Annotated in this window: 56 protein-coding genes (1 of these 56 running past the window's edge); 47 read left to right on the top strand and 9 right to left on the bottom strand. The window is 35.6% G+C overall.

The window, feature by feature from the left end:
• The 3 genes from P0N36_RS03415 to P0N36_RS03425 all read left to right on the top strand — a co-directional run.
• Positions 1-336, top strand: a 336-nt coding sequence (locus P0N36_RS03415; protein WP_275841431.1) for a hypothetical protein, incomplete at its 5' end; no start/stop codon positions are given.
• A 154-nt stretch (positions 337-490) separates the two neighbouring features.
• The gene (locus tag P0N36_RS03420; protein ID WP_275841432.1) at positions 491-841 is read left to right on the top strand and encodes an SH3 domain-containing protein; all 351 of its coding nucleotides are present in this window, start codon (positions 491-493) and stop codon (positions 839-841) included.
• Positions 842-1,117: 276 nt separating this feature from the next.
• On the top strand, positions 1,118-1,654 hold the full coding sequence (locus tag P0N36_RS03425; protein ID WP_275841433.1) for a nitroreductase family protein: 537 nt from the start codon (positions 1,118-1,120) through the stop codon (positions 1,652-1,654).
• A 102-nt stretch (positions 1,655-1,756) separates the two neighbouring features.
• Here the strand turns inward: P0N36_RS03425 and P0N36_RS03430 are convergent, their stop codons facing one another.
• Positions 1,757-2,068: a type II toxin-antitoxin system RelE/ParE family toxin gene (locus P0N36_RS03430; protein WP_275841434.1), complete on the bottom strand. Its 312-nt coding sequence runs from the start codon at positions 2,066-2,068 to the stop codon at positions 1,757-1,759.
• Positions 2,058-2,327: a type II toxin-antitoxin system Phd/YefM family antitoxin gene (locus tag P0N36_RS03435; protein WP_125138176.1), complete on the bottom strand. Its 270-nt coding sequence runs from the start codon at positions 2,325-2,327 to the stop codon at positions 2,058-2,060. Before P0N36_RS03435 ends, P0N36_RS03430 begins: the two co-directional genes overlap by 11 nt.
• A gap of 212 nt (positions 2,328-2,539) precedes the next feature.
• Here P0N36_RS03435 and P0N36_RS03440 point away from each other — a divergent pair, with 212 nt between their 5' ends.
• The 8 genes from P0N36_RS03440 (at position 2,540) to P0N36_RS03470 (ending at position 7,843) form a co-directional block, all read left to right on the top strand.
• Positions 2,540-3,115: a GNAT family N-acetyltransferase gene (locus P0N36_RS03440; RefSeq protein ID WP_275841435.1), complete on the top strand. Its 576-nt coding sequence runs from the start codon at positions 2,540-2,542 to the stop codon at positions 3,113-3,115.
• Between the two features lie 111 nt (positions 3,116-3,226).
• Positions 3,227-3,703, top strand: a complete 477-nt coding sequence (locus P0N36_RS03445; protein ID WP_275841436.1) for a flavodoxin family protein — start codon at positions 3,227-3,229, stop codon at positions 3,701-3,703.
• A 204-nt stretch (positions 3,704-3,907) separates the two neighbouring features.
• A complete protein-coding gene (locus P0N36_RS03450) occupies positions 3,908-4,192 on the top strand; it encodes a hypothetical protein (protein ID WP_275841437.1) in 285 nt (94 codons plus the stop codon).
• Positions 4,193-4,362: 170 nt separating this feature from the next.
• Positions 4,363-4,551: a hypothetical protein gene (locus P0N36_RS03455; protein WP_275841438.1), complete on the top strand. Its 189-nt coding sequence runs from the start codon at positions 4,363-4,365 to the stop codon at positions 4,549-4,551.
• A 6-nt stretch (positions 4,552-4,557) separates the two neighbouring features.
• Positions 4,558-5,346 carry a serine hydrolase domain-containing protein gene (locus tag P0N36_RS03460; RefSeq protein WP_330683945.1) on the top strand — a complete coding sequence of 263 codons (789 nt, stop codon included), beginning with the start codon at positions 4,558-4,560 and terminating at the stop codon, positions 5,344-5,346.
• Positions 5,347-5,872: 526 nt separating this feature from the next.
• Complete coding sequence (locus P0N36_RS15715; protein WP_442957180.1) at positions 5,873-6,073, top strand: hypothetical protein; 201 nt, start codon at positions 5,873-5,875, stop codon at positions 6,071-6,073.
• A gap of 14 nt (positions 6,074-6,087) precedes the next feature.
• Complete coding sequence (locus P0N36_RS03465) at positions 6,088-6,660, top strand: GNAT family N-acetyltransferase (RefSeq protein WP_275841440.1); 573 nt, start codon at positions 6,088-6,090, stop codon at positions 6,658-6,660.
• A gap of 295 nt (positions 6,661-6,955) precedes the next feature.
• Positions 6,956-7,843, top strand: coding sequence for a hypothetical protein (locus P0N36_RS03470; RefSeq protein ID WP_275841441.1), 888 nt, complete (start codon positions 6,956-6,958; stop codon positions 7,841-7,843).
• 276 nt (positions 7,844-8,119) lie between these two features.
• On the opposite strand, the gene P0N36_RS03475 is transcribed toward P0N36_RS03470, so the two are convergent.
• Positions 8,120-8,740 carry a hypothetical protein gene (locus P0N36_RS03475; RefSeq protein ID WP_275841442.1) on the bottom strand — a complete coding sequence of 207 codons (621 nt, stop codon included), beginning with the start codon at positions 8,738-8,740 and terminating at the stop codon, positions 8,120-8,122.
• Between the two features lie 272 nt (positions 8,741-9,012).
• On the opposite strand from P0N36_RS03475, the gene P0N36_RS03480 reads away from it, so the two are divergent.
• The 9 genes from P0N36_RS03480 to hcp all read left to right on the top strand — a co-directional run bounded on the left by P0N36_RS03480 (position 9,013) and on the right by hcp (position 20,289).
• The gene (locus P0N36_RS03480; RefSeq protein WP_275841443.1) at positions 9,013-11,322 is read left to right on the top strand and encodes an ATP-dependent Clp protease ATP-binding subunit; all 2,310 of its coding nucleotides are present in this window, start codon (positions 9,013-9,015) and stop codon (positions 11,320-11,322) included.
• A gap of 227 nt (positions 11,323-11,549) precedes the next feature.
• On the top strand, positions 11,550-12,083 hold the full coding sequence (locus P0N36_RS03485) for a lecithin retinol acyltransferase family protein (RefSeq protein WP_275841444.1): 534 nt from the start codon (positions 11,550-11,552) through the stop codon (positions 12,081-12,083).
• Between the two features lie 207 nt (positions 12,084-12,290).
• Entirely contained in the window at positions 12,291-13,214 is a 924-nt protein-coding gene (gene gnd, locus P0N36_RS03490; RefSeq protein ID WP_275841445.1) for a phosphogluconate dehydrogenase (NAD(+)-dependent, decarboxylating), read from the top strand.
• An 8-nt stretch (positions 13,215-13,222) separates the two neighbouring features.
• The gene (gene zwf / locus P0N36_RS03495; RefSeq protein WP_275841446.1) at positions 13,223-14,668 is read left to right on the top strand and encodes a glucose-6-phosphate dehydrogenase; all 1,446 of its coding nucleotides are present in this window, start codon (positions 13,223-13,225) and stop codon (positions 14,666-14,668) included.
• Between the two features lie 13 nt (positions 14,669-14,681).
• Positions 14,682-15,299, top strand: a complete 618-nt coding sequence (locus P0N36_RS03500; protein WP_275841447.1) for a cyclase family protein — start codon at positions 14,682-14,684, stop codon at positions 15,297-15,299.
• A 246-nt stretch (positions 15,300-15,545) separates the two neighbouring features.
• Entirely contained in the window at positions 15,546-16,790 is a 1,245-nt protein-coding gene (locus P0N36_RS03505) for an ABC transporter substrate-binding protein (protein ID WP_275841448.1), read from the top strand.
• Positions 16,787-17,491, top strand: a complete 705-nt coding sequence (locus tag P0N36_RS03510; RefSeq protein WP_275841449.1) for a GTP-binding protein — start codon at positions 16,787-16,789, stop codon at positions 17,489-17,491. Before P0N36_RS03505 ends, P0N36_RS03510 begins: the two co-directional genes overlap by 4 nt.
• Positions 17,481-18,503: an ATP-binding cassette domain-containing protein gene (locus P0N36_RS03515; protein WP_330683941.1), complete on the top strand. Its 1,023-nt coding sequence runs from the start codon at positions 17,481-17,483 to the stop codon at positions 18,501-18,503. Before P0N36_RS03510 ends, P0N36_RS03515 begins: the two co-directional genes overlap by 11 nt.
• 163 nt (positions 18,504-18,666) lie before the next feature.
• Entirely contained in the window at positions 18,667-20,289 is a 1,623-nt protein-coding gene (gene hcp, locus P0N36_RS03520) for a hydroxylamine reductase (RefSeq protein WP_275841450.1), read from the top strand.
• Positions 20,290-20,404: 115 nt separating this feature from the next.
• Here the strand turns inward: hcp and P0N36_RS03525 are convergent, their stop codons facing one another.
• Together P0N36_RS03525 and P0N36_RS03530 are read right to left on the bottom strand one after the other, a co-directional pair.
• The gene (locus P0N36_RS03525) at positions 20,405-21,121 is read right to left on the bottom strand and encodes a lysophospholipid acyltransferase family protein (protein WP_275841451.1); all 717 of its coding nucleotides are present in this window, start codon (positions 21,119-21,121) and stop codon (positions 20,405-20,407) included.
• Positions 21,122-21,142: 21 nt separating this feature from the next.
• Positions 21,143-22,174, bottom strand: a complete 1,032-nt coding sequence (locus P0N36_RS03530) for a GGDEF domain-containing protein (RefSeq protein ID WP_275841452.1) — start codon at positions 22,172-22,174, stop codon at positions 21,143-21,145.
• Positions 22,175-22,379: 205 nt separating this feature from the next.
• On the opposite strand from P0N36_RS03530, the gene P0N36_RS03535 reads away from it, so the two are divergent.
• Positions 22,380-23,093 carry a DUF554 domain-containing protein gene (locus P0N36_RS03535; protein WP_275841453.1) on the top strand — a complete coding sequence of 238 codons (714 nt, stop codon included), beginning with the start codon at positions 22,380-22,382 and terminating at the stop codon, positions 23,091-23,093.
• A gap of 15 nt (positions 23,094-23,108) precedes the next feature.
• Here the strand turns inward: P0N36_RS03535 and P0N36_RS03540 are convergent, their stop codons facing one another.
• Positions 23,109-23,915, bottom strand: a complete 807-nt coding sequence (locus tag P0N36_RS03540) for a hypothetical protein (protein WP_275841454.1) — start codon at positions 23,913-23,915, stop codon at positions 23,109-23,111.
• 440 nt (positions 23,916-24,355) lie between these two features.
• Between P0N36_RS03540 and P0N36_RS03545 the strand changes: the two genes are divergently transcribed.
• Complete coding sequence (locus P0N36_RS03545; RefSeq protein WP_275841455.1) at positions 24,356-25,135, top strand: cell wall hydrolase; 780 nt, start codon at positions 24,356-24,358, stop codon at positions 25,133-25,135.
• Between the two features lie 173 nt (positions 25,136-25,308).
• The gene (gene thrC / locus P0N36_RS03550; RefSeq protein WP_275841456.1) at positions 25,309-26,799 is read left to right on the top strand and encodes a threonine synthase; all 1,491 of its coding nucleotides are present in this window, start codon (positions 25,309-25,311) and stop codon (positions 26,797-26,799) included.
• A gap of 75 nt (positions 26,800-26,874) precedes the next feature.
• On the opposite strand, the gene P0N36_RS03555 is transcribed toward thrC, so the two are convergent.
• Positions 26,875-27,756 (bottom strand): cation diffusion facilitator family transporter, encoded by an 882-nt coding sequence (locus P0N36_RS03555; RefSeq protein ID WP_275841457.1) that lies wholly within the window; start codon positions 27,754-27,756, stop codon positions 26,875-26,877.
• Between the two features lie 246 nt (positions 27,757-28,002).
• Here P0N36_RS03555 and P0N36_RS03560 point away from each other — a divergent pair, with 246 nt between their 5' ends.
• Positions 28,003-29,118, top strand: a complete 1,116-nt coding sequence (locus P0N36_RS03560) for an HD-GYP domain-containing protein (RefSeq protein WP_275841458.1) — start codon at positions 28,003-28,005, stop codon at positions 29,116-29,118.
• 88 nt (positions 29,119-29,206) lie between these two features.
• Here the strand turns inward: P0N36_RS03560 and P0N36_RS03565 are convergent, their stop codons facing one another.
• Entirely contained in the window at positions 29,207-30,439 is a 1,233-nt protein-coding gene (locus P0N36_RS03565) for a 6-phosphofructokinase (RefSeq protein WP_275841459.1), read from the bottom strand.
• Between the two features lie 268 nt (positions 30,440-30,707).
• Here P0N36_RS03565 and P0N36_RS03570 point away from each other — a divergent pair, with 268 nt between their 5' ends.
• From P0N36_RS03570 to P0N36_RS03610, 9 genes are all read left to right on the top strand, one after another.
• Positions 30,708-31,253 carry a hypothetical protein gene (locus tag P0N36_RS03570; protein ID WP_275841460.1) on the top strand — a complete coding sequence of 182 codons (546 nt, stop codon included), beginning with the start codon at positions 30,708-30,710 and terminating at the stop codon, positions 31,251-31,253.
• Positions 31,254-31,261: 8 nt separating this feature from the next.
• A complete protein-coding gene (locus tag P0N36_RS03575) occupies positions 31,262-31,951 on the top strand; it encodes a response regulator transcription factor (protein ID WP_275841461.1) in 690 nt (229 codons plus the stop codon).
• Entirely contained in the window at positions 31,941-33,446 is a 1,506-nt protein-coding gene (locus P0N36_RS03580) for a sensor histidine kinase (RefSeq protein ID WP_275841462.1), read from the top strand. The genes P0N36_RS03575 and P0N36_RS03580 overlap by 11 nt, the downstream gene beginning before the upstream one ends.
• Before the next feature lie 21 nt (positions 33,447-33,467).
• Positions 33,468-34,427: a D-2-hydroxyacid dehydrogenase gene (locus P0N36_RS03585; RefSeq protein ID WP_275841463.1), complete on the top strand. Its 960-nt coding sequence runs from the start codon at positions 33,468-33,470 to the stop codon at positions 34,425-34,427.
• Between the two features lie 87 nt (positions 34,428-34,514).
• Positions 34,515-35,360: a DegV family protein gene (locus tag P0N36_RS03590; RefSeq protein WP_275841464.1), complete on the top strand. Its 846-nt coding sequence runs from the start codon at positions 34,515-34,517 to the stop codon at positions 35,358-35,360.
• 334 nt (positions 35,361-35,694) lie between these two features.
• The gene (locus tag P0N36_RS03595; protein WP_275841465.1) at positions 35,695-36,405 is read left to right on the top strand and encodes a hypothetical protein; all 711 of its coding nucleotides are present in this window, start codon (positions 35,695-35,697) and stop codon (positions 36,403-36,405) included.
• Between the two features lie 55 nt (positions 36,406-36,460).
• Positions 36,461-38,872, top strand: a complete 2,412-nt coding sequence (gene leuS / locus P0N36_RS03600) for a leucine--tRNA ligase (RefSeq protein ID WP_275841466.1) — start codon at positions 36,461-36,463, stop codon at positions 38,870-38,872.
• Positions 38,873-39,231: 359 nt separating this feature from the next.
• Positions 39,232-40,422 (top strand): isocitrate/isopropylmalate family dehydrogenase, encoded by a 1,191-nt coding sequence (locus P0N36_RS03605; RefSeq protein ID WP_330683942.1) that lies wholly within the window; start codon positions 39,232-39,234, stop codon positions 40,420-40,422.
• A gap of 27 nt (positions 40,423-40,449) precedes the next feature.
• On the top strand, positions 40,450-41,148 hold the full coding sequence (locus P0N36_RS03610) for a GntR family transcriptional regulator (protein WP_275841467.1): 699 nt from the start codon (positions 40,450-40,452) through the stop codon (positions 41,146-41,148).
• Between the two features lie 91 nt (positions 41,149-41,239).
• On the opposite strand, the gene P0N36_RS03615 is transcribed toward P0N36_RS03610, so the two are convergent.
• Positions 41,240-43,165: an ABC-F family ATP-binding cassette domain-containing protein gene (locus P0N36_RS03615; protein WP_275841468.1), complete on the bottom strand. Its 1,926-nt coding sequence runs from the start codon at positions 43,163-43,165 to the stop codon at positions 41,240-41,242.
• A 170-nt stretch (positions 43,166-43,335) separates the two neighbouring features.
• On the opposite strand from P0N36_RS03615, the gene P0N36_RS03620 reads away from it, so the two are divergent.
• The 14 genes from P0N36_RS03620 to ligA form a co-directional block, all read left to right on the top strand.
• The gene (locus tag P0N36_RS03620) at positions 43,336-43,968 is read left to right on the top strand and encodes a redox-sensing transcriptional repressor Rex (RefSeq protein WP_275841469.1); all 633 of its coding nucleotides are present in this window, start codon (positions 43,336-43,338) and stop codon (positions 43,966-43,968) included.
• Between the two features lie 178 nt (positions 43,969-44,146).
• Positions 44,147-44,746 (top strand): hypothetical protein, encoded by a 600-nt coding sequence (locus P0N36_RS03625; protein ID WP_275841470.1) that lies wholly within the window; start codon positions 44,147-44,149, stop codon positions 44,744-44,746.
• Complete coding sequence (gene acpS / locus P0N36_RS03630; RefSeq protein ID WP_275841471.1) at positions 44,743-45,129, top strand: holo-ACP synthase; 387 nt, start codon at positions 44,743-44,745, stop codon at positions 45,127-45,129. The genes P0N36_RS03625 and acpS overlap by 4 nt, the downstream gene beginning before the upstream one ends.
• Positions 45,110-46,648 carry an NAD(P)H-hydrate dehydratase gene (locus P0N36_RS03635; RefSeq protein ID WP_275841472.1) on the top strand — a complete coding sequence of 513 codons (1,539 nt, stop codon included), beginning with the start codon at positions 45,110-45,112 and terminating at the stop codon, positions 46,646-46,648. The genes acpS and P0N36_RS03635 overlap by 20 nt, the downstream gene beginning before the upstream one ends.
• Positions 46,649-46,668: 20 nt before the next feature.
• Positions 46,669-47,829 (top strand): alanine racemase, encoded by a 1,161-nt coding sequence (alr, locus tag P0N36_RS03640; RefSeq protein WP_275841473.1) that lies wholly within the window; start codon positions 46,669-46,671, stop codon positions 47,827-47,829.
• Between the two features lie 128 nt (positions 47,830-47,957).
• Positions 47,958-49,376, top strand: a complete 1,419-nt coding sequence (locus P0N36_RS03645) for an MATE family efflux transporter (RefSeq protein ID WP_275841474.1) — start codon at positions 47,958-47,960, stop codon at positions 49,374-49,376.
• Between the two features lie 63 nt (positions 49,377-49,439).
• Entirely contained in the window at positions 49,440-50,219 is a 780-nt protein-coding gene (locus tag P0N36_RS03650; RefSeq protein WP_275841475.1) for an alpha/beta fold hydrolase, read from the top strand.
• 602 nt (positions 50,220-50,821) lie between these two features.
• Positions 50,822-50,986 (top strand): hypothetical protein, encoded by a 165-nt coding sequence (locus P0N36_RS03655; protein ID WP_275841476.1) that lies wholly within the window; start codon positions 50,822-50,824, stop codon positions 50,984-50,986.
• 98 nt (positions 50,987-51,084) lie between these two features.
• Positions 51,085-51,912: an exodeoxyribonuclease III gene (locus P0N36_RS03660; protein ID WP_275841477.1), complete on the top strand. Its 828-nt coding sequence runs from the start codon at positions 51,085-51,087 to the stop codon at positions 51,910-51,912.
• Positions 51,913-52,021: 109 nt separating this feature from the next.
• Complete coding sequence (locus P0N36_RS03665; protein WP_275841478.1) at positions 52,022-53,176, top strand: MFS transporter; 1,155 nt, start codon at positions 52,022-52,024, stop codon at positions 53,174-53,176.
• A gap of 98 nt (positions 53,177-53,274) precedes the next feature.
• On the top strand, positions 53,275-55,578 hold the full coding sequence (locus tag P0N36_RS03670) for a TrmO family methyltransferase domain-containing protein (protein ID WP_275841479.1): 2,304 nt from the start codon (positions 53,275-53,277) through the stop codon (positions 55,576-55,578).
• On the top strand, positions 55,481-56,308 hold the full coding sequence (locus P0N36_RS03675; RefSeq protein ID WP_330683946.1) for an ATP-binding cassette domain-containing protein: 828 nt from the start codon (positions 55,481-55,483) through the stop codon (positions 56,306-56,308). Before P0N36_RS03670 ends, P0N36_RS03675 begins: the two co-directional genes overlap by 98 nt.
• A gap of 115 nt (positions 56,309-56,423) precedes the next feature.
• Complete coding sequence (locus tag P0N36_RS03680) at positions 56,424-57,149, top strand: YebC/PmpR family DNA-binding transcriptional regulator (protein ID WP_275841481.1); 726 nt, start codon at positions 56,424-56,426, stop codon at positions 57,147-57,149.
• 170 nt (positions 57,150-57,319) lie between these two features.
• Positions 57,320-57,671 carry the 5' portion of an NAD-dependent DNA ligase LigA gene (gene ligA / locus P0N36_RS03685; RefSeq protein WP_275841482.1) on the top strand. It continues 1,601 nt past the right edge of the window, so 352 of the gene's 1,953 nt are visible here — the first part of the coding sequence; the start codon lies at positions 57,320-57,322; the stop codon falls past the right edge of the window.

Consider the following 57,671-nt stretch of genomic DNA (forward strand, 5'->3'; position numbering starts at 1 on the left):
ATTTATATTATGAGTTTGATGTTTCCTTATTTAGCAGAAGCAGGAAGAAGATTACTTTGGAAGCATAATTTATATAGAAGCTTATTCACCTTAATGACATTTACTATTGGATTGTTTATTGAATTTGATAGAATTATGAACGCTTTTAAGAAGGGATTTAAGATCAATCCATTAGGTGTGCTTACAAGCGTCATAATATTGGTAATTTTATTTTTACCAGCTAGTGTTGGAATGACAATTACGGGATTTGGAACAATGTCTATTATAATGCAACAAGGTTTTTCCAGAAGTATTCTAGGAATAATTTCAGGAGTTCTATTTGCTAGATCGATTTAAACATCATCTACTGATGGTAAAGTTTCTGGTTGTTTCCACAAATTACATCGCATAACAAGATATTGCCAACATTCATCAGCAACAACCAGAACGTTAAATGAAATACGAAAATGAAGTGCATAAAAACAATTAAAAGAGTATTTGGGGGGCTATGATGAATGAATATATAGTCATTAAAGAACGAGAATCTGAAGCAATAAATCCTATCCAATTAGTTAAGGATGAGACAATTGAATGTATTGAAGAATCAGACGAGAATGGAGATTGGGCTGGTTGGATTTATTGTAAAGGAATTAATAAAGAGGGATGGGTACCAAAACAGATTGTTGAGAGAACCAATAGAAATGGAAGAATTTTGGAAGATTATGATGCAACGGAATTTGATCTCAAAATTGGGGATATCATAATTGCTGAGAAAACATTAAATGGTTGGATTTACGGCACGAAAAAAGTAATTGTTGGAGTGAAGGCATGGGCGCCATTAAATCACTTACAGAGATTATAGTGTGCTTAAATATTTAAAAGATTTTCGTGCTTAATTTATCACGCCGATTACCAAAATTCATCTGATGTCACAGCCCTTGCGAGGCAAGTGCAGCGCCACTTTTGCCCTATGGGTCAAAAGGATGAACTTCGGTAATCGCGGGAACGTTATATGCAATGCCACAAATCGCCGCACGTCCATGCGCGGAGTTTGGAGATTAGATTGTAGCTATTTCGTATCGGAAAATTATTTTTATTCAAATATATTTTGTATTTGGTTATCGGAGGAATTTACTAAATGAATTTTTTAGAATTATGTAAACAACGGTGTACAACAAGGGAATTTATTGAAAAACAAATTGATAAGGACGATCTTGACCGCATTATGTCTGCTGGCCGTGTGGCACCAACCGCTTGTAATAAGCAACCACAGCGTATTATTGTAGTTCAACGACCTGAGAATGTTTTCAAGGTTCAAAAGGCATACCAAACTTTCGGTTCTCAATGTATCCTCATCGTATGTCAAGATAAAAGGGATGCTTTAATTCGACCTTTTGACGAAAAATGTTCGGGTGATATAGATATCGGTATTATTTGCGATCACATGATGCTGGCTGCAAGAGAATTGAATATTGGGAGCGTGCTGGTAGGATTATTTGATCCTCACATAATAAGAAAAGAATTTAGCATACCCGAATATATTGAACCAACTGTATTGCTTATCCTAGGTTATCCTACCAATGGCTTTCTGAGTCCTGACCGTCATAAAACGGAAAGAAAGCCTCTTGAGGATTCAGTAATGTATGAGACCTATAACGAGGACAGGTCGTTATGACATGATTGCTTGCGAGACCCTGTCGGAGTTTAAGGGGCCGCCGTCCATGCTTCCTCTGGGGTCGTCAACTCACTGGATGTTATACGCGATTCAGAATCTCGGTTATAAAAACGTTGAGTAATTTTGTTTTGATGAAAGAATTCTATGTATACGTACTTCGTTGAGTGCTTGAACTGGAATATAGAATACAATATATGAGTCGATTAATAACATTCTATAACCTTTTTTTCTGAGTTCAAATTCATTGGGTAGCGTGCCAAGGAAAGGAAATTGGCTTAAATTACCAATTCTGTCAGTTATTTTTTGAATAAACTTTTCAGCAGCATTAGGATTATCTCTTGAGATATAGTCAAGTATCGCATATGTATCATTCATTGCAGATTCCTTGTAGATTACATTAAAGCTAAGTGACATTATACTTACCTCTAAGTTCTTTCATAAAATCATCATGTGAAATAGATGGTGAGTCAGATGCATACTCAGCTTCTGCAACAGATAATTTTTGATATAAGTCAAGTTTATCTTGAAGTGTTTCAAAATACTCTATCGATGTAACAACAAGATCGCCTTTACCATTTTTAGTGATATAAACGGGTTCGAAATTTTGATGGCATATTTCGGATATTTCATTGAAATTGTTACGCAAATCTGAAATAGGATGAATTTTTGGCATAGTGTCACCTCGCTTTCATTATAATGAGTATATTATATCATAATAATGATAAAGGGGGTAGTCTTGGAAATAGTTAATTCTGAACATCGTATAACAGCGAGTTGACTATATAGGCTTTGAACAAGGATGGATACCACACATCGTCAACTCACAGGAAGTTATGTGAAAAATATTACTATGTTTTTATAATTTACTAAAAGGGGAGATATATAATGAAATATTTCAAAAAGTTGGTAGGGAAAGAGATATATTTATCACCAATGAATCCGGATGATTATGAGATTTATTGTGAGTGGATTAATGATTTAACAACATGTATTCCATCCGGTGTAGCAACTAATAATTATACTTTATATCAAGAAAAGGATGCACTAAAAAAGATTTCTGAAGGTCAGGCATTTGCGATTGTAAAACTTAATAATGATGAAGTGATTGGTAATTGCTCACTACTTGATGTTAATAATATACATGGAACAGCTGAACTAGGTATTTTTATTGGTTCTGATCAAAACAGAAATAAGGGTTATGGGACAGAAGCCTCTAAACTTTTGTTAAACTATGGATTTAAATTATTAAATCTTCATAATATTATGATACGTGTCTTAGGATTTAATCAAAGAGCACTTAAATCTTATTTAAACATTGGATTTAAAGAGTTCGGTAGAAGAAGAGAAGCGTTTCTAATTAATCAAAGTTATTACGATGAAGTATATATGCAATTACTTAGAAAAGATTTTAGAAGTGATGTGTTAGACAAGCAGATTAATGATATCATTAATTTGTCATAGCTATACAAGGCTTCTGTAAGATACTTCGCACAACATCATGTTGTCAACACACAGAACGTAATGTGAAATTACGAACTAGATAGTAAGAAAAAATAAGAAAGGAAAATGATTATGAATTCGACTGTAGTTGTATATTATTCAAAAGATAACAATACTCGAACTGGAGCAAAGATTTTGAGCGATAGAATAGGAGCAAAAATAGTTGAGTTAACAGAAATAAAGAAAGGAAATTTTATTCAAGCGCTAACTAAAAAGAGTTCAAAACTTGCAGGAGATCCATGGGGTGAGATAAAAGATGCTAAGATAATATACTTAATGTCACCAATATGGGCAAGTAATGGTGTTCCAGCCGTGAATGCTTTTTTAGACAAAGCAGATTTGACAAATAAAGAAGTAACAATAATAACATTTCAACAATTTGCAGATTTAAGAAATAGCGATAATGTACATAATTATTTTAGAAATAAGGTTCAAGATAAGAAGGGAATTGTATTAGATTGTTATGCATTTTTAGGTGGTAAGATGGGACATTGTGCAGAAGAAGTTTATATTAGGAGACAGATAGATAAATTATTTCCTACAGAATAGTAATTTCAGATTACAAGCTATTTCCGTTCGTAGCTTCACATAATACGACAATTCCCATCATGCCCCGACCATAATCGTCTGGGGAAGCTGAACATTTTGGTACGATGGGAACTGCGGGAACGTTATGTGACATTGCACACACGAGTACGATGTTTATATAACAGTAGTAATTATTGACCATCACAGAAAAAAAAGGAGCACAAAATGGTTAAGATTAAAGAAAAGTATAAACAGTTGTCGTCAACAAATAAAGTCTTATATATCGTTTCATTGGTATTGGCAACAATTGTAATTGTAGTATCTCTTTGCGGATTAATTGGAGTTGTTGACGGTAAAATTTCTAACTATATTGCCCAACCACTAATGGGGATTGTAATAGCCATTAATGGAAAACTCGTTTTTAAAGAGAACAAAATGGCTGCTATATTTTCATTATGTTGTGCTGTTATTATTTTTATTTTGTATATAATTACCGTGATTTGGTATTAATGAATGATACGAATGAAACCTATAAAAGCAGCGAGCTTATGATATGGTCTTTGAACAAGGATGGTTGCCACACATCGTCAACTCACAGGTTGTTAGAGAAAACATTTTGGCTGAAATCATACTATAAACTCGCCATCCTTGGCGGGACATACAAAGGGAGTTGATATTATATGAATAAAGAAAAATTGCATAGTCTAATTGAAAAAGAACAACCAAACATATGTCAAATGTTTATTTATCAAGAGGGAATTGAAGTATATTCTGACGAATGGAATAATTATAAAAAAAGTGATTGTACTCATATAATGTCTGCAACGAAAAGTATTATTGCATTATTGATTGGAATAGCAATAGATTAAGGATTAATTCAAAGCGTAGACGATAAAGTGATAGATTATTTTCCCAATTACATTGTTAAACGTGGAGAAAAAACTATTTATGATGTTACCATCAAACATTTATTGACGATGAAAGCGCCTTATAAATGTAAAGGAGATCCATGGACAAAAGTGTGTTCAAGTAACGATTGGACGTTAGTATCATTAGATTTGCTAGGAGGCAGGAAAGGAATCTGTAAGGAATTTAATTATCAGACTGTCTGCTTACACATATTAACGGGTATATTAACTAAAGCAACCAAAATGACCCCAGTTGACTTTGCAAATAAGTATCTATTCAAGCCAATTGGCGTGCATAAACATAAGAATTACTATGCAGCAACAGCCAAAGAGCATAAAGATTTTACAATGAATAAGAAGCCAAAAGAAAATTTTTGGTTTTGTGATCCACAGAATATTGGAACTGCAGGCTACGGTTTGTGTTTTTCAGCAGAAGATATGGCCAAAATAGGTCAGCTTTGCTTGAATAACGGCTATTATAATGATAAACAAATAGTTTCTTCCAAGTGGATTGAAGAAATGACAAAACCACGAATTGTTACTGGGGAAAAATTTGGAAATATGTTGTATGGCTATCTTTGGTGGATAATTGATGACGAAAAAAACATTTATGCAGCAATTGGCAATAGTGGAAATGTGATTTATATTGATCCTGAAAACAGTTTAGTGATTTCTATAACTTCTTATTTCAAGCCAACTGTTTTTGATAGGATTGAATTTGTTGAAGAAATTATTAAACCTTATATTATAAAATAGCCCGCTTTCAGACATCCTTGTCTTCCAGCGCATTATCAACAAGGACGCCAAAATGGCTTCACCTAACAAGGAATATGAGAAGATATAAGAAACTATTTTTGCATTGATTCTTGGAATTACATAGAAAATAAAAATATTTGAACAGTTAACTTAAGACCAGAGAGGGATTAATAATGTAGCAAAAGCTCAAAAAATCAGTAAGATATTAACAATAATCATTGCTATTATTTATAGTTAAAAGGGGAGAAAATGAAAAGGATTATTACATACGTACTTTATATAACAGGCCTATTATTACTCGTATTTTATGGCAACGCTTACCAAGAGAAAATGCGAATTATATCAAGTCAAGAATCAAACTTTATACCGATTCTACTAGTAAATAGCATCTTAAGATAAAGAATTCTCTATACGAAGCTAAATTAGTGCTTGAACTTGAGGGGGAAAAGGAAAAACGATATAATTTAATAGATTATAAAAATGAGTAACGATGACATCGTAAAGCCTGGAACGTTATCTGGCATTTATAGGTTATTTTGGATTCCTTTCTAAGATGGCAGGTAGAACCCAGTCACAGAAGAATAAATTAAACCTTATACCTTTCAATACAGTTTTACAATATTTTTCGTTTACAAACAGGTCTGATTTACTAGATTTTGTAATCAGTGTATTTGGTAATTTAATTGTTTTTATGCCAGTTGGCATATTTATACAGGATAAAGGATAAAGGTATTAGAAGATATGGATCATGTAATAGTAAGGCGACCAAACATTGAAGATAAAAACAAGCTTAATAAGCTGTTTGATATTGTGATTAAAGATACATTTAGAAAAAATAATCTTGAATACTTAGTCGAGATGATTGAGGAAGAGATTGAGACAAAGATAAAATATCTAGAACAAGATTTTGAAAGTGACGGAAAAGAAAGATATTTTCTGATTGCTGAAATTGATAGTAAGATCATTGGGACAATCGAATATGGAGCATCTAGTGAGTTGATAGAGAGGTGTACCGATGGAGAAATAAAGGACATGATTGAGCTAGGAACAATATTTGTTCTTCCGGAACATCAAGGGAATGGGATTGGTCATTTATTGATTAATAAAATTGCAAATGAATTAAAAAAGAACGGAATTGATGAAATCTGCCTCGATAGTGGGTATAAAACGGCACAAAAAACATGGACGAAAAAGTTTGGAAAAGCGCAATATCAGTTGAAGGATTATTGGTTAAAGGATAATGATCATATGATATGGAAGGTGAACATCAGTGACGTAGAATTAGTTAACCTTGATTTGGAGGAAAATACATGAATAATCAAATTAAATTATCAAAAGAAAAACGTGAAGATATATTACTTGTATGCAAAGTATAACTCAATAGCTGCACCGACGATTTTCTACGCTTTTATGGTGGATAACCTAATTTTACTTGAAAGAAGTAAGAAAATACAGTCAATTTGCAGAGTTGATGTATAATAAATTATAGATTGCTATTCTTTACTACAATGAGAAAAGCGAAGATACACAGTAAATATTGAGCGTAGGCAATAACCAACGTTTACGACAGGAGACTTATTGTTTATAAATGAGAGCGAGGCAGTGAGATATGTATGAAAAATTATTGAATATAAGTTATTATGTCGGCTTTATACCAATATACTGGTTAGGTAATCTTATTTCACATAGTAAACGAAAGAAGAGTCATCATTATTTTCAAGCATTAGCTATAAATTTTCTCTTGTTCTGTAGTTTTGTAATCTTTTTGATGAGTTTTGGTATACATACTTTTATCATATATTATCATCGCAATCTTGCATTAGCCATACCATTAGAGATTTCTTTCTACATATTGGGGTGTTTATTAATTATTTGCTTGATTATTTGGCTAGAAGGCATTATTAGTGCAATAATTGGACATGCTTCCAGAATATCACTATTTCCAAGATGGACGCGTACAAAGTTTTTAACAGTGTTGACTGCATTTAATCATGCTTTCCTTATACTAATCATTATAGTAGCCATTCACGCATCTTCTATAGCTCAAAATGAGATTGAAGAAGCAGAGATATTTTTATTATATGATGATATGGGATATATACCAAGGTGGGTATTTGCCCTTGGGTTTTATCGTGATTCCATGGTCGCTACTAACCGCTTTGGAAATCATAGTGTGGCCATTGTACCATTAAATAACAATACAATAGATTATGCACTGGAGAATGGTCGTTTTATATTTGTGTCATCTCATGGTGTAGATGGTTATATATTGCTTCAGGATAACATTTTCTATGGACCTGCAAATGTGAAGAATAATATTAGTCCAAGTCTTCAGTATGTGTACTTGTCGGGTTGTGATACAGGATTAAAACATGCAGAATGGGAGAATGCATTAAGCCCAGCATACGTTAAGACATTTGACCGTTTATCTACAACTTTAGAACATTTTTATTGGTTAATTGCTGAGGGGCCAGAAGTTATTCATTCTTTGAATTAAGTCATTGAAATATTGAAGTTCTTACTTTACATTCATATATATTAGATAAATTCTAAATAACTCAAAAATGGCAAATAAAGTATTTTTGTAGGATAGATCATTCTATTGATTTAGAGAAGGTCAAGAAATTGTATAAGAATAATTGAATTTGAGAAAGTACCATTTTATGAATGAATAATCCATACTTGAGTTATAAATATAACCCACAAAAAAAGCAACCTCAAAAAGTTGCTTTTTCCATATTATAAAAGATATATGGTTTAATAAATTTAATGATTAAGCTTCTTCACCATCACGCCAAGCTTCGAATTTTTTAATAGTTAGATCTAATGTTTCTTTACTAAGAGATGGAAGTTCGCCGCCCCATATGGCCTCAGCTTCTTTATAGCCGGCTTTGACTGCGTCAAGCAACATATCTGCTTTGGCTGGGTCACCGCCAGATAGGGCCATAGCAAATTCAAGAAAACGATCTGAAGTGGCATTTGCACCCCAGTAGCCATCTTCAGCGACATCTGCCTTGGCTTTGTCAATAGCATCCGGTGTAATCTCGATACCAAGTTCAAGGGCAAGATCATCCTCAGTAGAGTCACCACTAATAAGTCTTTGTAAATAGCCTCTAAGTCCGCCCATTTGCTTAAGAGCTCCGTCTTTTACCGTGTTTCTAAACAAATCAATTAATCGTTGATCGGCTTCTTCCTTCATGGCACGCACTTTATCCATATCCGGTTTATAGTTGGTTTTAGGCGTGGTCTCTTTAGCAGTGTACTCAACTGCTTTTGTTTCAGATTTTATTTGAGGTTTATCTTTTTCACCTGCTGTTCTCTTGTGTCTATTATTATTTAGTTCTGTTAAGTCTCTATTATTTTGTGGGTTGTTGATATTTCCGATTGTATTCATGAGTCTTCCTCCTTGAAATATGATACCTATCCGTAGGTTTAATAGTCATCTCCTAGGTTATATCGACATAAAAGCATAAAGAGTTAATGGTTTTATGGTGGATTATAATGCCAACTTAAATTTGAATAAATTATGAATAATCTATTAGAAGTTTATTATAAAAGCTTCATTATATGGACTTATGTAGGTAGGTGTGATAAGTTAATACTACAATGAATATAAAAATAAAACAATAAGACGATAGATATAGATAGAATTTGGAGTTGATAGATATGAAATGTTCAATGTGCCGTGTAAACACAGCAATTGTATTTGTAACAAAAATGGAAAACGGTATAGCAAAGCGAGAAGGGCTTTGTATTCCTTGCGCTCAAAAGCAAGGACTAGCACCACTTGATGCAATATTACAACAAACAGGTATGTCACAAGAAGAGTTCGATAATATCAGTGAGCAAATGACAGATATTTTTGAAGACGTGGATATGGACCAACTTACAGAAAGTTTTACAAAACCGGACGAGCACGGTAAAAACCATATATCGAATTTGTTTAATTCGGCCTTTTCTAAGAATAATAAAGATGAGGATATGACCTTTAAACAAGCAGAACAAGAAACTCAAGACGGAACAGTTAAAACAAAGGTTAAAAAGACGGGTTCTCCAAAAAGAAAAAATCTTGACGCTTATGGCATTAATCTTAATGAAAAAGCACTTAATCATGAAGTAGACCGTATTATTGGTCGTCATAGAGAAATCGACAGGGTTATCCAAATATTAAATCGTAGGACCAAGAATAATCCAGTGCTTATTGGTGAACCGGGTGTGGGAAAGACAGCGATTGCGGAAGGACTGGCTGTTAGAATCGTTGAAGGTCAAGTACCGACGAAGCTTCTAAATGTGGAGGTCTATCTATTGGATCTGACATCTGTTGTAGCAGGTACACAATTTAGAGGTCAGTTTGAGACACGTATGAAAGCGATATTGAAAGAAGCAACAACAGAAGGTAATATTATTCTGGTTATAGATGAAGTCCACAGTATAGTGGGTGCAGGTGAGGCAGAAGGCGGCACCATGAATGCCGCCAATATATTAAAGCCGGCGCTTGCTAAAGGAGAAGTTCAGATTGTTGGTGCAACGACCCTTGAGGAGTATCGAAAGCATATTGAAAAGGATTCTGCTCTTGAAAGACGTTTTCAGCCTGTTATAGTAGATGAGCCTTCTGTTGAAGATTCTATTGAAATTATAAAAGGTATAAAAGATTATTATGAAGACTATCATAAAGTGCACATATCAGAAGCAGTCATTATTAAGGCGGTTATGATGTCGGAACGCTATATCAGTGATCGATTTTTACCAGATAAAGCCATAGATGTTATTGATGAAGCCGGTTCAAGAGCAAACCTACTAAATGAAGGCCTTGTAGAACTGGAAGCTTTAAAAAATGAGTTACAAAAAATTGTAATAGATAAAGAAGATGCAGCTGCCAATGATGATTATGAAAGGGCTGCGGATTGCAAAGTTGAAGAACTTAGACTTAATGATAAGATTGCCAAGATTGAAAAAGAATGTAAAAATGTTGCTATAACTGAGGAAGATATTGCCTATGTTATAGAAGCTTGGACAAAAATACCGGTAAAATCCATTGCAGAAGATGAAGCTTATAAGCTTATTAATCTAGAAGAACGCCTTCACAGAAGAATTATTGGTCAAGAAGAAGCGGTCAAAAAACTTTCAAGAGCGACAAGGCGGAGTCGATCCGGATTCAGCCGAAGGAAAAAACCATCATCCTTTGTTTTTGTGGGTCCGACAGGCGTTGGTAAGACAGAATTATCGAAAGCACTTGCGAGTGAACTGTTTGGTAATGAAGAGGCACTCATTCGTTTTGATATGTCTGAGTTTATGGAAAAACATACCGTATCCAAACTAATAGGTGCACCTCCAGGTTATGTTGGGTATGATCAGGCTGGCCAATTAACAGAAAAAGTACGCAGACGACCCTATTCTGTTTTGTTGTTAGATGAGATAGAAAAAGCCCATACGGATGTGTTCAATCTATTACTTCAAATACTTGAAGACGGACGTTTGACAGATGGACAAGGACGTACAGTGAATTTTGAGAATACGGTTATAATTATGACTTCAAATGCTGGAACAAGTCATAAGAACAATGGCATTGGTTTTGGTAATGGGTCCTATGCATCCTTAGAGCAAAAGACCAAAGATGCTTTGAAAGAAGTATTTAAGCCTGAATTTCTTAATAGAATCGATGAAACCATTGTTTTTACAGAACTTAGTAAAAACGAATTAAAAGACATTATTGAACTGATGTTGAAAGATGTATTGAACACAGCAAAAGACAAACGTATGTCTCTCACTGTAGACCAAGAGGTTAAAGCCTTTATCTTAGAAAATGGTTATGACCCCAAATTTGGTGCAAGACCACTAAGAAGAGCTATTCAGCAATATGTTGAGGATGAGTTGGCTGAGTGTTATATTAAAGGTATGATTAAAGAAGGTGACCATATTGAAGTCTATATGGGTGAAAACGAGCCAAAAGTAAGAGTTCAAGAAAGTAACGAATAAGCCTTTCTGTCAAAACAGTAGGGTCACATAGAGTTATGAAGAAGAAGTAATATCTCATTATCGATGGGGCGTTGCTTCTTTTTTGTTTTCTAGAAAATATGTTAACCAAATATTAAATTTTATATTTTTTATTGACATAATGCACAAAAGCATATACATTTATTATAGTGTTAATATTAGGTAAAGACTGTTTATCGAGAAATAGATATTAATAACGGGAGGCTATGATGTTCGGAGACATTATTTATGTTGAGAGAAAGCCCATACTTCTTGGGTCAACTAAGGAGCGTGAAAATAAAGATTCTAGATGGATTGATAAGCTGATATTCAGAACGATGAATTATCGACATTTCGGTGTTGAGGTTGAGAACAATTGTGTAATACACTTTCATGCCAATAGCTTTCATATGAGAAAACAAGCCGAAATCAAAAAGGTATCTATGGAAACATTTTTATTAGGCGGGGAAAAAGTAGTCTTACACCATATTAAAGATAGTTTTACTAGAGAGTTAATTGTCTCAAGAGCTTATAGTGCATTAGGGAAAAGAGAAGAATGTTATAGCATCAAAAAGAATAATTGTGAACACTTTGTTTATTGGTGTGCTACAGGCAATCCTCATTCAACACAAACCTACTTTATTAATAAGGGACAAGATGTTTGGATGCTTAGAAAAAAAGTGGTCCCATTCACAGTTAGGACAAAAGATAGAACTGTAAGACTAAGCATGAATATTTATAAAAGAATTCTAAAAAGAGCATAGAGATTCTAGAAAGTTATTACATTGTAATAGCTTTTTTTGTTCTCAAGAAAAGGACCGTTCAGAAATATGAGCAGAGCTCATAACGAAGCGAAGCTTCTTTTCTTCCATATAAAAGTCAAGACATATGGTATTGACTTAAATATTGATAGAACTTATCATTTACAAAAATGGAAGCTATGATATACTAGTATTAACGATTGGCAGAATATGAATACTTGTTCAAGGAGGTCGAATATGAAAATTGGTTTAATAGGACTCGGGAAAATGGGTTATAACTTAGCGTTAAATATGCGTGATAAAGGACTAGATGTAGGCGTTTACAACCGTAGTAAGGCGCCGAGAGAAAGAATCAAAAATGAAGGTGTTAGAACTTTTGAAGAAATAGAAGATATGATTGACGCTTTAGAATCACCTAAGGTGGTTTGGATTATGGTTACAGCAGGTCCTGCTACAGAGGCCATTATTGAGCAGGTTGCACCCTTATTGTCAGCAGGTGACATTATTGTCGATGGCGGTAACTCTCGGTTCTCTGATACCCTTAGAAGAGGTGATCTACTTGAAGAAAAGGGTATCTACTTCGTGGATGCCGGAACCTCAGGTGGAACAGATGGTGCAAGATATGGGGCTTGTATGATGGTAGGTGGTGACAAAAGAGCGATTGCAACTTTGGAGCCATATTTCAAAGTCCTTAATGTTGAAGAAGGTTATTTGCACTGTGGGAAACGAGGATCAGGCCATTATGTTAAGATGGTACATAATGGTATTGAATATGGAATGATGCAGGCCGTTGGAGAAGGACTAGAGATTATTAGAAGGTCTGAGTTTGATGTAGATTTTGAAAAAGTTGCTAATGTGTGGAATCACGGATCCATAATTGCAGGGTACCTTATGCAAATGACGAAACAAGCTTTTGCAAATAATGGTATGTTAGAGGATATCGTTCCTCGTATTGATGCCTTAGGAGAAGGGCAGTGGACCGTTGAAGAAGCCATAAGACTTGGTGTTTCAGCACCGGTTATTACTCAATCTCTATTTATAAGAAATGCATCTAAGGACGATGGTAAGTTCTCAGATCGTGTGGTTGCTGCACTTAGAAATGAATTTGGTGGTCATGAATTACATAAAAGGTAGGTGAATGTATGGAGAATCAAAAGGTGATATTTACCATATTTGGTGGTACAGGCAATTTGACATATTATAAACTGATGCCAGCTTTTTATCAACTATTCCTCGGTGGTCGTTTATTAAATGATATGACCATAATTGTACTCGGACGGAAAGATAAAGATACATCAATGTATAGAGAAGAAGTCAAAGACGTTCTTATGAAAAAAGTTTCAAACTTCAATGAAAGTGTATTTGTAGCCTTTAGTGCTATGCTTCAATATTACCAAATGAACTTTGAAAAAGCGGAAGACTACACAGAATTCAACACTTATATGCAGTCACAAAACTGTCCCAATCGAATTTTTTATTTGGCGACCGCACCTACTTTTTTTCCTCTTATATCAGAGCAACTCAGGGATAAAAAACTATTAGATGTAAAAGGGTACGTTAGGGCCGTTTTTGAAAAGCCATTCGGATATGACCTTGAATCGGCAGAAAAAATTAATGACATTATATCTGATATCTTTGGAGAAGATTACATATATAGAATCGATCATTATCTTGGAAAAGAAATGATTCAAAATATTAATACCGTCCGATTCTCAAATCAAATATTTAGTGCAGTTTGGAATAAAGACTCCATTGACAATGTTCAGATTACGGTTAAAGAAAAAGATGGGGTAAAAGACAGAGGTGGTTATTACGATCAAGCCGGTGCTCTAAGAGACATGGTACAGAACCACCTAATCCAGATTTTGGCCCTTGTAGCCATGGAACCGCCAAAGCGTCTTGATAATCAAAGTATTAAGGAAGAAAAAGTCAAAGTCATTCAGAATCTAAATGTTCAAATGGATTTGGAAAGTCATAATGGTCTTATATTTGGCCAATATGAAGGCTACAGAGAAGAAGTTAAGGTGGATCCGAATTCAAATACGGAAACCTTTGTTGCAATGAAATGCTTTGTAAATAGACCCAGATGGGAAGGTGTACCTTTTTACTTAAGGACGGGTAAAGCACTTGATGGTGGTGAAGCAAAGATTGTTATTGAATTTAGAGTGGATGGATTTGATACCCCTAGTAATACCGAGAGAATACCCAACTTATTAGTCATAAAAATACAACCGGATGAAGGTGTATACTTACGTATTAATACGAAGGAACCAAGAAGTGAAAGCAATCTAATGTCCGTTAATCTAAGCTACTGTCAATCTTGTGATATTTTTTATAAATCACCGGATGCATATGAACGTTTGTTATTAGATATTATAAACGGTGATACGGCTATGTTTACAGGATGGGAAGAAGTAAAAAGTGCATGGGAACTCATTTCAGAAGTTATAGATAAATGTCCCACTAAATCACCCTACTTGGATACTTATCCTAAGGGTTCAGATGGACCTATGTCAGCCCATAATATGTTAAAAATGGATGGTCGACATTGGTGGCGCTTAGATGACCTGAATAATGATTTTGATTAGGATTGGAGATAAGATGAAGATATTTGATATATCCATGACCATAGAACCGAATATCATGGTTTATAAAAATTATGAAAGCAAAAAACCAATTTTTAGCAATGCTTCCAATTTTAACACCGGAAACCACTATGAAACAGATCTTAAAATGAACCTTCATACAGGTACGCACATTGATGCACCATTGCATATGATTAGAGACGGTCTTACTATGGAGCACTTTAACCTTAATCGCTTTATGACAAAGGTCAAGGTTCTTGATTTGACCCATGTATCTGGTATGATCACAAGAGTGGATTTGAAAGAAAAAGAGGTACAAAAAGGTGATTTCCTTCTGTTTAAGACAAAAAATTCATTTGAAGAACACTTTAATAATGAATTTATATCTTTATCAGAGGATGGGGCAGCCTATTTAGCCAAACTGGGTATACAAGGTGTAGGAACAGATGGCCTGGGTATTGAGCGAGACCAACCTGAGCATGGCACCCATAAAAGACTTTTTAATGCGGATATCATGATTATTGAGGGACTGAGGCTAAGGGATATTGAAGAAGGTATCTATGACATGATAGCCTTACCCCTTAAGCTTGCAGATGTTGAGGCATCACCTGCAAGAGTCGTTCTAATGAAGTGAAATAGATATAAGTTAAAACATAAAAGCGTCGGGCTTGCAATCATTTTTGTAAGCCGGATGCTTTTATATTTTAATGGTTGTCAGTGGTAACCAATGTTACTGATTAGTAAAGGTAGATAGTTTATAATCATCATTAAAGGGTCAAACTGAGCTATACTCCATTCACATATATAGTAAGTGAAAGTTCAACGATATAGTTTAGGTGCCTTAACCATATATACTATCACAAAGAAAGAAGGCGATGTTATGAATACTTATTTTGATATAAAAGATACAGTTTACAATATAACCCAAAAATATAAAGAAGCCATAACCTTATTAGTGGCTGTCGGTATCGATCAGATGAAAGATATTGCCCAAAGAGAAACCATCGGAAAAACCATCAGTCTTGAGATGGTATTACAACTTAAAGAAATAGACGTTCAAACCTTTGAGGAAAGATTGGTTGAAGCCATAGAAGAAAACCGTAAAGGTGTAGATCAAGGTCTAAACATAAGAGAAGTAAAAGATAATCCTATGATAAAAGTTGAAGGCGTTTTGCCTTGCCCCGTAAAAATACCCTTGTTAGAAGGATTAGAAAGTTGGCTAGGTAGTCAAGATGAGCAATGGGTTAAGGGGCTTGATTATAACTTTAAAGCGGCATCCATGGGTGTTGACTGGCTTAAAGGCACACTAGAAGCATCCACTTCTATTGAGTCAATATCAGATTTGTTTATATCGGCAGGGTTTGACTTGTTTTTTGATCGACGATTGATGGGCAAATATAGAGCAGAAAATGCCTTTAAAGACTATGCACCAATAAAGGCATATAATAAAGATTTTGATCATGAGGGGCTCAAGCTGAGAGATCCGGCAGGTCATTATGCCATGCTGGGTGTTGTACCGGCCATTTTTTTAGTGAATACATCTGAATTGGGGACAAGAAAAATACCAACTTCATGGAAAGAATTGTTAGAGCCTGAGTATGAAAATTCAGTCTCTTTACCAATAGGAGATTTTGATCTTTTCAATGCTATATTGCTAAATATTTATAAGAACTATGGTGAAACAGGTATTCAAAAGCTGGGTAAATCATTATTAAAGAGCATGCACCCATCCGAAATGGTGAAATCTCATAAAAAGAAATCTAATCGACCGGCGATTACAATTATGCCCTATTTTTTCACGAAGATGACAAAAGCAGGCGGGCCGATGGAGGCAGTATGGCCAAGGGATGGTGCCATTATCAGTCCGATTTTTATGCTGTCAAAGTCGAGTAAACAAAAAGAGCTTAAGCCGATTATTGACTTCTTTTCATCCAAGGAGGTAGGAGAGATTCTCTCACATCAAGGTCGATTTCCAAGTGTACATCCTGAGGTAGATAATAGGGTGCCAAAATCCAACCCATATATGTGGTTGGGTTGGGACTTCATCAATGACAATGATATAGGTCAACTTATAAAGAAACTTGAACAGCTATTTGATTATAATAGTGGTAGGAGGCAAATATGAATCTAGTAACCATATCAGGACCACCCTCATCAGGTAAGACATCCATTATATTAAAAACAATTCAAGCGGTTCAAAATCGGGGTCTAAAAGTAGGGGTGGTAAAATTTGATTGTCTTTATACAGATGATGATCAATTGTATGAAAAGGCAGGTGTACCTGTAAAAAAAGGACTTTCTGGCGCTTTATGTCCGGACCATTTTTTTGTCAGTAATATAGAAGAAGTCGTTCAATGGGGCAGAAGACAAGCCTTGGATTTGTTGATCACTGAAAGTGCTGGTCTTTGTAATCGATGTTCCCCCTATATCAAAGAGATTCAAGGGATTTGTGTTATCGACAACCTGTCTGGTATAAATACACCAAAAAAAATTGGACCGATGTTAAAATCAGCGGATATTGTTGTAATTACAAAAGGGGATATTGTTTCTCAAGCGGAACGAGAAGTATTTGCCTCAAAAGTAAGTTCAGTTAATCCACAAGCCATCGTCATGCATATAAATGGATTGACCGGACAAGGCGCTTATGAACTAAGTACACTCTTATATGATGAAAAAGAAGATGTACTCACAGTCAAAGGTAAAGAATTAAAGTTTTCTATGCCTTCTGCTTTATGTTCTTATTGTTTAGGAGAAACACGTATTGGTGATGATTATCAACTGGGCAATGTAAGAAAAATGGAATTGGGTGAACAAAATGATGGATGAAAAAATACTTAAGAATATGACTTTGGATGACTTATTGCTTCGTTATCCATTTGTAGGAACATATCTTGAAAATAATAAGTTGGATATTGAAGGTTTTGGTACAATGACCTTTGAAGAATATTTAAACCAATTTGATGAGGAATATGTTGAAACATGGGCAATGGATAAAGAAAAGATTGAGAATGATCTTTTGGTCTACATTCTTCAAATGCTTAGTTTTTTAGGATTAAAAGCAGAACAAACGGTTAGGTCGATCACTATTTTGCCCGGGCAGGATAAAGTCGGTCAGAAAGAAACGTTTGAACCCATCACGATAAGAAGTGGTGACATTGTTTCAATCGTTGGACCCACAGGTTCCGGAAAAAGTAGATTACTTGCAGATATTGAATGGACGGCCAATTACGATACACCTACAAAAAGATGTATTTTAATTAACAATGAAGTAGCAGATACTAAATGGCGATTTTCTTCTAGCAATAAATTGGTAGCCCAATTGTCACAGAATATGAATTTTGTCATGGACTTAACGGTTGAGGAATTTCTTGAGCTTCATGCAAAAAGTCGAATGGTAGAAAACGTGAATCAGGTTATTAATACTATATTAGAATCAGCCAATCAGTTAGCAGGAGAACAATTTATGAGGACAACACCGGTTACTGCACTTAGTGGTGGACAGTCTCGAGCCTTAATGATAGCAGATACAGCCATACTCAGTACGTCGCCTATTGTACTGATTGATGAAATAGAAAATGCAGGTATTGATAGAAAAAAAGCACTTAAGCTCTTAGTGAGCAGTGAGAAAATTGTTCTTATAGCAACCCATGATCCTACATTGGCTTTGATGGCTGATCAAAGAATAATAATAAAAAACGGGGGAATACACAAGATTATATCAACGGATGATGAAGAGAAAAGAATCCTATCCGAGCTTGAAAAGCTAGATAAAATCGTTGGTAATCTAAGACATAATCTTAGATTGGGTAACAGAATTGACCAAACAATGTTTGTATAGTGAGGACACATAAAAGACAAAGTCGAAGTTTACACTATAGATGGTAACATAAGATACCGATTAATGTGTTTGGATAGGTTATAATTTTATCATAGTTAATCATAACAGATGGTTAAGGATTAACAAATCGGTAATAATAAATCAATTATATGGAGGTATTCTAATGAGTATGTTTTGTTATCAATGTCAAGAAGCAGCAAAAGGAACCGGATGTGATGTTATAGGTATTTGTGGTAAGGATGAGGAAGTATCAAATCTTCAGGATCTTTTAATCTATTCGACAAAAGGTATTGCAGATATAGTTGTAAAAGGTGGACTCGATGTGGCAAGCCTTGGAAAGACCAATGAGGTTGTACTGGATAGTTTGTTTAAGACCATCACCAATGCCAACTTTGATCCGGAAGCAATACGTGCACAAATAAGAGAAAATCTAGAAATTAGAGACGAATTAAGAAATGTAGTTGAAGCAGATTTCCACGATGCAGCCACTTTTACAGTAACAACAGATGCATCCATGGATGCTAAAGCGGTTTCAGTAGGTGTCTTAGCAACTGAGAATGAAGATGTAAGATCACTACGAGAATTAATTATTTATGGATTAAAAGGATATGCGGCTTATACTCAACATGCTTTAAACTTAGGTAAAGAGGATAATGATTTGTATGCATTTACATATGAAGCATTAGCAGCTACCCTTGATGATAGTTTGACAGCGGATGAATTGGTGGCATTAACAATGAAAACAGGAGAATATGGTGTGAAAGCTATGGCTCTTTTAGATGCGGCCAATACAACAGCTTACGGTAATCCGGAATTATCTAAAGTAAACATTGGTGTTAAGGGCAATCCTGCGATTTTGATTTCCGGTCATGATTTAAATGACATGGAGATGCTACTTGAGCAAACAAAAGGAACAGGGGTTGATGTTTATACCCATAGTGAGATGTTGCCGGCAAACTATTATCCAAAGTTTAAAGCTTATGAGAACTTAGTAGGTAACTATGGTAATTCTTGGTGGAAGCAAAAAGAAGAGTTTGCATCCTTTAATGGTCCAATCCTATTTACAACCAACTGTATAGTACCACCCAAAGGTGAAACCGTTAAGCGAATATTTACAACCGGTGCAGCAGGATTCCCAGGATCCACACATATTCGAGAAGATGAAAACGGCCAAAAAGACTTCTCACAAATCATAGAAATGGCAAAAACACTACCCTCACCTACAGAAATTGAAACAGGAGAAATCGTGGGTGGATTTGCACATGCGCAAGTATTTGCCCTTGCAGATAAAGTTGTGGATGCAGTCAAATCTGGTGCAATCAAAAAATTCTTTGTTATGGCAGGTTGTGATGGCCGTATGAAAGATAGAGATTATTATACTGAATTTGCAAATGAGCTACCCAAAGATACAGTCATTCTTACAGCCGGATGTGCAAAATATAGATATAATAAACTACCACTTGGTGATATCGGTGGTATACCAAGAGTATTAGATGCCGGTCAGTGTAACGACTCTTACTCACTTGCGGTTATAGCTTTAAAGCTTAAAGAGATTTTTGAGCTTAATGATATCAACGAATTACCGATTGCTTATAACATTGCATGGTATGAGCAAAAAGCAGTTATTGTATTATTGGCACTTTTATCTTTGGGTGTTAAAAATATTCACCTAGGTCCTACATTACCGGCCTTTCTTTCGCCAAATGTTGCAAAAGTTCTTATTGATACCTTTGGTATAGCAGGTATTGGTACAGTTGAAGATGATATAAAAATGTTCATGGCATAATATATCAAAGCCAGTATTATATCCCTATAGGATGAATTTCAAAACAAAGCGCCAATTCATTAAATGAATTGGCGCTTTGTAAAATAGTGCATTACAAATCATCTTATAAGTGACTTTATTGTAAATCAGCTATAGGTGCAATAATAATGCGCCGCACTGTTTCAGACAGATTATCCTGTTCTTCTTTGCTTAACTGATTGGGATAGATTGGATCATGAACGATGATACGTACATGGTCTTTTGTGATGGCTTTTTTTGCCTCATACATCTTAAAAGACCCATCGATGGTGATAGGTACGATAGGCACACCGGCTTTAATACCAAGCTTCAAACTACCTTTTTTGAAATCGCCCATCTTATAATTTTTTGATCGTGTTCCTTCTGGGAAGATGACCAAAGTTTTACCATTTTTTAGATCCTCAACGCCCTGTAATATGACTTTTAGAGACTGCTTTAAGTTACCACGATCTAAGAAAAGACAGCCCATAACGCGCATCCAATGGCTAATAATCGGTACCTTTGATAATTCGATTTTTGCTACATAGGCTTTGGGCTTTGGCAAATATCCAAGTAATAAAGGAATGTCATAGTTACTTTGATGGTTACTAACATACAGAACATTGCCTTCCGGTATTTTTTGGAGATCCACTAATTCGACTTTACTAGAAGAGAGCGCAACCATAATACGACCCCAAGATGCGGTCATTTTATGAATATAGTCGTATTGATGCTTTTTACTAAAAAGACCAATTAATAGGTACCAAAGATAAGCAAATCCTGAAAGAAGAAGATATGAAACAAGTACGAAATAAAAAAAGTAAGTTCTAATCATGTTGTCCTCCAATAAAAGTTGTTAAGCATTTGTACGATGAAGTGATAAATCCAATTCTGCTGCCTTAATGACCTCAGTTAGATTATTATAATCAAAATTCGCCTTGCCGACAAGTAAAGACAAGTCGCTTTTTTCATAATGGGTAAGCAATTCTTCGAAAGCATTCTGAATGCGCAGTAAAAAAATATTGACTTGACTTAGGTCAGTATGGTTTAAAAGCAGTAAAAAGGTATTGCCGCCATAACGAAAACACAAGTCGTTGGACCTTGTATTGTTTTTCACAAGATGAGCTAAGGTTTTAATAAATGTATCCCCTGCCAAAACACCGTTTTTTTGATTAAAAGCTTTAAAATGCTCAAGTTCAATTATAATTAATGTATGCTTATCCAGTTGATCATTCTGTGTTTCATATAATCCTTGTAGTTGTTTGAGACCGTATGATCGGTTGAATAAACCGGTTAATTCATCATATATGCTTTTTCGATCATAACTTCTTGTGACTTCAAAGTAGTTGGAAATGAGCATATAAACAATGACCAGGACTAATAAAATAACGACAAAATATCTTAAGAATGTAAGTATATAACTAGAAGGACTATCATAGGTTAAAGTGAAGGATAAAGGCCATCTGACTTTAATATACATAAGTATGACGGCATAGATTAGAAAAAGTGTAGGTAGAATGAACTCGCTTCTATACTCTACGAGTAGAAAAGTAATTACTAAAAACAAGATACTAGAATAAGGCATAATTTTAAAGGCATTGATGGACGTCATCCATGCTACGGGAAAATATATAAAATCTAAAAAAAGAATAAATATGATTTTAATATAGAGGGGATGTTGAACTTTATTTAGGAGTATAAAACAAGTTGGGCAAAATATAATAAAAACTATTGAGATAAGTGTAGCGAGAGGTTCATAACCCATAAAAATGCCTAAAAAGAGAACTAAAAAACCTAGAAAGGAGAAGGCAATCAAAAGAAAACGAAGGACAACATACTGAATCTTTCCGTGTTTCTGGACACTTAAAAAAGAATAATCACTATTCATATTATCTGACCCCCTTGTATCTATATATGTTATATCTATCTATAGTGTGAAGAATTTATCTTACAAAAAGTTTATATCCTAATCATTATACCATAGTATAAAAAAGCTGCATATCCGAAATGGGCCTCAGATAAAAGAAAAATCATTGGCCATTTTATATGATTATGTGTATAATAGTGTAAGAATGAAGGTGAGGAGAATAAAAATGTTAGGAACTTATGTAAATGCAGGTGTCATTTTACTGGGAAGCATTATAGGCATCTTAGTGAAAAATGGACTTAAAGATCGTTATAAATGGATTGTTATGCATGGGGTCGGTTTATCGGTTTTATTTATCGGGATTGCAACAACCTTAAATGGAATGATGAATGGGGGGGAACCGATATTGTTTATCGTCAGCCTTGTCATAGGCGGTATATTTGGGGAGTGGGTTAATATTGAAAAAAGATTGGAGCAACTCGGTTTCTTCCTGCAGAGTAAAGTCGGTAATGGTGAACACAATATTGCCCAAGGTTTTGTTACGTCAAGTCTTTTGTTTTGTGTTGGTACGATGGCTATATTAGGGTCACTCGAGAGTGGACTTAGAGGCAATCATGATATGCTATACGCCAAATCCGTACTTGATGGTGTCACCTCGATTATTTTAACATCTTCTCTTGGAATTGGAGTAATATTCTCATCCTTATCCGTTTTGTTGTATCAAGGTGCGATTGTTTTATTTGCATCTCGACTAGAACCTGTATTAACAGGTGAAGTTATTCGAGAGATTTCCATTATTGGAGGTATATTGATTTTTAGTCTGGGTCTAAGTCTTTTGGAAATAAAAAAAGTAAAAACGGCCAATTTGCTACCTGCAATTCTTGTTCCACCAATATACTTTATGTTAATCTTACCATTAATTAAGTTAATCTTATCATAATTGTTGAGTGTAAAACTATTTAGTACTGGACTTTTTTAAGTTCAGTATTTTTTTGCTGATTTTTACCTTTTTATATATGGCTTCATAGGTTTCTTGATCTATGTCAGAGATATAATTCTTGGGAAAATCTTTATGGACGATACCATTTTTGTGAAGGTATTCTATTGCCTTATTATAAGCAATTGCTGCAGTTGCCATGTCTTTATAACGTCCAATCACATAATTTCCATGAATATTGAGAGTGGACTTGTAAGTGGGAGCAACCAAGGGACGCTCTAGTACGACACCGTAATATGGATTGATGATTTGTATATTATCATACCTTAAGTTATGACAATCACCGTCTACAAAACGATGGTCACGACCAAGGACACTATGATTTTTAACACCATAGCGACTCATTATATTGACTTGCATGCCATAATCATTAACAAAATAATAACCTTGGCGTTTATGAATTTTATGATTTGCATAGTAGAAAAGATCTTGAATATCAAAAAGAAGCTCTTCGGAATAGGAAATAAAATACGAAAAATAGTTTTTATGCATATAAATGGGTGTGGAAAAGTAATAATGATGGTCTCTATAGTTCATAAGCACTACCCATTTATGGAAATCTAAACACATATCTTCTTCATAGTCGTAAAGAGATAAACTTGGTGTACTAATGATTTTTTTGGCAAGCAAATAGCCATTATGGGCCTTAAAAGGGCATTCATAGCTACCAAGACTGATATGTCTTCCGCCATAAGTGATAGATGAACGGTAATATATTTGACCATTTTTTTTAAAACTTTTATAAACACCTGGTAAAGATTCCATAGGCTTACTCCTTAGAAAATGGGTTAAATGCATTATAACATAATTTGATAAAGTTATTATTTAGACATATAAAAGACATGTATGAATGTCATAATGCCATTTTAACCATAATTAATGTTAAAAAAAAGAGAGAGAAATATGAAAAAGACCTTGTTGATCATTTTGTGAATGGTTTTATTGCGCTATATATCAAGGACAAATTTAACAAAAACAAAAAAACATATGTAAAATATACCAAAAATAATTAAACAAGGCTAAAAAATTATTGTTTATGCACAGTTTAAATAACAGAATATTCTGAAAAATACAGGATAACCACCAAATCGATACTTATGATATTGACTATCAAAGTGAGGTCACCTATAATTCAGTAGTCACATCAATATAACACACTGACACTATTATTTCGATTATTAAGAGAAGTACAAAAGGAGTCTATTATGTTTAAACTGAAACATCTATTTGAAAGCATGTGGTTTGGCCACAAAAGCATTTCAAAAAAAGTATATACAACTGGCCTTATGATTTTTTCAGGCGTATTTGTTGTAGCGGTGGTGATGTTAAGTGTTAATGGATTTGCGAAGACAAAAACGATTGATCATATTGTTTTATATGAGACAGAAGACGATGATCAGAATGAAGATAGGATTGAAGAGACAATAACTGTAGCTGAAACTTCAGAAGAATCCTCGTACGAAACCTTCGCAAGGTCTAATAACAATGATGCATTACAAGATGAGGCCGAAGAGCCTGTAACCCTTGCGAAAGAAGATGAGCAAGACCGAGTATTTCAAACAGCAACAAATAACTTAGAAGAAAGTCAAATTAATTTGTTGAATCTGAAAGATTACACGGCTTTGATAAGGATTGTTGAAGCAGAAGCAACCAGTGAAGATTTAAAAGGGAAAATATTAGTTGCGAATACTGTAATGAACAGAGTTGCAAGTAGAAGATTTCCCAATACCATCTATGAAGTCGTACATCAGAGAACAGGAAATAGAGCACAATTTTCCCCGATTGATGACGGTAGATATTTTAGAGTAACAATTAAAGACTCTACAGTCAAGGCCGTTGAACAGGCACTTAAGGGCGTAGATTATTCTAACGGTGCCTTGTTTTTTGTGTCGAAGTCATTGGCCAGTGAAAATGCCAGCAGCTGGTTTGATGATAATTTAACTTTTCTATTTCAACATGGTGGTCATCACTTTTATAAGTATTAGATAAAACTTAAACAGGATATCCATAGGTGCGATTACCCTATGGATATTTTTTTCATACTTTCAAAGGCCTATTTTTCTATTATAAACAAATGTCCGTGATAGGCATACAATTGTCTTTTTGAGTTAAATGTGATATAATTCTTAAAAAATGAAATAAGGATGGATGAATAGAGATGGATAAGCTTTTATATAAGAGCACAAGAGGACTTGAAAAGGATATTTCAGCATCATATGCAATAGTTAAAGGTTTAGCAGAAGACGGTGGTCTGTATGTACCTTCATATATCCCCAAAATGAAAAAAACTATGGCAGAATTATCAGAAATGAACTATCAAGACATTGCTTATGAAGTTATGTCACTTTACTACCAGGATTTTACTGAAGAAGAGCTAAGAGCATGTATCCATAAGGCCTACGACCATAAATTCGATACAAAAGCCATTGCACCTACAATCAAAGTAGGGGATGTATATATGTTGGAATTATTTCATGGTTCTACCATAGCATTTAAAGATATGGCTTTGTCCATATTGCCCTATTTAATGAAAACCGCTGCCAAAAAAATAGGCATCGAAAAAGACATTGTTATTCTAACAGCGACATCCGGTGACACAGGTAAAGCTGCTTTAGCTGGTTTTGCTGATGTTGAAAATACTAAAATCATTGTTTTCTATCCAAAAGATGGCGTTAGCCCTATACAAAAGAAGCAGATGGTGACACAAAAAGGTGATAATACATTTGTTGTCGGTATAGAAGGTAACTTTGATGATGCACAAAATGGTGTCAAACGTATTTTTTCTGATACTACTTTTAACAAAGAACTAGAAGATGGCGGTTTTCAATTTTCTTCCGCTAACTCAATAAATATCGGTCGGTTGATACCTCAAGTTGCGTATTATTTTTATACTTATGCAACACTGGTAAGACAAAAAGAAATTCGAGAAGGGGAAACTATTAATGTAGCGGTCCCAACAGGTAACTTTGGAAACATTCTTGCGGCTTATTATGCTAAAGAAATGGGCCTGCCTCTTGGAAAGCTTATTTGTGCATCGAATGATAATAAAGTACTTTTTGATTTTATTCGAACAGGTAAGTATGATCGACAAAGACCATTTATGCTTACGATTTCTCCTTCTATGGATATCTTGATTTCCAGTAATTTAGAAAGATTGATTTATGAAATTGCAGGAGCAGATTCAAGGGCAACAAAGGCGTTGATGGAAAGTCTAACTTCTAATGGATTTTATGAAGTAACGGATCAAATGAAAGAGGGTTTATCCGAATTTTATGGTAACTATGCAAATCAAGTAGAAACTCAAGAGACCATTAAAAAAGTATTTGAGAAAAACAATTACCTAATGGACCCCCACACAGCAGTAGGCTATGCGGTCTATGAAAAATATATGGCTGAAAGTGGTGATCAGACTAAAACAGTTGTTGTATCAACAGCCAGTCCATACAAGTTCACAAAAAGTACAATGATTTCTTTGGATGAAGAGTATAATCAGATTGATGATTTTCAACTGATTGATAAAATGAGAGAAAAATCAGGTGTAGAAATACCTGGTGCCATTCATGAAATATTAGAAGCAAACGTTCGCCATAATACCATCTGTAAGCATGATGAAATGGAAACCATTATTAAAAAATTCCTAAAAATATAGGAAGCAATAAGAAAGCCATGTGTTGTCGTTTTGACAATGCATGGCTTTATGAGTGTATTTTCTAGCCTTTGGCAATTAAGACATTCGTTCAGGATGAAATTGAGCGGGGTTGACATGTACGACGACCTCTTCTATATTGTCTATGGATTCTAGCTTTTGGCGTACTTCGCTGGCAATCTCATGGCCTTTATAAACAGTTAGATTGGCGTCTATGGATATTTTTACGATGAGAAGAAAATGAAGACCGACAGGTTTAGCAGAGATGGCATCTATATGGTCAACGCCTTCAATTCCCTTTATGATATCCGAAAACTGTTTCATAAGCATAGTATCTATGCTGGTATCCATAAGGACATTGTAAGCACCTGTGAAGATCTTAAAACCGCTAAAAGCAATCCAGAATGAAATGAGCATACCACCGATACTATCGATGAAATATAGTTCGAAATAACCGGATAAAATGCTTAAGAGTGTTAATAATGTAATGAAAATATCGTTTCGGTGATCTTCTGCGTTAGCATGGGCCAAGAGGCTGTTATGTATTTTTCCCACACGTCTTGCAAATATATAGAGTATGAACTTAATGACAATGGTTGACAAACCAACAAGTATGAGCCAAACAGAGTATGTGAATTCAGAACCGTAAATCAATGTGTTTAAAGATGAACGAAAAATAGAAAAAGCTACAAGCAGTAGAGAAAAGCTAATAATCATGCTGAAAATATATTCAGCTTTTCCATGGCCGTAAGGATGATCATCATCTATAGGTTTGGCAGAAATATGATTGCCGATATAGGTCATAACAGATGAGAAGACGTCTCCGGCACTGTTTAGACCATCGGCAATCATAGACTGACTTCTTGTAGCAAATCCTACAAGGAGTTTGGAAACAAGTAGAGCGATATTGCCTATCAGGCCATAAATGGCTACTTCATTTATTTTTTTATGTCTAGACATGATTTCACCTTTTCTATCAATAATATGAGTTAAAGTTTACCATGATTAGAAACAATGTTCAAGGTTTCAGAAGTTTGGTTTTTCTTTGAAATAAAGGAGTTGGAATGTAGTATTGAAATAATAAGCATTCTCATATATAATACATAGGTAACATAGATATTAACAATCTCCAAAAATATGCTGTCATGACATGTTTAGTAGTAAGTGTTGATGACACAAGACACCATTATTGTAAGGAGTTTTAAGATGAGATTTGTTCCGGTTTCAGGACTTGTTGAAGGTATGGTTTGTGGAAAAAAACTATACGACATCAATCACCAGTTGCTACTAAACAGCAACAGTATCATACATAGGTCCTATATAGAACGTATTAAAAGCCTTGGTTATCAAGGCATATATATTGAAGATGAATTATCAAAAGACATTATGATTAAGGATGTCATTAGTGACGAACTTAGAATGTCTGCTATTAAAGCGGTTAAGGATATTTGTATTTATGCAGGCCAATCAAAAAGTGATTCCAAACAATTGATTGATAAAGTGAATCATACAAAAATACTCATTTCGAACATTGTTGAACAGGTTCTTGAGAATAAAGATACGATGGTTAACTTAATAGATCTTAAGTTTTATGATGATTATACCTTTTTTCATTCTGTTAATGTAGCCGTACTATCCATACTCGTAGGTGTAGAGTATGGACTCAGTAAAGCGGATTTGTTTAATGTGGGACTTGCGTCTATTTTACACGACATTGGCAAGATGTTTATCGATAAGGATATTCTTAATAAGCCAGGGAAGCTAACTGATGAGGAGTATGAATCTGTAAAACAACACCCAACTTTTGGCTTTAATTACTTGAAAGAGTCTTATGACATACCGACAAGTGTTTATGTTTCAGTACTTCAGCACCATGAAAGATACGATGGTAAAGGTTACCCAATGCAAAAATCAAAAGATCAGATATCCATTATTGCGAGGATAATTGGTGTGGCGGATGTGTATGACGCTTTAACCTCATTACGGCCTTATAGAGAGGCATTATTGCCTTCAGAAGCAATGGAATTTATTATGGCCAACGGAGGAAGTATGTTTGATCTTGAGATCACAAAAATATTTGCAAAAAAAGTTGCGCCTTTTCCAATTGGTACATATGTGGTTTTAAGCAACGGTTTAACGGGCATCGTAGCCACCAATCATGAGGATGCTTGTATGCGACCAGAGGTGAAAATTATCATGAATGCAAATCAAGAGGTGATAGTACCGTATATACTTGATTTGAGGCGTGATAGGTCCTTAAGATCTGTAACCATAACCGGTGTCAACAGTTTGATGAAGGCAAAAGAAGCAAAGGAAGCGTAAGTGCCCCTATAAATGTTATAAAGGCCTAACTCCAAGGAGTCAGGCCTTTATAACATTTATAACTCATAAGCATGTGTCACGAGGTATTTTAGTTTTTTAGATGATGAATATTCAAATAATGGGGTAATCCATTTTTATAGGTGAGTAGGGTCTCGCCTTGAATAAGCGGACTTGCATAATCTAAAAACAGACGGGTAACATCATCGCCTGCACTATTAATATAATGTGCTGGGACTGGTTTCTCGTGATTAGCCACTAAGGTAACATCGACAGGTTGGATGGTTATTTCATAAGGCATATCAGTTAATCTTCTAATGGCCATCATTTTACCGGTTAAGCCATTAGTAGCGGCTTCGACAGCTGCTTTTCCAACAGATACGGCTTCATGAATATCTGTGTAAGATGCAATGTGGCCGGCGGCTCTTTGTAATACACTGAGTTCAATAGAACGTACTTTGCAACCAAGTTGATCAGCAAGTAAGTATTCCAACGTCTTACCTACGCCACTTAGTTTGGCATGGCCAAAGGCATCATAAGTACCTGAAACTGAAGCAGCGATATAATTACCATCTTTATCCTTAATACCCTCAGAAACAGCAACAATAATATTTTTTTGAGTTTTTTGTAATGCCTTAACCTGTTCTATGAATGCTTTTACATCAAAAGCCATTTCGGGAAGGTAGATTAAGTCAGGCGCAGTACTGTAAGTTGTTCGAGCTAAAGCGGAAGCTGCAGTTAACCATCCCGCATTACGTCCCATGATTTCTACTATAGTGACAGATTCAAGATTATAAATATAAGTATCGTGGGCAATCTCAAGTAGTGTAGTAGCGACATACTTGGCAGCAGAACCAAAGCCCGGTGTATGGTCTGTTTCGACCAAATCATTGTCAATTGTTTTGGGAATACCGATTATTTTGACATCAATTTTATGATCTTTAGCATATAGTGATAATTTATGAACCGTATCCATAGAATCATTTCCACCTATATAAAAGAAATAATCGATGTTTTTTTCTTTGAAAAATCGAAATATCTTTTCATAGGGAACAACATTATTTGAATAATGCGGTAATTTATAACGGCAAGATCCCAAATACATAGCCGGTGTGTGTTTAAGCTGTTCAAGGGATTCAGGGTTATGACCAAAGAGGGTTGTCAGGTTCAAGATATTGTTTTCTAAAACACCGGCGATACCGTTTAGGGATCCATAAACGATATCGATACTCGGATCATTGAAAGCAGCTTCAATAACGCCGCTAAGTGAAGCGTTTATGGCGGCCGTTGGACCACCGGATTGGGCAACTATGCAGTTTGACATGGTATTCCTCCTAAGGGTGTTAGTTTACGGAATAATAGTACCATTAAGGAACAGAAAATCCCGATAAACTTAGTTATAGTTAAGGACTTTTAGAATCTTTTTCTATAGTACCTTAGGCAGATATAAAAATCAAGTTTAAGACTAAGAAAGAACAAATGCTTTTTAATCCGATTTTAATGTTGTACTAAAGCATAAGTAATACTATACTGTTACTATAGGACTATAAGATGATATGACCTTATGTTAAAGGTCCGAGGAAGTGATAAATATGAAAATAACCAGTGAGGATGTCAAAGCCGTACAAGCTCGTATGGATGTAACTTATGAAGAAGCGGAACGCTATTTAGTTAAAGCCAATGGAGACATAGAGCTTGCTATATACTTAATTGAAGAAAAGAAGGCATCAAATCTATCCAAGTTTATGACGGAATTAAATCGGATTGCCAAAGAATTGATGACCTATTATGTCAAGATCGATAGAAAAAAAGAGGTTCTGTTGAATCTGCCTTTGATTATGATTGTATTATTCCTTGTATTTCTTGAAGTGGAAACAAAAATATGGGTTTTGGTCATTGGCATCGGTGCCATTCTAATAAGTGAGAGCCAAGTGACTATTTACAAGCGTAGTAAAGATTCTGACGGCATTATAAATCAACCTGAAGTAATAGAAAAAGAAGAGGCGGTCTCGTCACACAACAATGAGCAAAGAGCAGCAAGAAGGGGCAATACGACAACCCCACCCAATAATAAGCCACTGGACTCAGTCGATGAAAACAAAGATGACGACTACTATGAGGTTACCATAGAAAAATAGGGAGAAGTATGAAAGAGAAGATATTGGTTGTAGAAGATGAAGTGAAAATTGCAAGATTTATAGAATTAGAACTAAAGTATGAAGGCTATGATGTCATAGTAGCAAGTGATGGAAGAATGGGTTTGGAAATGTTTAACGAAGGTGGGGCGGATCTTGTTTTGTTGGACTTGATGCTACCTAGACTGAGTGGCATAGAAGTTTGTAGAAGGATAAGACAAGCCAATACGAATATTCCTATTATTATGCTAACGGCTAAAGATGACGTTTCAGACAAGGTCATGGGACTGGATATGGGGGCCGATGACTATATGACCAAACCATTTGAGATTGAAGAACTATTGGCTAGAATGCGTGTGGCTTTAAAGCGTAAAGATAGCCCCAAAGAAAACCATGTATTAAAAGCCCTTACACATAAAGGATTGGTAGTTAATGAATTAAAGCGAGAAGTCATGTTTAAGGACGAAATTATTGAATTGACAAAAAAAGAATATGAACTTTTAAAATATTTATTAGAAAATAAAAATATTGCATTGGACAGAGAAAAGATACTTGAAAAAGTATGGGGTTACGACTATTATGGTGATACAAATGTTATTGATGTTTACGTAAGATATTTAAGAGCTAAAATTGATCAAAAATACAATGTTGAGATTATAAAGACGGTCAGAGGCATTGGGTACATCATCAATGAAGCCTAACAGAAAAGTTACTAAGCAACGTCCAAAAAGAGCGTTGCTTTTTCCTGTGGGAATATTTAAAGAAATAGGTCATGTGTTCAAATACATATACTTAAGCTTAACACTATCCATGCGTAAAAAGATTTCATTTGATTATGGCATTTTGTATTGGGTGGCCACCCTATTGACGATTTCTATAGTCTTAGTTGGATTTAGCCTATATGATGTACAACAAAAAAGTGAAGAGATTGTTGAAGGCGTATTTGAAATGGTTGTTCCATTTGAAATGGGGGTATATAATATGGATGCCTTAACCTATCAACTGGAATCAATCTCAGCTGAAAATAATATAGGTGTTCAAGTAATCATGTCTAGACAAGAACGTGAAGATATTGGTTACACTATTACCAGTGACGCCTTTGCACCATCTTTATACCGGCTCTCTTTTATTGATAGGATACCTTTATTATTTAATGAGGGTTTAATCATAAGATCGGCGAATCGATACTATAAAATCAATGATCATTATGAGGTTGACTATAAGATAACAACCATTCATAACATTAAGTCTATGAACAAGAGCAGAATGATATTAGGTGCCTTGGTTCTATTTGGTCAATTGATTGGTTTTATGCTAATGTCAATTATTGGATCGATTCGTTTGAAACAAGTATTTAAACCTATTTACACCATGACCAAAGCTGCGGAAAAAATATCAATTAACGATGTTGAAGGGAATCTAGATGTATCAAGAGCTAAGTATGAACTTAAAGATCTTGCTCTGACATTTAATGATATGCTAGACCGGATACGTTCAGATTATGATAAACAAAAAAGATTTGTTTCGGATGTTTCTCATGAACTTAGAACACCTATTTCTATCGTAAACGGTTATGTTAGAATGTTGGACAGATGGGGTAAAGAAGATGAAGCCATATTAGAAGAGGCCATTGATGCCATCAAAAGTGAGTCAAAAAACATGCAGGTTTTAGTAGAAAATCTGCTGACACTGGTGCGTTCAGACAATCAAACTCTAAAATTTGAAAAAGAAATATTTGATATTGGCAAACTAGCCACAGAAATCATGAAGGATATGGAGATGGTAGATGAGGGTAATCACACATTTATTTGTGATATCCAGATGGATCTACTTGTGTGTTTGGATTATGCCAAAATCAAACAGACATTTAGAATATTTATTGATAACGCTATGAAATATACACCTGAAGGTGGGAAGATCACGTTTAAACTTAAACAAGAATATAGTTCGGTTATTATATCTATAATAGATACGGGCATTGGCGTTGAAAAAAATGATTTACCCTATCTATTTGATCGTTTTTATAGATCAGATGAATCTAGGACAAGACAAACAGGTGGACATGGTCTTGGGTTGTCCATAGCTAAAGCCATGATTATTGGACAAAATGGAATGATACGAGTCAAAAGTAAGGTTCAGGAAGGAAGCGCATTCATCATTAGTTTACCGGTGAATACTTCTGAAACATGCATATGAATTAATGAAGTGAGGTTTGTTATGAAGATAGTCTTATTAGATCAAAAATCATTAGGAGAAAAACTAGATTTCAAAAAACTAGAATCGATTGGTTCAGTTACTTACTATAATTATACCAATCAAGAACAGATTATAGAACGATGCGCTGAAGCAGAAGTCGTTATAACCAACAAAGGTTATTTTGATGAAAAAACCATTGGTTCATTAAAACATCTTAAGCTTATATGTATGACAGGGACAGGCTATGATAAAATCGATATACAGGCTGCAAAATCAAATAAAGTGGGTGTTTGCAATGTCTTAGATTACTGCTCAAACAGTGTTGCCCAACATACTTTGGCCTTAGTTTTACAATTGGTAAATCATATGAGTTATTATGAAAGATATGTAAAAAGCGGCAAGTACATAGATGATGATGCATTTACCCATTATGAGGTACAAATAAATGAGATCGCTCAAATGACTTGGGGCATTGTAGGAATGGGAAGTATTGGGAGCAAAGTGGCAAAAATTGCCGAATCCATGGGCGCAAAAGTTATCTATTACTCCACAAGTGGTAAAAATCAACAAGATATTTATAAACGGGTTAGTTTTGAAGATTTGTTAAGTCGCTCACAAATCATTACCATCCATGCACCTTTAAATGAACAGACCAAAAATCTATTTAGCAAAGCGGCTTTTTCTAAGATGAAAAACACACCCATACTTGTCAATGTTGGTCGTGGAGCCATTGTTAATGAAGAAGCATTGGTGGAAGCCTTAAGTCATAATCGTATAGCAGGTGTGGCTTTAGATGTTTTAAACAATGAACCGATGAGTAAGAACTCCAAGCTTATACCCATTCTAGATGACGCCAGACTGGTTATTACCCCACATGTAGCATGGGCCAGCCTCACTGCTAGACAAAAGGTTGTTGATGAAGTGGCACGCAATATAATAGAGTATGTAAAAGGAAATAAGTATCAAAGAGTAGATCTTTAAAATATCAGGACTTAGTTGATGTATTTAAAGAGATATGGTATATTATCAATAGTATTCTATGGTTGTTTTCGAGAAAGTAGGTGCCCAGTGGGTATAAAGATTATTGTAGACAGTTCTGCTGATTTACCAAAAGGCATCATTGAAAGATACGGTTTCATAATTATACCACTATCGGTTCATTTTGGTAGTCATACCTATCTAGACTCCGTCGATCTTACGCCGGGCATGTTCTACGAAAAGTTGATTATTTCAGGTGAGATGCCGACAACAAGTCAGATTCCACCGGAACGATTCACCACTTATTTCAAAAAAGAACTGGATAAAGGTCATCAGATAATTTGTATTACTTTAGGATCTAATGCCAGTGGTACATGTCAGTCGGCTTACTTGGCAAGAGAAGAACTTAAAAAGGAAGACATAACCATTATTGATTCTAATTGCTTGTGTTCAGGTGTGGCATATATTGCCATTGAAGTAGCACGCATGGTTGAAGATAATAAGTCAATTGAAGAGATTCTAATGGCAATTGAACCTTTGACAAACAATGGTATTGAACATCTTTTTTGTGTGGATACATTAGAATACCTAAAGAAGGGTGGGCGAATTAAAGCAACCAAAGCAGCGGTGGCTGAGATTCTGAATATTAAGCCCATATTGAATGTGGAAAACGCACTTACACAAATTATTCATAAAGTTAGAGGACGCAAAAAAATCATTCCCTATTATTTAGAACGGATGAAAAAGGATCTGGATTATGAGAGTGATAGAATCATGGTAGCCCATGCCCAAGACTTAGAATTTGCCAATGAGTTAATCGAAACGATCAGGCGCGAATTAAAATGGGATAAAGAAATCATAGTGTCTGAAGTTGGGGCAACCATAGGAACACATGCAGGACCAGGCGTTTTGGCATGCTTTTACAAGAAAAAATGAACAAGAATATATAAATAAGATTATATTTTTCGACGTCTAATGTGGATTAGGCGTCTTATTGTGACTTAAAGGTTAATGTGTCAAAACAATAGGTTGAACTTTCACAAGAAAATATAGTTGCGAATGTTTTTACGAAATCTATATATTCATGTGAACTTAGTGAAACTTTGTTTTGTAGTTAACCTTAAAGGTTAATGTGTCAAAACAATAGGTTGAACTTTCACAAGAAAATATAGTTGCGAATGTTTTTACGAAATCTATATATTCATGTGAACTTAGTGAAACTTTGTTTTGTAGTTAATCTTAAAGGTTAATATACATCAGGAGGAAGACAATGAAAAAAATGATTGTAATAGGATTGATATTCTTATTTGTGCTTATAGGAACAGGCTGTAAAAAAACAGTTACAAATGACATATATTCTGATACAGATGTGGTCGTAAGCACGGATGGTATTACAAGCACAGAGGATCTATACGGTCAATCACCTGTGGAAGGAGAACAACCAACAGATGAGGACACGACGAAAATTGGACCTGTAACACCGGAATCGTTAGAGAATCAAGACGTTAAGGATCAACTCTTGAGTTTTCTTGAGACATTTCATTATAATATTTTTTTTAGTCAAAGAGATATGACAGAAGGTATTATTGAAAGTGATCGTATAAAGTTCGCAATATCATATATTTATCAAAATGAGTATCAAGAGTTAAGATTTGATACATCTAAGTTTATACTTTATGTTCCCGGACAAAGAGTAGAGGAAATTGTGTATGAGTATTTTGGTGAAACTGTATCGCATCATGAATCATTTGAAGAAGAAAAAATTGTCTATGAAGAAGGCTTTTATCTTATGCCTGCAGTGGACACTGAATGGAATGAAAACCCTCAAATCTATAGTATTGAGCTGAATGGGGATAATTCATATCTGGTTACCATTTCGCTTTATAATAGTGATCTTCAACCAACAAGAGCCTATAGGACAATCGTTGCGGTTGAGAATAACCGATATGTTTTGAAGTCTTATAGCCCGATTATTAATTAATGTGGGAAGTATGGAAAGTAAGTCTTAAAAAAGACTCAATAAAAGGGAGGCAATTATGTCAAAATTGTATAACCATAAAACAATAGAGAATAAATGGAGAAAAAACTGGGAGACAAGCCCTATAAATCTACCAAGTGAAGAAAAGAAAAATTATTATTGTTTAGATATGTTCCCATATCCTTCAGGTAGTGGTTTACATGTAGGCCATTGGCGCGGTTATGTTCTTAGTGATGTTTGGAGTCGTTACAAAATCCTACAAGGTTATCATGTCTTACATCCCATGGGTTGGGACGCTTTTGGGTTACCTGCTGAGAACTATGCAATCACCATGGGTGTTCATCCGGCAAAAGCAACGGCTGAAAACGTAGAAAATTTCAAACGTCAGTTAAAAGAAATCAGTGCTGTTTATAATTGGGATAATGAAGTAAATACCACAGATCCAAATTTTTATAAATGGACCCAGTGGATTTTTGTACAAATGTTTAAAGAAGGCTTAGCCTATGAGAAGGAAATGCCGATTAATTGGTGCCCAAGTTGTAAGACGGGATTGGCCAATGAAGAAGTAAAAGATGGAAAATGTGACCGTTGTGATGCAGAAGTAACTAAGAAAAATCTTAGACAATGGATGCTGAAGATTACTGCTTATGCAGAAAGGTTGTTAAATGACCTGGATGAACTGAACTGGCCCAGCAAAGTTAAAAAAATGCAATCGGATTGGATTGGAAAATCTTATGGCGCTGAAGTGGATTTTGAAGTTGAAGGTCATAATGAAAAAATAAAAGTATTCACGACAAGGCCGGATACCTTATATGGTGCCACTTTTATGGTATTGGCTCCGGAACATGAACTGGTCAAGACCCTAGCGGCAGAGACACATAACCATGAAGTAGAGGCTTATGTATTTAATGCATCCCTCAAATCCTCTGTAGATCGTTTACAAGAAAAGGAAAAAACAGGTGTTTTCACTGGCAGTTATGCTATCAATCCGTTAAATCACAAAAAAGTACCTATTTGGATTTCAGATTACGTCCTTGCGGACTATGGTACAGGAGCCATTATGTGTGTACCGGCACATGATGAAAGAGACTTTGCATTTGCCAAAAAATTCGATCTGCCTATTGTTCAGGTAATCGCTAAGGATGGCGTAGAAGTCGATTTAGAAGAAGCCTACTCCGACGTCGGTATTATGATTAACTCAGAAACTTTTAATGGTATACCGTCGGATCAGGCGAAAGAAGTGGTAGCAAACTACTTAGAAGAAAAAAATATTGGTGTTAAAACCACGAATTATAAACTTAGAGATTGGGTATTCTCCAGACAACGCTATTGGGGTGAACCGATACCAATCATACATTGTCCAAAATGCGGTCCGGTACCGGTAAAAGAAGAGGATCTACCGGTAACTTTACCTGAAGTGGAATCCTATGAACCAACAGGTACAGGCGAATCACCACTTGCAGATATTCATGAGTGGGTTAATACAACCTGTCCTGAATGTGGTGGACCCGGTAAACGTGAGACAAATACGATGCCTCAATGGGCAGGATCTTCATGGTACTTTTTACGTTATGTGGATGTAAACAACAATGATGCTTTAGTTTCAAAAGAAAAGATGAAAGCATGGTTACCGGTCGATATGTATGTGGGTGGTATTGAACATGCTGTTTTACATCTACTGTATTCAAGATTCTATACTAAGTTTCTCTATGATATTGGTGCGGTCGAGTTTGAAGAACCATTTACCCAATTGTTCAATCAAGGGATGATTTGTAAAAATGGTGCAAAAATGAGCAAATCCAAAGGTAATGTTGTTTCTCCTGATGATTTGGTGGAAAACTATGGCTGTGACTCATTAAGACTTTACGAGCTTTTCGTTGGTCCACCTGAACTGGATTCTGAGTGGGATGACCGTGGTATAGAAGGTGTTTATAGATTTATCAATAAGGTTTGGAACCTTGTTATGGATAACAAAGACCGTCAAGTGAAAGTGACGCCTGAACTTGAGAAAATAAGACATTTATTGATTCATGAGGTTACACAGCGTATGGATTCATTCCATATGAATACGGTGGTATCTGCCTTTATGGAATACACCAATAAGTTGATGCATCAATCTAAGAATAATCAGGGTGTTGACCTAGATACCATAAAAACCCTTATCACCCTTTTAGCGCCTTTTGCCCCTCATATGGCAGAAGAATTATGGGAAGTGATTGGTGAAGAAGATACGGTGTTTGACCAGACATGGCCGGTTGCAGATCCAGAAAAAATGAAAGAAGACGAGATAGAGATGCCCGTACAGGTTAATGGTAAGGTTAAGGCAACAGTTACCATTGGTGTTGAAGAGGCAAAAGATTCAGTTCTTGAGAAGGCTAAGTTAGCGGTTGAGAAAGTCATTGGTGGTCAGTCTATTGTTAAAGAAATCTATGTTCCTGGTAGAATCATTAATATTGTAGTTAAAAATTAACACTTTTAATGAATAGGGAAGGTCTCTAAGTATAAAAAGCTTAGAGATCTTTTTTTATTTTCTTGAACTTCATAATTTCTTAACAGAATATTTACATATTATATACATAAAGATAATTAATTAGAAATAGTGTGCATAATCTGTGGATAATGTGGAAAAATAAAAATAAATCAAAAGAAGATAATTAAAATATCAGTTAATTTTGTCTATTCAACCCATTAGAATACAGAATACAAACAACAGTCAGCTTGACAAAAACTGTATGATTGTATACAATAATACTAAAGTTGCATGTTTATTAATTAATCTGCATAGGTGAAGCATCAAGAATAAATGTTATAATAAAGGCGGTCGTTCTAATGCGACAAATCAAACCAATTATGGCATCAAACGGAGGTAATAAAATGGATTATTTGAAACATTTTGAGACACTTGTCAACAATCAGAAAGCTAGAGTGGCTAAGATGAAGGAACAAGGTGACTTCATTGATTACAAAAGCTTAGACAAGATCATTATTGGTGTTGTCGGTGGTGATGGTATTGGTCCGGCAATTACAGCTCAATCTCAGCGTGTGCTTGAATTTTTGCTTGCGGATGAAGTCAAAAAAGGCAAAGTTGAGTTTAGAGTAATTGAAGGTTTAACGATTGAGAAAAGAGCAGAAGTGAACAAAGCCATTCCGGATGAAGTATTGGCAGATCTTAAAAAATGTCATGTTATCCTTAAAGGACCAACAACGACACCAAGAGAAGGGGATCCATGGCCAAATATTGAAAGCGCTAATGTAGCCATGCGTAAGGAACTGGATCTTTTTGCCAATGTAAGACCAGTTAAAGTTCCTGAAGAGGGTATTGACTGGACGTTTTTTAGAGAGAATACAGAAGGCGCATATGTACTAGGAAGTCAAGGTATTCATATTGATGAAGACATTGCTTTTGACTTCAAAGTTATTACAACACAAGGTGCCGAAAGAATTGCTCGTGCAGCCTTTGATTTTGCTAAGAAGAACGGAAAAACACGTGTTACATGTGTGACTAAAGCCAATGTTATTAAGACTTCAGATGGGAAATTCTTAAATGTATGTAAAGAAGTTGCTAAAGACTATCCAGGTATAGAGATGGACGACTGGTACATTGATATCATGACTGCAAAGCTGATTGATAAAAATAGAAGAACACAATTCCAAGTAATGGTGCTTCCTAACTTATATGGTGATATTCTGACGGATGAAGCAGCAGAATTTCAAGGTGGCGTAGGTACGGCCGGTTCAGCCAATATTGGTAAGAGATATGCAATGTTCGAAGCCATTCATGGTTCAGCACCTAGAATGGTGGATGAAGGAAGAGATATATATGCTGATCCTTCTAGTGTTGTTCGTGGTGGTGCTATGTTACTAAGCCATATTGGTTATACTGTGGAAGCAGATAAATTATTCAAAGCCCTTGAGATTTGTGGTCAAACAGAAAAGAAATTGGTGATGACAGGTAGAGATACAGGTGCCACCAATGCAGATTTTGCAAACTATCTCATGGAAACCATAGAGAAATTATAAGAAAAAAATATTTATTGGAGGCGCGTATTGGACAGCTATAATCTTCAAGATGAAGTTAATGACAAATATTCACTAAGGGGTCGTGTTTTTCACAAGATACGAGAAGACATCCTTAAAGGTGGGTATAAGCATAAAGAGGCTATTAAAGAGTTGCAGGTCGCTGTAGAACTAGGCGTCAGCAGGACACCAGTCAGAGAAGCCTTAAGACAACTAGAGCTTGAAGGTTTGGTCACGATTATACCTAACAAAGGTGCAATCGTGACTGGCATCAATGCAAAAGACATTCAGGATATCTATGCTATACGGTCTATGATTGAAGGTTTGTGTGCTAAATGGGCATCAGAGAACATTACAGCCAGTCAGATTGATGATTTAGAGGAAGTTGTATACTTATCAGAATTTCACCTTGAAAAAGGTCACATTGATCAATTATACGAATTAGATAACAAATTCCATGAAATCCTATACGAGGCTTCAAATAGCAAAATCATGAAACATGTTTTATCGGATTTTCATCATTATGTACAACGGGTCAGGAAAGTGTCTTTGTCTTCTGTGGATCGAGCAAAAGCTTCTATTAAAGAACACAAAGCCATCCTAGAGGCGCTAAAAATCGGTAATGGCAAGACAGCCAGTGAACTGACCAATAAACATATTGAGAATACGTCCCAAAATGTTAGTAAAAAAAAGATTGCTCAGATTTTGGATATGGATCATAATCAGTAGTATTAAAAAAGTAGTAACCATGGAGGAAAGTCTAAGGTTGCTACTTTTTTTGGTTTGTCTCAACTGATCCTATGAAAAACCATCCACAGAATTACGACGTCTTTATTTCTTCAAGTGCATCATGATGTTGCGTCCATGACTCATATAACTTCTCAAGAGAGGCTTCAAGGACTGACTTCTCTTCGGTGAGCCTAGTAGCCGCTTCATGGTCTGTATATACGGCTTCTAGACAGAGCTGATGATGTATGTTCTCTATTTGCTCTTCGTGGCTGTGAATATCCAACTCAGCCTTCTCAAGGAGGTTTTCCAGTCTTCGTCTTTCGGTTTTTTTGGCTTTATCATCTAACCAGTTGGATTTGTTTTCTGTTGTTATCTCAGAAAGTGCTGCTATTTCTTCTGAATTATTTATGTCATGCTGTCTTAAGAATTCATCATAATTACCTAAATAGGTTTTGATTTTTTTGTCGGACAAATGCATGACTTTATGGGCGACACGATTGACAAAATAGCGATCGTGAGATATAAACAAGAGCGTACCTTGATAACCGATTAACGCATTTTCTAGAATACTCTTTGAAATCAAATCCAAATGGTTAGTAGGCTCGTCCAAAATTAGGAAATTGGCTTCACTCAGCATCAGTTTTACTAAGGTCAAACGGCCTTTTTCACCACCACTTAACTTTGAAACCTGCTTAAAAACATCATCACTCTTAAAAAGATAGGATGCTAAGATGTTACGGATTTCTCCTTGTGAGAGTGTAGGGTAAGCGTCAGATATTTCCTCTATTAAGGTATTGTCTGAGTTTAACAATTGATGTTCCTGGTCGTAGTAGCCTATTTTAACTTTTGCACCAAGCTGAATCTGACCGGAATCGGCTTGCATAACTTTGTTGATGATTTTAAAAAGGGTTGATTTACCTGATCCGTTATCACCAATGAGTGCAATATGCTCACCTTTTTTTATTTCGAACTGAATATGATCTAGAAGCTCTATACGATCAAAAGACTTACATAGGTCTATGACTTTCATGACATCATGCCCGCTTTCATAACGGGGTTTTAATTGAAGATGCATATCAGCATGAACTTCCATAGGTCGGTCTAGACGTTCCACTTTTTCTAATAGTTTTTCACGGCTTTCAGCTCTTTTAATAGACTTTTCTCGATTAAATGAACGTAATTTTTTAATAACATCTTCTTGTTGCTTTATGGTCTTTTGTTGTTGATCATAGTGCTTAGCTTGGATTTCTTTAATATGAGCCTTTTTTTTCATAAAATCAGAGAAATTACCTTGGTATTCAATGGCTTTACCCATTTCAATCTCTATGGTTTTGTTTACAATTTGATCAAGAAAAAATCGATCATGAGAGATGATAAATAGGGTACCTTTATAGGCTTGTAAGAATCCCTCTAGCCAGCGAATGGCATCCATATCTAGATGGTTGGTTGGTTCATCTAACATAAGACAGTCAGGATTTAAGATGAGTTCTCTTGCAAGAGCCAGCCTTGTCTTCTGACCGCCGGATAGTTTAGACACTTCAAGATCAAAGTCGTCTTGTGAGAAGCCTAGACCTTTTAGAACACCTTTGATTAGACTTTCATATTGATAACCATCAATGGATTCAAAAAGATGACGTAATTTAGCATAATCTTCATTAAGTTTATCTAATAAATCAAGATCACCTTCATGAAGATGAATTTTTTCTTCCAAATCGGTAAGTTCATTTTTTATATGAACCAATTGCTCGTTGGCATTGTAAACAGTCTTGTAAAGGGACTGATTTGAATCGGATAATGCATTTTGCTTTAAATAGCCGAATGTTTTACCAGAAGCTTTATAGACAGAACCACGATCAGCTAAAAGTTCACCGGTAATGATTCTAAAAAGTGTGGTTTTACCGGCACCGTTGATTCCAATGAGTGCTACTTTTTCGCCTTCATTGATAATGAAATTAATATCCTTTAATAAGGTATCTACGATAAATGATTTAGTAATATTTTTACAACTTAATATCATGACTGTATCCTTTCTCTATCTATGTTTCGACATTATCATACCATTAATTAGAACCATTGAAAAGAAAAAGGAAAGTAAGGTACAAAATAAACAATATACCAATTAGAATTGACAGTTATTTAACAAATAGCTATAATGGTATTAAGATATGGAAGAAAGGGGGCAATGATATGTCAGATAAGAGAATATCGACAGCAGTTATAAAAAGATTACCTAGATATTATAGATATCTTGGAGAACTACTTGAGAATGATATCGTTCGAATCTCCTCAAATGAACTAAGTCAACGTATGGGTGTTACAGCTTCTCAAATCCGTCAGGATTTAAATAATTTCGGTGGGTTTGGTCAGCAAGGTTATGGGTATAATGTAAGTCACCTGTATAATGAGATTGCGAAGATTTTAGGGCTTGAGAATCACTACAGTGTGATTATAATAGGTTCCGGTAACTTAGGTCAGGCTTTAGCCAATTATACAGATTTTGAAAAGCGTGGTTTTGTAGTAAAAGGACTTTTTGATGTCAACCCAAGATTGGTGGGGATATCTGTTCGAGGCATGGATGTACAAGATATGGATCAACTTAAAGATTTTGTTGTAGAAAACAACATTGATATAGCCATATTAACCGTCCCGAAAAACAAAGCACCTGCAATAGCCAATGATCTATGTGAATGGGGTATTAGAGGTATATGGAATTTTGCACCTGTTGATTTACAGATTAATAACTATGATGTGGTGGTTGAAAATGTTCACTTATCAGAAAGTCTGATGACTTTATCTTATCGAATTAAGGATTCTGAGTAAAAGTTTGAAATGTAACATGTTTGTAACATATTTAATACTTGGTCAAGTTATAATAAGAGATAGGAAATGGTTTGAAGTTGATGGTACTCAGCTCAGAATTTTTTCTATCTTTTTTTATGATTAACTTAACCTTCCTATTTTAACAATGCAATCATCAAATACGATGTTAGGAGTTGTCATGATGGATAAAAAACCTCACATACAGATAAAGAAATCCGAACACATAGTCGTACTTGATCAGAATTGGCACAGTTTATTCACAGGTAGAAAACCATACAAAATAAAAATGTTAGAAAGTCAACTGAATAAACTATTAAAAGAACAGGGTAAGGTTAATACAGAATATAAAGCGTACAAAGTTTTGAAAAAAAAGATGATGGATGACATCATTTCGGGTATGTCTGTTGCTTTTGACGATAAGCACGCAGAAGGCACAAAGGAACTGAAAAAAAAGCATAAGCATATTCAAGAGATTAATGGTAAGTTTGATGCCTACGAAAAGAGAAAGCAAGAACTACCTCATGAAATAGAAAAAGTGAATCAAACCTTGCTTAAAGAAAGCATGATTATTTTCTATGAGCGTATGATACATAATAAAGAAAAGAAAAGAAGGCTTGAATCTGAAATTCAGACCATACATGATAAAGTCAAAGAACTTGTTGGTAAAAAAGAAGATTTGGATGAAGAGAATACAAGGCTTTATGAATTTATGCATGATTTGGCCGGTTTAGAAGTTATTGAACAATTGGATTCACATTACTTCGGAGGTGAAGAATGATTGTTGGCATAGGTAATGATATGATAGAAATAGAACGAATTCTTAAAGCAATATCTAGGCCAAAATTTTTAACGAGATATTTTACAAAAGCGGAACTTAATCTATTTAGGGATAGAAAAATGAACCCATCTACCATTGCAGCGAATTTTTCTGCCAAAGAAGCTGTAACCAAAGTTTTTGGGACTGGGTTTAGAGAGTTTGGTCTAAAAGATGTAGAAATATTAAGAAATGAACTTGGAAGACCCTATATTAAGTTGTACGGACAAGCAAAAGAGATTGAAAAGCAAATGGGAATCGACAAATGGCACATTACAGTTTCACATACGAAGTCAATGGTTTCCGTTGTTGTATTGGGAGAGAAATATGATTGTAGCAAAGAGTAATCAAGTGGCACTGATGGATCAGACAACAATCAAGGATTATGCAATCCCTGGGATAGTTTTAATGGAACATGCAGCTATGGCTGTGTGTGATGTGGTCTCTAAAGATCGCAAGTCAATACTGGTTGTGTGTGGCGTTGGCAATAATGGCGGAGATGGCTTTGCTATTGCCAGAAATTTGATTCAGAGAGGTGAAAAGGTAACAGTTCTTGGTGTTGGCAATCCCTTACATCTTAAAAATGATGCAAAAATTATGTACGATAGTTTAGCTCATATTGAAACCGGGCTTTTTTGGTATGAAGTTTGTAGTGAAAAAAAACTAGATCACTTATTTCAAAACTGTGATGTTATTGTGGATGCTATTTTTGGTACAGGTTGCAATCGTGAGGTTTCTGAGGGTTATCTAGAAGTCATAGAGAGAATAAATAAAAAGAAGGCATATGTCATTAGTGTAGATATACCATCCGGTGTTAATAGTGATAATGGAAAAATCATGGGCGCGTGCGTAAAGGCAAGTTTGACGGTTACATTCACCTTACCAAAACTTGGCAATATCCTGTACCCAGGTGCAAAAGCAAGTGAACGACTTAAGGTTGTTGACATAGGGATACCGCAGAAAGTGTTGGAAGGTTTTGTTTTTGAATACGAAACCATTGATCAAGATACGATAAGACGCTTACCCTCAAGAAAAACCGATGGCCACAAGTTCACATATGGGAAAGTATTGATTATCGCAGGATCCAAAGATATGTCGGGTGCTGCTTATATGGCTGCCATGGCCGCATATAGGACAGGTACTGGATTGGTTGAGATTCTAACCCATGAAAGCTGCCGTATCAGCCTGCAATGTGCATTGCCGGAAGCCATCATAAAAACATATCAAGATGATTGTGAAAGTATAGAAAAAGCCATTGAAACCGTAAGTCAACAGATAGAATCCTATGATGCAGTACTTATTGGTCCTGGACTTGGACAATCAGAATCAGCTCAACATCTTTTAGCTTTTGTACTTTTACAACCCTATGTACCAATTATTATGGATGCGGATGCTCTTAACTTGCTCTCTGCAAATTTTGATATTCTTTTAGAATCATCTGCGCCTATTATTATGACGCCACATATTGGTGAAATGTCAAGACTTACGAAATTCCCTACTGAAGCGATTAATGAAAATACAGTGGAATTTGCACAAGCATTTTCTAAATCCAATCAAGTCATTACAGTTTTAAAAAGCCATCGTACGGTGGTCTGTAATCAAGAGGGTCTTTGCTGTATTAATCTTTGCGGCAATGATGGCATGGCGACAGCCGGTTCAGGAGATGTACTGGCCGGCATCATAGCTAGTCTTGTTGGACAAGGTATAGAACCATTTGAAAGTGGTGTTTTAGGCGTAGCCATACACAGTTTATCGGGTGATTTAGCATATAGAAATATAGGACGACATGGTTTGATGGCTCATAATATAATAGATGCCATTCCAAAGATTATGATGAGTACAGATAGTCAAAACAGAGAAGAATAGAAGATTAAGGAGACAGATGGATGAGGCATTATCAGCGTGTCATAGCAGAAATCAATTTAGACGCCATTATACATAATTATAGAGAAATTAAAAAATATCTATCAGATGACACTAAGATTTGTAGTGTGATTAAGGCAGATGGCTATGGCCATGGTGCAATACCTATAGCTAAAACTTTAAGTGAAGAAGGTGTAGATGCCTTTGCAGTAGCAGCTTCTCATGAAGCCGTTCTACTTAGAAAAAACAAAATACATTGTCCCATATTGGTATTAGGATATACTAGTGAAGATGATTATCATGATATGGTCAAACATGACATCACTCAAACGGTTTTTCGCTTAGATATGGCTGAAAAGCTTTCAGCAGTCGCAATGCAGTTGGGTAAGAGGGCACGTATTCATATTAAAATAGATACAGGAATGGGTCGAATAGGTTTTATGCCAGACGATCAATCTCTACAAGTTATAAAAAAAATATCTAAATTACCTATGCTTGAAATAGAAGGAATATTCACCCATTTTTCAAGAGCAGATGAATCCGATCATAGTATAAGTCATAATCAGTTAAAAGTCTTTCAAAGTTTTATCGCCAAACTTAAAGAAGCAGGAATTGAATACTATGACATACATATGTCAAACAGTGCAGGATTAATAGAAGTGCAGCAGGCTGAGTTTAATATGGTACGCGTTGGAATTGCTCTATATGGCCTATATCCTTCAGATGAAGTGAATCATACATCCATTAAGCTTAAACCAGCCTTAACCCTTAAGAGCAATATTATTCTACTCAAAGAAATGGATAAAGGCATGCCGATTTCTTATGGCGGTACGTATGTGACCAGTAGAAAAACCATAGTAGCCACTATACCTGTAGGCTATGGTGATGGTTACCCAAGGGCCCTGTCATCAAAGGGTCGGGTGCTGATTCACGGTTCTTATGCTCCGGCTATCGGACGTATTTGTATGGACCAGTTTATGGTAGATGTGACAGACATAGAAGGTGTTAAAGAAGGTGATGAAGTGGTACTCATTGGAGAGATGAAGGGTCAACATATATCTGTAGAAGAAATAGCCTCCTATATGAACACCATTAATTATGAAGTGGTTTGTCAGCTGGGAAAAAGAATCCCACGGGTGTATTATAAGAATCAAAAGCCAGTTCTATCCATTGATTATTTTTAAGTGTTAAATAAAAAATGAAGCCATAATATAAAATGGTTATAATAACTCGGTAGGAAGCAGATATAAGTGAAGGCTTATGTCTGTTTTAGTCTGCCGAGCCAATAATATAAAGGATAAGAGACAAAAAAATGAAAAAACGCAAAAATAAAATTATTGAGGAAATAAAAATCATTGAAAATGCCAGTCATGCAAGTGATATCGATGTTAGAAGACATTTTTATGCAAAGCTATTTGCTATTGCTATGCCTATGGCACTCCAAAACCTTGTCACATCTTCATTAAACCTAATTGACACATTTATGATCAGTTCGCTCAGTACAGCCTCTATTGCAGGTGTTACAGCAGCAAATAAGCTATTTTTTATACTCTTTCTCTTTCTATTTGGCATCAGTAGCGGTTCATCTATTTTGACCGCTCAGTATTGGGGCGTCAAGGATGTGAAAAACATTAGAAGGGTGCTTGGAATATGTCTCATGCTCGGCATAAGCGGTGCTTTCTTGTTTACGACAGCCGCCTTATTCGTACCTGAGATGGTGATGAGAATCTTCACAAATCAACCCGGTGCAATATCAGAAGGTGCAAGTTATTTGAGGATTATCGGATTCAGTTATATACCGACTTCTATTACTTTTGCCTATGTTTTTATACTAAGAAGTACGGGCAATGTAAAGCTACCCATGAAGATCAGCATAATTGCAATAATACTCAACACCTTTCTCAATTGGGTATTAATATATGGTAATCTTGGCGCACCTGCCCTTGGTGTATCAGGGGCGGCTATTGCGACGGTTATTGCTCGTGGATTGGAATTTGCTTTACTTATGGGTATCATCTATCGTAACAATGAAGTAGCAGCAGCTCGACTCAATGAACTACTAGATATTAATAAGATTTTTTTTGCAAAATATATAAAAACAGTATTGCCAGTCATCTTTAACGAGCTAATATGGGCAGTTGGTGTTACCATGTATGACTTGGTCTATGGTCGCATGGGTGAATCTGTAATGGCGGCTATGGGTATTACCAAAACCATAGAGCAAATGACTTTTTTCTTTATCTATAGCTTAGGTAATGCTTCAGGTGTAATCCTAGGTAATCAAATGGGTACGGGGGATATGACGCAGGTCTTTTACTATGCAAAGAAGTTGGTGAAGATTATGGTTATTATTGGTCTGAGCATGAGTGTTATTTTATTTCTTGCTTCAGGACCACTGGCAAACTTTTTCCAAGTCGAGCCTCTTGTAGCCACATACATTCAAAACTGTATTCGAGTACTGGCTGTAGTAACAGTGATAAAGGGACTGAATATGCTCATCATCGTCGGAATCTTAAGAAGTGGTGGCGATACGACGTTTGCAATGTATTTAGATGGCGGCGCAGTATGGCTTGTGGCCGTACCCTTAGTTTTCTTAGGCGGCTTCGTGTGGAAATTAGAAATTCAGTATGTCTATATGCTGGCACTGACAGAAGAAGTTGTTAAAGTATCTATTGGACTTTACAGAGTATGGTCTAAGAAATGGATCAATAATCTTATTTTTGAGGATTAACAGGTATCAGGCTGTAATAGATACAAAAATTTGCTGTCACATCAGTCCACCCAACTAGTAGAGGTGAATGATCATCCAATTCATGTTTATAGTGAAGGAGAAGGTCCGAATACATTTGTCTTTATGTCTGGTCTTGGCACCAGTTCACCTTATTATGACTTTAAAGTTCTATATGAAAAATTTTTAGATAATCATCAAATAGTTATTATTGAACGACCAGGATACGGCTGGAGTGATATTACATCTAATGATAGGGATCTTAGGACTGTTTTAGAAGAAAGTCGTCAGGCACTTAAACTAGCAGGCATTGAAGGTCCTTATAACTTAGTACCACATTCTTTAGCGGGTATAGAAGCAATTTATTGGGCGCAAGAATACCCTGAGGAAGTTAGTAACATTTTCGGTTTAGATCCTTTAGTACCGGGATACTATGAACAACAGGAGGAAATGGACAATCCTTTATCACCATTCATTACCTTCTTAGCAAGAAGTGGACTCATGCGACAGCAACCAGGTGTTTGTGAAGATAATTTCTTCGCCATTAAAAAAGGCCATTTAAATGAAAATGAAACTGAAATTGCTTGTACATTATTCATGCGGAGAGTGATGACTAAGAACATGTGGGAAGAATACCGTAGCCTTGAAGAAAACAGTCAATTGGTTTTAAATAATGACCGACCCAATGTACCCATCTACACCTTCATCTCTTCAGAGAATGACGAAGATTGGCAAAAAATCCTTTCGGATTACTCAGATGAAAGTTTTCTTCTAGATGCTCATCATTATGTTCACCTAGATGAGACAGATTTCATCGCTAAAAAGATTCTTGAGAGTCTTGAATAATCAAATGATTAAAATAATCCCTTTCAAATTAGAACGTTGAGAGGGACTATTTTTTTATGCCCATAACTAATTGTACATTACTAACTATTCAGAATCTCTGATAAAGACCTGATAAATTTCATTTAACATGGCATAAGTTTTAGGACAAAGAAGCTATAAAAAGGGTATTTAAGATTGCCACAGACTGGGCAGATATGGACAGTAGACTCGAACAGATAAGAAAAACTAAAACCAGATGTGTAGAGGATAAAGTAGTCATGGAAGGGTTTTAGCCGACGAATTTAGATATACTAAAGTCTAGTAGCCAAAATCCTAAATGGGCTGGCTTTTTAAGCATGCAAAATTTATGGAAAAGGTACAATAAATTTCAAAACTATGGTAAGATGGTTTTCAAAGAACTCATGATATCTCATTAGGATTTCTCTATCCTTACTTTTTCGACAGCAAATTAACGCGACCAACCTATTGTCAGTAAAGAAACCTTCGAAAAACCCAAGCCATTAGAACTAAGCGTAATTGCAACATGGAAAAAAGTATTGTCCAGATAGTAAAGGCATTCATGGAACTGTAATTGAGGAAGTTTTGTTAAAGTCTTTAATGAAATGTGCCAGCATAACAGAAAAATCATAGAAGAGTTTATACAGGCTATTAAAGATACTTTAAGTGAAAGTGCCAGAAAGAAAGAACTTACAACGCTTAAGAAAGAACTGAGTAAGGTTGTTATTGAGCTAAATAATCCTCATTATCACCCGACCTACGTGGTATGAGTTGTTATTGTATGAGCAAAAAATATGAATTATCTTGACATAAATTGTAATAGAGAGATAAAATGTCACATATAGATAATAGCAAAAAAGGAGTAATTATGAGATTTATATCATGGAATATTGATTCATTAAATGCCGCTTTAACAAGCGATTCTAATAGGGCAGTGCTTACAAGAAAAGTAATTGCTACAATATTAGAGAAGGATCCAGATGTTATTGCTTTGCAAGAAACGAAGTTACCTGAAAAGGGGCCAAGCAAGAAGCATATTGAATGTTTAGAAACCTTATTTAAAGGATATACTTATAAATGGCGAAGCTCTATGGCGCCAGCTAGAAAAGGTTATGCGGGGACCATGTTTTTATATAAGGACAAATACACCCCAAAAGTTGATTTTCCAGAGATTGAGGCTCCAGATACCATGGATTTTGAAGGAAGAATTATGACCTTAGATTTTGGGGCATTTTATCTTACTCAAGTCTATACCCCTAATGCAGGCGATGGGCTTAGAAGATTGAAAGAAAGACAAGTATGGGACGCAAAGTATGCCAAGTACCTTCAAAAACTAGATAAAATAAAACCGGTTATAGCAACAGGGGACTATAATGTAGCCCATAATGAGATTGACCTAGCTAACCCTCAGAGCAATCATATGTCAGCCGGTTTTACGGATGAAGAACGTGAAGGCTTTACAAATTTACTGAGTAAGGGGTTTACAGATACTTTTAGGTACGTTCATGGTGATGTGACAGGTATATACTCCTGGTGGGCACAACGGGTAAAAACAAGCAAAATCAATAACACCGGTTGGAGGATTGATTATTGGCTCGTTAGTAATCGGCTAACGGATAGAATTGCTAAATCTGAGATATTGGACTCTGGCGATAGGCAAGACCATGCGCCCACTATGTTGGACATTGCGTTATGACCAAAGGACGAAGGAGGAACCAAGAGAACCGTCCGGTCTACCTCCGGTCTAGTCCCTCCGGTCTACGGTCTTCTAACAACTATTTGGAAAAATACTAGGAGAAAACATCATGTCGCTTTTAATCATAATTTATTTAGCATTTATCAGTCTAGGATTGCCGGATGCATTACTGGGTTCCTCATGGACAGTCATGCACTTGGAGTTTGGGGTATCTATAGAGTTTGCCGGGGCAATCGCTATGATCATCAGCGGAGGCACTATTTTATCCAGTTTATTATCGTCCAGAGTTATTCGTAAATTTGGTACAGGAAAAGTTGTTGCCGTGAGTGTTACGATGACGGCGATTGCACTTATAGGCTTTTCGCTATCCAGTGCAATATGGATGCTTATGTTATGTGCCATACCACTTGGGTTAGGAGCTGGAGCCGTTGATGCTGCGCTGAATAACTTTGTTGCACTGCATTACAAACCACGTCATATGAATTGGCTTCATTGTTTTTGGGGTGTAGGCGCATCGGGGGGACCTTTAATTCTAGGAGTAATTATAGCTAGTAATGGTACTTGGAGAGATGGGTATACAGTCGTTGGGATCATTCAGTTTGCTTTGGTTGTTGTATTATTCCTCACATTACCCATGTGGAAAAGATTTGCAATAGATGTGTCGAAAGATGAACATGAAGAGATGACCTTTATATCTAATCGCAAAGCTTTTAAGATTAAAGGCGTAAAATTAGTTCTTGTTACATTTTTATTTTACTGTTCATTGGAAGCAGGTACAGGTTTGTGGGCAGCCAGTTATTTAACTACACAAAGAGGCATATCACCTGCTAGTGCCGCTTTATGGACATCGATGTACTATGGTGGTATAACACTAGGTAGATTCTTGTCCGGAATCATTGCGGATAAAATAAAAGGAGAAACGCTTATTAGAGGCGGTTTGGTTATGATTCTTGGAGGGGTTTTCTTTTTAATATTGCCTTTGCCGTCAATTATAAGTATGTCAGGTTTGCTTCTAATTGGTCTTGGTTGTGCACCGATTTATCCGAGTATGATACATCTAACACCTGAACGTTTCGGTAAGGTTGCATCACAATCTATAATAGGACTTTCCATGGCGTTTGCATATGTAGGAAGTACATTTATGCCACCACTTCTTGGAGCGGTTGCTTCTGTCTTAACCTTAAAAATCCTACCTTATGCATTACTAATATTCGCTGTTGGTATGATTATAAGCAGTGAGCGTTTAAGAAAGAATCTAAATTAGAAAGTTGAGTACTTAGATAATAGCAGTAATGGAAAAGTATTCTATACCCATTTTAGATATAATGGATATAGATATTTAACCGGATATGGAGGGCTATTATGAAGTGGTTGGAAATTGGTAGGGTACGTGTTGATTCTATTAAGAAAGAAATAACTGTAAATCTACATGATGGGTATGATAAAGCATTGAATAAGTTGGATATGTTTTCCCATTGTATGTTGTTTTCTCTTATGGAAGATAGAATTGAAGTATATGTAGCACAAATTCTTGGAATGAGTGAATTTAAAAGTCAGTTGAACCTTAAAATACCTCCAAATGATTTAGATGCACATAAAAAATACATGGACTTAGATTCGGGACAGCTTGTAGATATTAAACCATATTTTCCGGTAGAAGAGGTAATACTAGAAGCTAAAGAATCAAGAAATAGATTTTGTCTAAATTATAAAGACTATGTTATTGGCACGTATTTGGTGTATGGAAAGCGAACCCTTATTCAACTTAACAAAAATTTAGTTGAAGATATTAAAAGGGAATCAAATCACATTCAAAGGATTAAGAAAGGTGACTATATCCGAGTGTTATGGTGGTTTGATCGGTTTGATAAAGATTCTTATAGAAAAACAAGAATGTGCAATCCGCCTTACAACGATGCCCCCAGAATGGGTATATTTGCTACAAGGTCACCTATTAGACCCAATCCAATGGGGTCAACCCTTGTACTTGTAGAAGAGGTGGATTATCATACCGGTACCATTGATGTATTAGGTTTTGATGGTTTCTTAGGATCAAAGATATTTCAACTGATGTTCTATCAACCATCAATTGATATGGTAGAGGATGCTAATGTGCCACCTTGGGTATCCCACTGGACTGGGTACAAAAGCTTTGAACAAGCAAAGGAAATTAATCTCGCAACGAAAGAAAACCTTCTTGAAAGAGCCATAGATTTTGACAACATAGAATTGTGTGATGAACTTGAGATGAATCAACAAGTTGAGAATGATTATGATGATAAAGAGATTCATATATTTAATGCCCATATACATAATCTAAAAAACATATATCTATCCATTCCCAAAAACAGTATTACCCTAATTACAGGTGTGAGTGGAAGTGGTAAATCCAGTCTAGCTTTTGATACGATATATGCTGAAAGTCAAAAGCAATTTATGGATTTGGTCTTATCCAATCAGATGTTAAACGACACATTTTCAGAGGCTTTTGTAGATAGAATTACGGGACTACAACCGGCTATAGCTATTGAACAAAGGATATTGGGTGCCAATCCTAGGTCCACAGTAGGGACAGTTACTAAGATTGCAGATATTTTAAAATTAATATTTTCAATAATCGGGGAGCGCTTATGTCCAACTTGTCATAGTGTTGTTGGTGATTCTAATGTTTGTAATAATTGTGGTGAGGTTTTATTTGACCCTACACCCCAGTTGTTCAGCTACAATCATCCTGATTACATGTGTCAAGTATGTAAAGGTTTGGGCGTAGAAATGCGCATTGATCGGGAAAAGATTGTTGAATATCCCGAAAGATCATTGTTAGATGGTGCGTCTTCCTTGTATGGTGATTTAAGAAAACATAGAAAAGCACCAAATGCAAATTGGATGCGTGGAGAAATATTAGCCTTAGCGGACGATTTGAAAGTGGATTTGGAAGGATCATTTAGGGAATTACCGGAAGAATTTAAGCAGCAATTCTTTTATGGTTCAAATGGACGAGAAGTAAGCTTGCAATACAAAAATTCAAAAGGTAGAAGTGGCATTATTACAAGGCCGGTAGAAGGCGCGGTTAACCTCATTGAGCGACTAACGCATGATACGAGTTCTTCAAGAATGGTAGAACAAGCACAGAAATATATGTCTAAACAAACATGTAGTATTTGTCAGGGGGAACGATTAAGACAAGAAGGTAGATTGGTCAATATTCTTGGTTATAGATATGTGGAGATAGTCCATCTGAATATAGAGCAACTTCGTATATGGTGCCATAGAATCTTCATACAACTTAATAAGACGCAGCAGGATAAAACGAAAATGCTTTTTATTAAATTTAATCAAAGATTAAAAAGAATCATAGATGTAGGATTAAGCTATATAGCTCTTGATAGAAGTATACCAAGTCTATCAGGAGGAGAAGCCCAACGCCTTAAATTAGCGACACAATTTGGCACAGGATTAACGAATATTTTATATATTATGGATGAACCATCCAAAGGCTTACATCCTAAGGATTACAAGTTTTTGATGGAAGCTATTTGGTGTAAGTGGTTCGGGAAAAAGCAGTCTAATATCAAAAACCTTATACCCATATATGATGAAATCTCTTGGAAAAAACATGGAAGAAATGGGACGTTTGGAGTCCATAAATGGTTTGGAATCCTTTGAGGATGTATCTTATGTTAATCAAAAACCAATAGGTAACAATTCAAGATCCAAACCCGGAACCTATACAGGGGTATTTGATTTAATTAGAAAGTGTTATGCAGATACAGAACAGGCAAAAAATATGCAATTATCTAAAGCACATTTCAGTTTTAATTCTTCTAAAGGACAGTGTCTAGAATGTAGTGGTCTAGGTGAAGTATCTGTGAACATGCATTATATGGATGATTTATATGTATATTGTAATAAATGTCATGGTAAGAGATATTGTAATGAAGTGTTAGAAGTCAAAAGGAAGAATTTATCAATAGGGGATCTTCTTGATACTGAGGTTCATGATTTAATAGAGGTTTTTGAAGAAGAGAAGGAAATTGCCCAACAACTCTCTATGTTAGACCAAGTTGGATTAGGTTATCTAAAGCTTGGTCAAAGTGCATCAACACTTTCAGGTGGTGAAGCACAAAGAATAAAGCTGGCAAAAGAGCTATATAAAAGAGAATGCAAAAGCATCTTATATATATTAGATGAACCAACGACCGGTCTAGATGAAGAAGATGTTGAAAAAGTGATATCTGTTTTAACAGATCTGAAAGAAAAAGGTGCAACTATTATTGTCATTGAACACAACATTAAAATGATTAAGGCATGTGATTACATTATAGAGCTTGGCCCAACAGGAGGAAATCAGGGAGGGCATATCACTAAAGTCGGTTATCAGAGTGTCTCTCTTTAATCAGCGCTGCCCTTATGTCTTAAGGATTGTCAAAAATACTAATTAATGATAAAATAGCCTGAGACAAGTTGTTTGAATCAGTTATTAAAAATAGGATTAAAGGAGCAATATCCATATGTCTGGACATTCGAAGTTTGCCAATATCAAGCATAAAAAAGAAAAAAATGACGCTCAAAAGGGTAAGATTTTTACAAAATTAGGTAGAGAAATCATGGTTGCCGTAAAACAAGGTGGCGCAGATCCTGAGAACAATACAAGACTTAAAGAAATCATCAACAAAGCCAAGGCCAATAATATGCCCAACGATACCATATCTAGGAGTGTGAAAAAGGCTTCAGGAGAATCAAATGATGTAAGTTATGAGACCATAACTTATGAAGGTTATGGTCCGGGTGGTGTAGCGGTTATGGTAGTTTGTCTAACAGATAATAAGAACAGAACGGCGGCCAATGTACGCCATGCCTTATCCAAATATGGTGGTAACTTAGGGACAACTGGCTGTGTCTCTTTTATGTTTGAGAAAAAGGGACAGATTATCATAGAAAAATCCGATGATATTGACGAAGATGAATTGATGATGGCGGCAATAGAAGCCGGTGCAGAGGATATGATTACTGAAGAAGAAGGCTATGAGATTCTTATAGAGCCGGAGATGTTTAATCAAGTTCACGACGCCATGTCAGAACTGGGTTATACATTTTTATCAGCAGAAATTACCATGATGCCATCAACCATGACGGAGCTAGGTGGAGATGATGAAATAAAAGCCATCGAAAAAATGTTGGATCATTTAGAAGAAGATGATGATGTTCAAGATGTGTACACTAATTGGGACCGTTAATAAGGTATAACCAATAGGTAAGCAAAGGGGCTTTCCTGATAAAAACGTTATGTTTTTCAGGATTGCCTTATTCTTTGTGTAAAATATGGCTGGATGATAACTTTTATGATAAAATGAATAAGCAAAAGTGAACAAATATCATGTATTATAATACCGGAAAAGAGGTTGTTATGTCAGAGATTATGCGCATGAAGGCATTGGTGGCATTATTATCAAAAGCTTCCAAAGCTTATTATCAAGAAAACCGTGAAATCATGTCCAACCTTGAATATGATCAACTTTATGATGAACTCGTAGCCCTTGAAGAGAAAAATGGACTGGTTTTACAAGGAAGCCCAACCAATCAGGTGGGTTATGAAATTGTCAGCAAATTACCTAAAGAAGCCCACAATTCTACAATGCTATCTTTAGATAAGACCAAAAGTCGAGATGATTTATTGAACTGGTTGGGTGACAAAAAGGGTCTGCTGTCTTGGAAACTGGATGGCTTAACGCTCGTCTTAACCTATGAAGATGGCATTC

It is taken from the genome of Petrocella sp. FN5 (genome assembly GCF_029210395.1).
Lineage (GTDB): Bacteria > Bacillota > Clostridia > Lachnospirales > Vallitaleaceae > Petrocella.

What these genes read in the sequence shown, in the direction of transcription:
- P0N36_RS03420 (WP_275841432.1), top strand. Translation starts at nt 491, where the DNA reads ATGAATGAATATATAGTCATTAAAGAACGAGAATCTGAAGCAATAAAT.
- P0N36_RS03425 (WP_275841433.1), top strand. Translation starts at nt 1,118, where the DNA reads ATGAATTTTTTAGAATTATGTAAACAACGGTGTACAACAAGGGAATTT.
- P0N36_RS03430 (WP_275841434.1), bottom strand. Translation starts at nt 2,068, where the DNA reads ATGTCACTTAGCTTTAATGTAATCTACAAGGAATCTGCAATGAATGAT.
- P0N36_RS03435 (WP_125138176.1), bottom strand. Translation starts at nt 2,327, where the DNA reads ATGCCAAAAATTCATCCTATTTCAGATTTGCGTAACAATTTCAATGAA.
- P0N36_RS03440 (WP_275841435.1), top strand. Translation starts at nt 2,540, where the DNA reads ATGAAATATTTCAAAAAGTTGGTAGGGAAAGAGATATATTTATCACCA.
- P0N36_RS03445 (WP_275841436.1), top strand. Translation starts at nt 3,227, where the DNA reads ATGAATTCGACTGTAGTTGTATATTATTCAAAAGATAACAATACTCGA.
- P0N36_RS03450 (WP_275841437.1), top strand. Translation starts at nt 3,908, where the DNA reads ATGGTTAAGATTAAAGAAAAGTATAAACAGTTGTCGTCAACAAATAAA.
- P0N36_RS03455 (WP_275841438.1), top strand. Translation starts at nt 4,363, where the DNA reads ATGAATAAAGAAAAATTGCATAGTCTAATTGAAAAAGAACAACCAAAC.
- P0N36_RS03465 (WP_275841440.1), top strand. Translation starts at nt 6,088, where the DNA reads ATGGATCATGTAATAGTAAGGCGACCAAACATTGAAGATAAAAACAAG.
- P0N36_RS03470 (WP_275841441.1), top strand. Translation starts at nt 6,956, where the DNA reads ATGTATGAAAAATTATTGAATATAAGTTATTATGTCGGCTTTATACCA.
- P0N36_RS03475 (WP_275841442.1), bottom strand. Translation starts at nt 8,740, where the DNA reads ATGAATACAATCGGAAATATCAACAACCCACAAAATAATAGAGACTTA.
- P0N36_RS03480 (WP_275841443.1), top strand. Translation starts at nt 9,013, where the DNA reads ATGAAATGTTCAATGTGCCGTGTAAACACAGCAATTGTATTTGTAACA.
- P0N36_RS03485 (WP_275841444.1), top strand. Translation starts at nt 11,550, where the DNA reads ATGTTCGGAGACATTATTTATGTTGAGAGAAAGCCCATACTTCTTGGG.
- gnd (WP_275841445.1), top strand. Translation starts at nt 12,291, where the DNA reads ATGAATACTTGTTCAAGGAGGTCGAATATGAAAATTGGTTTAATAGGA.
- zwf (WP_275841446.1), top strand. Translation starts at nt 13,223, where the DNA reads ATGGAGAATCAAAAGGTGATATTTACCATATTTGGTGGTACAGGCAAT.
- P0N36_RS03500 (WP_275841447.1), top strand. Translation starts at nt 14,682, where the DNA reads ATGAAGATATTTGATATATCCATGACCATAGAACCGAATATCATGGTT.
- P0N36_RS03505 (WP_275841448.1), top strand. Translation starts at nt 15,546, where the DNA reads ATGAATACTTATTTTGATATAAAAGATACAGTTTACAATATAACCCAA.
- P0N36_RS03510 (WP_275841449.1), top strand. Translation starts at nt 16,787, where the DNA reads ATGAATCTAGTAACCATATCAGGACCACCCTCATCAGGTAAGACATCC.
- P0N36_RS03515 (WP_330683941.1), top strand. Translation starts at nt 17,481, where the DNA reads ATGATGGATGAAAAAATACTTAAGAATATGACTTTGGATGACTTATTG.
- hcp (WP_275841450.1), top strand. Translation starts at nt 18,667, where the DNA reads ATGAGTATGTTTTGTTATCAATGTCAAGAAGCAGCAAAAGGAACCGGA.
- P0N36_RS03525 (WP_275841451.1), bottom strand. Translation starts at nt 21,121, where the DNA reads ATGATTAGAACTTACTTTTTTTATTTCGTACTTGTTTCATATCTTCTT.
- P0N36_RS03530 (WP_275841452.1), bottom strand. Translation starts at nt 22,174, where the DNA reads ATGAATAGTGATTATTCTTTTTTAAGTGTCCAGAAACACGGAAAGATT.
- P0N36_RS03535 (WP_275841453.1), top strand. Translation starts at nt 22,380, where the DNA reads ATGTTAGGAACTTATGTAAATGCAGGTGTCATTTTACTGGGAAGCATT.
- P0N36_RS03540 (WP_275841454.1), bottom strand. Translation starts at nt 23,915, where the DNA reads ATGGAATCTTTACCAGGTGTTTATAAAAGTTTTAAAAAAAATGGTCAA.
- P0N36_RS03545 (WP_275841455.1), top strand. Translation starts at nt 24,356, where the DNA reads ATGTTTAAACTGAAACATCTATTTGAAAGCATGTGGTTTGGCCACAAA.
- thrC (WP_275841456.1), top strand. Translation starts at nt 25,309, where the DNA reads ATGGATAAGCTTTTATATAAGAGCACAAGAGGACTTGAAAAGGATATT.
- P0N36_RS03555 (WP_275841457.1), bottom strand. Translation starts at nt 27,756, where the DNA reads ATGTCTAGACATAAAAAAATAAATGAAGTAGCCATTTATGGCCTGATA.
- P0N36_RS03560 (WP_275841458.1), top strand. Translation starts at nt 28,003, where the DNA reads ATGAGATTTGTTCCGGTTTCAGGACTTGTTGAAGGTATGGTTTGTGGA.
- P0N36_RS03565 (WP_275841459.1), bottom strand. Translation starts at nt 30,439, where the DNA reads ATGTCAAACTGCATAGTTGCCCAATCCGGTGGTCCAACGGCCGCCATA.
- P0N36_RS03570 (WP_275841460.1), top strand. Translation starts at nt 30,708, where the DNA reads ATGAAAATAACCAGTGAGGATGTCAAAGCCGTACAAGCTCGTATGGAT.
- P0N36_RS03575 (WP_275841461.1), top strand. Translation starts at nt 31,262, where the DNA reads ATGAAAGAGAAGATATTGGTTGTAGAAGATGAAGTGAAAATTGCAAGA.
- P0N36_RS03580 (WP_275841462.1), top strand. Translation starts at nt 31,941, where the DNA reads ATGAAGCCTAACAGAAAAGTTACTAAGCAACGTCCAAAAAGAGCGTTG.
- P0N36_RS03585 (WP_275841463.1), top strand. Translation starts at nt 33,468, where the DNA reads ATGAAGATAGTCTTATTAGATCAAAAATCATTAGGAGAAAAACTAGAT.
- P0N36_RS03595 (WP_275841465.1), top strand. Translation starts at nt 35,695, where the DNA reads ATGAAAAAAATGATTGTAATAGGATTGATATTCTTATTTGTGCTTATA.
- leuS (WP_275841466.1), top strand. Translation starts at nt 36,461, where the DNA reads ATGTCAAAATTGTATAACCATAAAACAATAGAGAATAAATGGAGAAAA.
- P0N36_RS03605 (WP_330683942.1), top strand. Translation starts at nt 39,232, where the DNA reads ATGCGACAAATCAAACCAATTATGGCATCAAACGGAGGTAATAAAATG.
- P0N36_RS03615 (WP_275841468.1), bottom strand. Translation starts at nt 43,165, where the DNA reads ATGATATTAAGTTGTAAAAATATTACTAAATCATTTATCGTAGATACC.
- P0N36_RS03620 (WP_275841469.1), top strand. Translation starts at nt 43,336, where the DNA reads ATGTCAGATAAGAGAATATCGACAGCAGTTATAAAAAGATTACCTAGA.
- P0N36_RS03625 (WP_275841470.1), top strand. Translation starts at nt 44,147, where the DNA reads ATGATGGATAAAAAACCTCACATACAGATAAAGAAATCCGAACACATA.
- acpS (WP_275841471.1), top strand. Translation starts at nt 44,743, where the DNA reads ATGATTGTTGGCATAGGTAATGATATGATAGAAATAGAACGAATTCTT.
- P0N36_RS03635 (WP_275841472.1), top strand. Translation starts at nt 45,110, where the DNA reads ATGATTGTAGCAAAGAGTAATCAAGTGGCACTGATGGATCAGACAACA.
- alr (WP_275841473.1), top strand. Translation starts at nt 46,669, where the DNA reads ATGAGGCATTATCAGCGTGTCATAGCAGAAATCAATTTAGACGCCATT.
- P0N36_RS03645 (WP_275841474.1), top strand. Translation starts at nt 47,958, where the DNA reads ATGAAAAAACGCAAAAATAAAATTATTGAGGAAATAAAAATCATTGAA.
- P0N36_RS03655 (WP_275841476.1), top strand. Translation starts at nt 50,822, where the DNA reads ATGTGCCAGCATAACAGAAAAATCATAGAAGAGTTTATACAGGCTATT.
- P0N36_RS03660 (WP_275841477.1), top strand. Translation starts at nt 51,085, where the DNA reads ATGAGATTTATATCATGGAATATTGATTCATTAAATGCCGCTTTAACA.
- P0N36_RS03665 (WP_275841478.1), top strand. Translation starts at nt 52,022, where the DNA reads ATGTCGCTTTTAATCATAATTTATTTAGCATTTATCAGTCTAGGATTG.
- P0N36_RS03670 (WP_275841479.1), top strand. Translation starts at nt 53,275, where the DNA reads ATGAAGTGGTTGGAAATTGGTAGGGTACGTGTTGATTCTATTAAGAAA.
- P0N36_RS03680 (WP_275841481.1), top strand. Translation starts at nt 56,424, where the DNA reads ATGTCTGGACATTCGAAGTTTGCCAATATCAAGCATAAAAAAGAAAAA.